62 protein-coding genes, 1 tRNA gene and 1 pseudogene (2 of these 64 running past the window's edge) are annotated in these 57,550 nt (G+C 34.2%); 31 read left to right on the top strand and 33 right to left on the bottom strand.

All coding sequences use genetic code 11. The annotated features are described in order from the left end of the window. The 3 genes in view from FHP04_RS05055 to FHP04_RS05065 are tightly spaced (at most 58 nt apart) and all read left to right on the top strand, a layout consistent with a single transcriptional unit that may run on beyond the window. Positions 1-39, top strand: partial view of a glycosyltransferase family 2 protein gene (locus FHP04_RS05055; RefSeq protein ID WP_139854898.1) — the 3' portion only. 699 nt of this gene lie to the left of the window's left edge; the window shows 39 of its 738 coding nt (coding positions 700-738); its start codon lies beyond the left edge, outside the window; the stop codon is at positions 37-39. A 58-nt stretch (positions 40-97) separates the two neighbouring features. Then, positions 98-859: a glycosyltransferase family 2 protein gene (locus tag FHP04_RS05060; RefSeq protein WP_139854899.1), complete on the top strand. Its 762-nt coding sequence runs from the start codon at positions 98-100 to the stop codon at positions 857-859. Between the two features lie 9 nt (positions 860-868). Next, on the top strand, positions 869-1,999 hold the full coding sequence (locus FHP04_RS05065) for a CDP-glycerol glycerophosphotransferase family protein (RefSeq protein ID WP_139854900.1): 1,131 nt from the start codon (positions 869-871) through the stop codon (positions 1,997-1,999). Here FHP04_RS05065 and FHP04_RS05070 read toward each other — a convergent pair. Then, the gene (locus FHP04_RS05070; RefSeq protein ID WP_139854901.1) at positions 1,994-2,779 is read right to left on the bottom strand and encodes a glycosyltransferase family 2 protein; all 786 of its coding nucleotides are present in this window, start codon (positions 2,777-2,779) and stop codon (positions 1,994-1,996) included. The two genes, FHP04_RS05065 and FHP04_RS05070, sit on opposite strands and share 6 nt — an antisense overlap. A gap of 123 nt (positions 2,780-2,902) precedes the next feature. On the opposite strand from FHP04_RS05070, the gene FHP04_RS05075 reads away from it, so the two are divergent. The 5 genes from FHP04_RS05075 (at position 2,903) to FHP04_RS05095 (ending at position 7,760) form a co-directional block, all read left to right on the top strand. Next, positions 2,903-3,469: an L-threonylcarbamoyladenylate synthase gene (locus tag FHP04_RS05075; RefSeq protein WP_139854902.1), complete on the top strand. Its 567-nt coding sequence runs from the start codon at positions 2,903-2,905 to the stop codon at positions 3,467-3,469. A gap of 144 nt (positions 3,470-3,613) precedes the next feature. After that, positions 3,614-5,035 carry a CCA tRNA nucleotidyltransferase gene (locus tag FHP04_RS05080; protein WP_139854903.1) on the top strand — a complete coding sequence of 474 codons (1,422 nt, stop codon included), beginning with the start codon at positions 3,614-3,616 and terminating at the stop codon, positions 5,033-5,035. Positions 5,036-5,039: 4 nt separating this feature from the next. Next, positions 5,040-6,065, top strand: coding sequence for a COX15/CtaA family protein (locus FHP04_RS05085; protein WP_139854904.1), 1,026 nt, complete (start codon positions 5,040-5,042; stop codon positions 6,063-6,065). 29 nt (positions 6,066-6,094) lie between these two features. After that, positions 6,095-6,625, top strand: coding sequence for an IS1096 element passenger TnpR family protein (locus FHP04_RS05090; protein ID WP_139854905.1), 531 nt, complete (start codon positions 6,095-6,097; stop codon positions 6,623-6,625). 76 nt (positions 6,626-6,701) lie between these two features. Continuing rightward, positions 6,702-7,760, top strand: a complete 1,059-nt coding sequence (locus FHP04_RS05095) for a nucleoid-associated protein (RefSeq protein WP_139854906.1) — start codon at positions 6,702-6,704, stop codon at positions 7,758-7,760. A 121-nt stretch (positions 7,761-7,881) separates the two neighbouring features. On the opposite strand, the gene recQ is transcribed toward FHP04_RS05095, so the two are convergent. Next, a complete protein-coding gene (gene recQ, locus FHP04_RS05100) occupies positions 7,882-10,074 on the bottom strand; it encodes a DNA helicase RecQ (protein WP_139854907.1) in 2,193 nt (730 codons plus the stop codon). 198 nt (positions 10,075-10,272) lie between these two features. Between recQ and FHP04_RS05105 the strand changes: the two genes are divergently transcribed. The 3 genes from FHP04_RS05105 to FHP04_RS05115 all read left to right on the top strand — a co-directional run bounded on the left by FHP04_RS05105 (position 10,273) and on the right by FHP04_RS05115 (position 12,528). After that, entirely contained in the window at positions 10,273-11,238 is a 966-nt protein-coding gene (locus FHP04_RS05105; RefSeq protein ID WP_139854908.1) for a KpsF/GutQ family sugar-phosphate isomerase, read from the top strand. Further along, a complete protein-coding gene (gene tatC / locus FHP04_RS05110) occupies positions 11,238-12,071 on the top strand; it encodes a twin-arginine translocase subunit TatC (RefSeq protein WP_179951773.1) in 834 nt (277 codons plus the stop codon). Before FHP04_RS05105 ends, tatC begins: the two co-directional genes overlap by 1 nt. Before the next feature lie 109 nt (positions 12,072-12,180). Further along, positions 12,181-12,528 (top strand): carboxymuconolactone decarboxylase family protein, encoded by a 348-nt coding sequence (locus tag FHP04_RS05115; protein WP_139854909.1) that lies wholly within the window; start codon positions 12,181-12,183, stop codon positions 12,526-12,528. Positions 12,529-12,610: 82 nt separating this feature from the next. Here FHP04_RS05115 and FHP04_RS05120 read toward each other — a convergent pair whose 3' ends face one another. Then, positions 12,611-13,456: a DUF2911 domain-containing protein gene (locus FHP04_RS05120; RefSeq protein ID WP_139854910.1), complete on the bottom strand. Its 846-nt coding sequence runs from the start codon at positions 13,454-13,456 to the stop codon at positions 12,611-12,613. A gap of 326 nt (positions 13,457-13,782) precedes the next feature. On the opposite strand from FHP04_RS05120, the gene FHP04_RS05125 reads away from it, so the two are divergent. The 3 genes from FHP04_RS05125 to FHP04_RS05135 all read left to right on the top strand — a co-directional run bounded on the left by FHP04_RS05125 (position 13,783) and on the right by FHP04_RS05135 (position 16,413). After that, entirely contained in the window at positions 13,783-14,244 is a 462-nt protein-coding gene (locus FHP04_RS05125; protein WP_139854911.1) for an SRPBCC family protein, read from the top strand. A gap of 152 nt (positions 14,245-14,396) precedes the next feature. Then, positions 14,397-15,701 (top strand): cryptochrome/photolyase family protein, encoded by a 1,305-nt coding sequence (locus FHP04_RS05130; protein ID WP_139854912.1) that lies wholly within the window; start codon positions 14,397-14,399, stop codon positions 15,699-15,701. 124 nt (positions 15,702-15,825) lie between these two features. Next, positions 15,826-16,413, top strand: coding sequence for a hypothetical protein (locus FHP04_RS05135; RefSeq protein WP_139854913.1), 588 nt, complete (start codon positions 15,826-15,828; stop codon positions 16,411-16,413). Here the strand turns inward: FHP04_RS05135 and murA are convergent. From murA to FHP04_RS05150, 3 genes are all read right to left on the bottom strand, one after another. After that, a complete protein-coding gene (murA, locus tag FHP04_RS05140) occupies positions 16,410-17,726 on the bottom strand; it encodes a UDP-N-acetylglucosamine 1-carboxyvinyltransferase (RefSeq protein WP_139854914.1) in 1,317 nt (438 codons plus the stop codon). The genes FHP04_RS05135 and murA overlap by 4 nt on opposite strands. A 17-nt stretch (positions 17,727-17,743) precedes the next feature. Further along, positions 17,744-18,403, bottom strand: coding sequence for a DUF4290 domain-containing protein (locus tag FHP04_RS05145; RefSeq protein ID WP_139854915.1), 660 nt, complete (start codon positions 18,401-18,403; stop codon positions 17,744-17,746). 75 nt (positions 18,404-18,478) lie between these two features. Beyond that, positions 18,479-18,769 (bottom strand): DUF493 family protein, encoded by a 291-nt coding sequence (locus tag FHP04_RS05150; protein WP_139854916.1) that lies wholly within the window; start codon positions 18,767-18,769, stop codon positions 18,479-18,481. 85 nt (positions 18,770-18,854) lie between these two features. Between FHP04_RS05150 and FHP04_RS05155 the strand changes: the two genes are divergently transcribed. From FHP04_RS05155 to FHP04_RS05175, 5 genes and pseudogenes are all read left to right on the top strand, one after another. Then, on the top strand, positions 18,855-19,394 hold the full coding sequence (locus tag FHP04_RS05155; protein ID WP_139854917.1) for an AAA family ATPase: 540 nt from the start codon (positions 18,855-18,857) through the stop codon (positions 19,392-19,394). A 77-nt stretch (positions 19,395-19,471) separates the two neighbouring features. After that, positions 19,472-21,370: a RecQ family ATP-dependent DNA helicase gene (locus FHP04_RS05160; RefSeq protein ID WP_139854918.1), complete on the top strand. Its 1,899-nt coding sequence runs from the start codon at positions 19,472-19,474 to the stop codon at positions 21,368-21,370. A 101-nt stretch (positions 21,371-21,471) separates the two neighbouring features. After that, a complete protein-coding gene (fmt, locus tag FHP04_RS05165) occupies positions 21,472-22,422 on the top strand; it encodes a methionyl-tRNA formyltransferase (protein ID WP_139854919.1) in 951 nt (316 codons plus the stop codon). Positions 22,423-22,595: 173 nt separating this feature from the next. Further along, positions 22,596-22,877: pseudogene (locus tag FHP04_RS05170) on the top strand (HU family DNA-binding protein); the annotation flags it as partial. A 205-nt stretch (positions 22,878-23,082) separates the two neighbouring features. Beyond that, on the top strand, positions 23,083-23,643 hold the full coding sequence (locus FHP04_RS05175) for a YqgE/AlgH family protein (RefSeq protein ID WP_139854921.1): 561 nt from the start codon (positions 23,083-23,085) through the stop codon (positions 23,641-23,643). Here FHP04_RS05175 and FHP04_RS05180 read toward each other — a convergent pair. After that, positions 23,640-24,485 carry an aminotransferase class IV gene (locus tag FHP04_RS05180; protein WP_139854922.1) on the bottom strand — a complete coding sequence of 282 codons (846 nt, stop codon included), beginning with the start codon at positions 24,483-24,485 and terminating at the stop codon, positions 23,640-23,642. The genes FHP04_RS05175 and FHP04_RS05180 overlap by 4 nt on opposite strands. 55 nt (positions 24,486-24,540) lie before the next feature. Continuing rightward, positions 24,541-24,927, bottom strand: coding sequence for an START-like domain-containing protein (locus FHP04_RS05185; protein ID WP_139854923.1), 387 nt, complete (start codon positions 24,925-24,927; stop codon positions 24,541-24,543). 196 nt (positions 24,928-25,123) lie between these two features. Between FHP04_RS05185 and FHP04_RS05190 the strand changes: the two genes are divergently transcribed. Beyond that, positions 25,124-25,197: transfer RNA gene (locus FHP04_RS05190), tRNA-Met, on the top strand. A gap of 154 nt (positions 25,198-25,351) precedes the next feature. Then, a complete protein-coding gene (locus FHP04_RS05195) occupies positions 25,352-26,080 on the top strand; it encodes an SOS response-associated peptidase (RefSeq protein ID WP_139854924.1) in 729 nt (242 codons plus the stop codon). A 22-nt stretch (positions 26,081-26,102) separates the two neighbouring features. Here FHP04_RS05195 and FHP04_RS05200 read toward each other — a convergent pair whose 3' ends face one another. After that, entirely contained in the window at positions 26,103-26,837 is a 735-nt protein-coding gene (locus FHP04_RS05200; protein WP_139854925.1) for a flavodoxin family protein, read from the bottom strand. A gap of 303 nt (positions 26,838-27,140) precedes the next feature. Next, a complete protein-coding gene (gene hisS / locus FHP04_RS05205) occupies positions 27,141-28,508 on the bottom strand; it encodes a histidine--tRNA ligase (protein WP_394344267.1) in 1,368 nt (455 codons plus the stop codon). 197 nt (positions 28,509-28,705) lie between these two features. On the opposite strand from hisS, the gene FHP04_RS05210 reads away from it, so the two are divergent. Beyond that, complete coding sequence (locus tag FHP04_RS05210) at positions 28,706-29,947, top strand: ABC transporter permease (protein ID WP_139854927.1); 1,242 nt, start codon at positions 28,706-28,708, stop codon at positions 29,945-29,947. Between the two features lie 75 nt (positions 29,948-30,022). On the opposite strand, the gene FHP04_RS05215 is transcribed toward FHP04_RS05210, so the two are convergent. From FHP04_RS05215 to nadC, 8 genes are all read right to left on the bottom strand, one after another. Further along, the gene (locus FHP04_RS05215) at positions 30,023-30,496 is read right to left on the bottom strand and encodes a DUF6495 family protein (protein WP_139854928.1); all 474 of its coding nucleotides are present in this window, start codon (positions 30,494-30,496) and stop codon (positions 30,023-30,025) included. Positions 30,497-30,592: 96 nt separating this feature from the next. Further along, positions 30,593-31,045: a 50S ribosomal protein L9 gene (gene rplI, locus FHP04_RS05220; protein ID WP_139854929.1), complete on the bottom strand. Its 453-nt coding sequence runs from the start codon at positions 31,043-31,045 to the stop codon at positions 30,593-30,595. Between the two features lie 16 nt (positions 31,046-31,061). Further along, the gene (gene rpsR, locus FHP04_RS05225) at positions 31,062-31,358 is read right to left on the bottom strand and encodes a 30S ribosomal protein S18 (protein ID WP_073216777.1); all 297 of its coding nucleotides are present in this window, start codon (positions 31,356-31,358) and stop codon (positions 31,062-31,064) included. A gap of 3 nt (positions 31,359-31,361) precedes the next feature. After that, positions 31,362-31,700 (bottom strand): 30S ribosomal protein S6, encoded by a 339-nt coding sequence (gene rpsF / locus FHP04_RS05230; RefSeq protein ID WP_139854930.1) that lies wholly within the window; start codon positions 31,698-31,700, stop codon positions 31,362-31,364. A gap of 179 nt (positions 31,701-31,879) precedes the next feature. Then, positions 31,880-34,330 (bottom strand): replication restart helicase PriA, encoded by a 2,451-nt coding sequence (priA, locus tag FHP04_RS05235; protein ID WP_139854931.1) that lies wholly within the window; start codon positions 34,328-34,330, stop codon positions 31,880-31,882. 89 nt (positions 34,331-34,419) lie between these two features. Further along, positions 34,420-34,848 carry a DUF2147 domain-containing protein gene (locus FHP04_RS05240; RefSeq protein ID WP_139854932.1) on the bottom strand — a complete coding sequence of 143 codons (429 nt, stop codon included), beginning with the start codon at positions 34,846-34,848 and terminating at the stop codon, positions 34,420-34,422. A 17-nt stretch (positions 34,849-34,865) separates the two neighbouring features. Next, on the bottom strand, positions 34,866-35,786 hold the full coding sequence (locus tag FHP04_RS05245; protein WP_139854933.1) for a YihY/virulence factor BrkB family protein: 921 nt from the start codon (positions 35,784-35,786) through the stop codon (positions 34,866-34,868). Continuing rightward, positions 35,783-36,643, bottom strand: a complete 861-nt coding sequence (nadC, locus tag FHP04_RS05250; RefSeq protein ID WP_139854934.1) for a carboxylating nicotinate-nucleotide diphosphorylase — start codon at positions 36,641-36,643, stop codon at positions 35,783-35,785. Before nadC ends, FHP04_RS05245 begins: the two co-directional genes overlap by 4 nt. A 105-nt stretch (positions 36,644-36,748) precedes the next feature. Here nadC and rlmH point away from each other — a divergent pair, with 105 nt between their 5' ends. Then, positions 36,749-37,222, top strand: a complete 474-nt coding sequence (gene rlmH / locus FHP04_RS05255) for a 23S rRNA (pseudouridine(1915)-N(3))-methyltransferase RlmH (RefSeq protein WP_139854935.1) — start codon at positions 36,749-36,751, stop codon at positions 37,220-37,222. 110 nt (positions 37,223-37,332) lie between these two features. Here the strand turns inward: rlmH and FHP04_RS05260 are convergent, their stop codons facing one another. The 6 genes from FHP04_RS05260 to udk are packed head-to-tail and all read right to left on the bottom strand — an operon-like array spanning position 37,333 to position 42,545. Then, on the bottom strand, positions 37,333-37,638 hold the full coding sequence (locus FHP04_RS05260) for a DUF6122 family protein (RefSeq protein WP_139854936.1): 306 nt from the start codon (positions 37,636-37,638) through the stop codon (positions 37,333-37,335). A 22-nt stretch (positions 37,639-37,660) separates the two neighbouring features. Beyond that, positions 37,661-38,014, bottom strand: coding sequence for a hypothetical protein (locus FHP04_RS05265; RefSeq protein ID WP_139854937.1), 354 nt, complete (start codon positions 38,012-38,014; stop codon positions 37,661-37,663). 44 nt (positions 38,015-38,058) lie between these two features. After that, positions 38,059-40,197, bottom strand: a complete 2,139-nt coding sequence (gene scpA, locus FHP04_RS05270) for a methylmalonyl-CoA mutase (protein ID WP_139854938.1) — start codon at positions 40,195-40,197, stop codon at positions 38,059-38,061. Continuing rightward, entirely contained in the window at positions 40,190-41,599 is a 1,410-nt protein-coding gene (locus FHP04_RS05275) for a methylmalonyl-CoA mutase subunit beta (RefSeq protein WP_139854939.1), read from the bottom strand. Before FHP04_RS05275 ends, scpA begins: the two co-directional genes overlap by 8 nt. Then, positions 41,596-41,928, bottom strand: a complete 333-nt coding sequence (locus FHP04_RS05280; RefSeq protein WP_139854940.1) for an FtsB family cell division protein — start codon at positions 41,926-41,928, stop codon at positions 41,596-41,598. Before FHP04_RS05280 ends, FHP04_RS05275 begins: the two co-directional genes overlap by 4 nt. Then, positions 41,928-42,545 (bottom strand): uridine kinase, encoded by a 618-nt coding sequence (gene udk, locus FHP04_RS05285; protein ID WP_139854941.1) that lies wholly within the window; start codon positions 42,543-42,545, stop codon positions 41,928-41,930. Before udk ends, FHP04_RS05280 begins: the two co-directional genes overlap by 1 nt. A gap of 203 nt (positions 42,546-42,748) precedes the next feature. On the opposite strand from udk, the gene FHP04_RS05290 reads away from it, so the two are divergent. Then, the gene (locus FHP04_RS05290) at positions 42,749-43,387 is read left to right on the top strand and encodes a WbqC family protein (RefSeq protein WP_139854942.1); all 639 of its coding nucleotides are present in this window, start codon (positions 42,749-42,751) and stop codon (positions 43,385-43,387) included. A 4-nt stretch (positions 43,388-43,391) separates the two neighbouring features. Here the strand turns inward: FHP04_RS05290 and FHP04_RS05295 are convergent, their stop codons facing one another. The 7 genes from FHP04_RS05295 to FHP04_RS05325 all read right to left on the bottom strand — a co-directional run bounded on the left by FHP04_RS05295 (position 43,392) and on the right by FHP04_RS05325 (position 49,750). Beyond that, a complete protein-coding gene (locus tag FHP04_RS05295) occupies positions 43,392-44,408 on the bottom strand; it encodes an endonuclease/exonuclease/phosphatase family protein (RefSeq protein ID WP_139854943.1) in 1,017 nt (338 codons plus the stop codon). A gap of 4 nt (positions 44,409-44,412) precedes the next feature. Beyond that, a complete protein-coding gene (locus tag FHP04_RS05300; RefSeq protein WP_139854944.1) occupies positions 44,413-45,285 on the bottom strand; it encodes a rhomboid family intramembrane serine protease in 873 nt (290 codons plus the stop codon). A gap of 2 nt (positions 45,286-45,287) precedes the next feature. Further along, positions 45,288-46,022 carry a rhomboid family intramembrane serine protease gene (locus FHP04_RS05305; protein WP_139854945.1) on the bottom strand — a complete coding sequence of 245 codons (735 nt, stop codon included), beginning with the start codon at positions 46,020-46,022 and terminating at the stop codon, positions 45,288-45,290. Positions 46,023-46,114: 92 nt separating this feature from the next. Further along, positions 46,115-47,995, bottom strand: coding sequence for a DNA mismatch repair endonuclease MutL (gene mutL, locus FHP04_RS05310; RefSeq protein WP_139854946.1), 1,881 nt, complete (start codon positions 47,993-47,995; stop codon positions 46,115-46,117). A 6-nt stretch (positions 47,996-48,001) separates the two neighbouring features. After that, positions 48,002-48,286, bottom strand: coding sequence for a riboflavin synthase subunit beta (locus tag FHP04_RS05315; protein ID WP_139854947.1), 285 nt, complete (start codon positions 48,284-48,286; stop codon positions 48,002-48,004). A 198-nt stretch (positions 48,287-48,484) separates the two neighbouring features. Next, positions 48,485-48,982: a 6,7-dimethyl-8-ribityllumazine synthase gene (ribH, locus tag FHP04_RS05320; protein WP_139854948.1), complete on the bottom strand. Its 498-nt coding sequence runs from the start codon at positions 48,980-48,982 to the stop codon at positions 48,485-48,487. Between the two features lie 3 nt (positions 48,983-48,985). Then, positions 48,986-49,750, bottom strand: a complete 765-nt coding sequence (locus tag FHP04_RS05325) for a tetratricopeptide repeat protein (protein WP_139854949.1) — start codon at positions 49,748-49,750, stop codon at positions 48,986-48,988. Positions 49,751-50,039: 289 nt separating this feature from the next. On the opposite strand from FHP04_RS05325, the gene recF reads away from it, so the two are divergent. From recF to FHP04_RS05340, 3 genes are read left to right on the top strand one after another with little or no spacing between them, the layout of a single operon-like run. Further along, positions 50,040-51,119 carry a DNA replication/repair protein RecF gene (recF, locus tag FHP04_RS05330; protein WP_139854950.1) on the top strand — a complete coding sequence of 360 codons (1,080 nt, stop codon included), beginning with the start codon at positions 50,040-50,042 and terminating at the stop codon, positions 51,117-51,119. A 12-nt stretch (positions 51,120-51,131) separates the two neighbouring features. Further along, a complete protein-coding gene (locus FHP04_RS05335; protein WP_139854951.1) occupies positions 51,132-51,554 on the top strand; it encodes a lipocalin-like domain-containing protein in 423 nt (140 codons plus the stop codon). A gap of 58 nt (positions 51,555-51,612) precedes the next feature. Continuing rightward, complete coding sequence (locus tag FHP04_RS05340) at positions 51,613-51,909, top strand: DUF721 domain-containing protein (protein WP_139854952.1); 297 nt, start codon at positions 51,613-51,615, stop codon at positions 51,907-51,909. Positions 51,910-51,984: 75 nt separating this feature from the next. Here the strand turns inward: FHP04_RS05340 and FHP04_RS05345 are convergent, their stop codons facing one another. Beyond that, on the bottom strand, positions 51,985-52,404 hold the full coding sequence (locus FHP04_RS05345; protein ID WP_139854953.1) for a nucleoside-diphosphate kinase: 420 nt from the start codon (positions 52,402-52,404) through the stop codon (positions 51,985-51,987). A gap of 183 nt (positions 52,405-52,587) precedes the next feature. Here FHP04_RS05345 and FHP04_RS05350 point away from each other — a divergent pair, with 183 nt between their 5' ends. Genes FHP04_RS05350 through FHP04_RS05360 form a run of 3 tightly spaced genes read left to right on the top strand, consistent with a single transcriptional unit; the run spans position 52,588 to position 55,273 of the window. Continuing rightward, positions 52,588-53,613 (top strand): DHH family phosphoesterase, encoded by a 1,026-nt coding sequence (locus tag FHP04_RS05350; RefSeq protein ID WP_139854954.1) that lies wholly within the window; start codon positions 52,588-52,590, stop codon positions 53,611-53,613. After that, positions 53,603-54,157: a gliding motility-associated peptidyl-prolyl isomerase GldI gene (gldI, locus tag FHP04_RS05355; protein WP_139854955.1), complete on the top strand. Its 555-nt coding sequence runs from the start codon at positions 53,603-53,605 to the stop codon at positions 54,155-54,157. The genes FHP04_RS05350 and gldI overlap by 11 nt, the downstream gene beginning before the upstream one ends. A gap of 6 nt (positions 54,158-54,163) precedes the next feature. Continuing rightward, a complete protein-coding gene (locus FHP04_RS05360; RefSeq protein WP_139854956.1) occupies positions 54,164-55,273 on the top strand; it encodes a peptidylprolyl isomerase in 1,110 nt (369 codons plus the stop codon). A 140-nt stretch (positions 55,274-55,413) separates the two neighbouring features. Here the strand turns inward: FHP04_RS05360 and FHP04_RS05365 are convergent, their stop codons facing one another. Beyond that, entirely contained in the window at positions 55,414-56,865 is a 1,452-nt protein-coding gene (locus FHP04_RS05365) for an aminoacyl-histidine dipeptidase (RefSeq protein ID WP_139854957.1), read from the bottom strand. 195 nt (positions 56,866-57,060) lie between these two features. On the opposite strand from FHP04_RS05365, the gene FHP04_RS05370 reads away from it, so the two are divergent. Beyond that, positions 57,061-57,550 carry the beginning of a DUF3810 domain-containing protein gene (locus FHP04_RS05370; protein ID WP_139854958.1) on the top strand. The gene runs 578 nt beyond the window's last position, so only the first 490 of its 1,068 coding nucleotides appear in the window; its start codon is at positions 57,061-57,063; its stop codon lies off the right edge, out of view.

Below are 57,550 nucleotides of genomic sequence, written 5' to 3' on the forward strand. Positions count from 1 at the left end.
TATGTAAAGTTAATGCTATTGCGAAAAGGAATACAATAATACACATTGTAAGTAAGAAAGGTAAAAACATTATTTTTACACAAATCACATTCAGTTTTTGAAAAACACAGCAAAAATTTCAGCCATTGCCATAACGCTTAATGAAGCGCATAACATCGAAGCTTATATAGATAGTCTTTGGTTTGCCGATGAAATCATCATTGTAGATTCATATAGTACAGATGAAACAGTTTCTTTAGCGGAAAAACACGAGAAGGTTACAGTGTACCAAAGAAAATTTGATAACTTTTCGGCTCAAAAAAACTTTGCGATTTCAAAAGCGAAAAATGATTGGGTTACTTTTTTCGATTTAGACGAAGAAGTAACTCCAAAATTAGCTGACGAAATTGTTGAACTAGCGAAAAACCCAAAAGCTATAGCCTATTATGTAAAACGCGATTTCTATTTTATGGGAAAACGTATAAAGTACAGCGGTTTGCAAAACGATTATATCGTAAGGTTTTTCAATAAAAATCATTGTCAATACAACGCCAATTTAGTTCACGAAACTTTAGAAACCGATGGGAAAACTGAAAATCTAAAAAACAGTTTACCACATCACACATATAAATCCTTCGACGATTACACCGCAAAAATGCATAAATACAGTGCATTACAAGCTAAAATGCTTTATAAAAAAGGGAAGAAACCTACCTATTATCACTTCCTCTTTAGGCCATATTATCGGTTTTGGAATCAGTTTATATTTCGTTTGGGAATTCTCGACGGAAAAGAAGGGTTTATCTTAGCCTACGTGAGTGCATTTTCAGTATTTAAACGATATATTAATCTTTGGTTACTTTATAGAAAAATAGCTTAAAAAAAACCTATGAGTCACAAAATAGCTATCATCTTTCTCGATGAAATTCACCATATATATCATTTTGTGAGTGTAGCAGTAGAACTTGCAAAAACCAATCAAGTACATATTCTCACCCATTCTGGAAAAAATACTTTTCTACACGAATCTCTTAAGAAGCTTAATGATAAAAACGTAGTAGTTGAAAAAATGCCAACAGCTGCCTTTAGAGAATTTACTGATAGAATAAAAGGCAGACAACTACCTAGAAAAGGCTTTTGGATAAAAAAGCACAAGAAATATATACTAAATAATTTTGATGCGATAGTCTTTACCGATTACTATCATAAATACCTCTTAAAAGCTAGAGAAGATCGCAATAAACCAAAGTTTATATTTTTAGAACACGGTACACCTGGAAGAGCTTATGCTTATAATAAAGACATCTTAGATTTTGATTTTCACCTACAATGTGGGAAATTTCACAATAAGTCTTTAAAAGAAATGCAATTGCTAAATGAAGAATATAAAGTTACAGGTTATCCAAAACTAGATGTGGTAAAATTGGATAAATCCGAGCCTATTTTCACCAATAACAAACCGACAGTTTTATACAATCCACACTTTACTCCTCCCCTTTCGTCTTGGCATTTTATGGGGCTCGAAATCTTGGAGTTTTTTTATAAGTCGAAAGATTACAATTTAATTTTCGCTCCGCATATTAATCTTTTCAATAAAGTTGGAGGTGACGACCCCGCCGCAATACCAAAAAAATATTATACTGCTGAAAACATATATATAGATTTGGGAAGCGATAAAAGTGTAAATATGACTTATACAAAAGCTGCCGATATCTATATTGGTGACGTCTCTAGTCAGGTTTACGAGTTTATGACTAATCCACGTCCTTGTATATTTTTAAACCCTGAAGGCGTCGATTATAAAGATGATATTAATTATCGTTTTTGGCAATGCGGTGATGCGATTAATTCTATTAATGAATTAAATGAAGTATTAAAAATTTCCAAAGAAAACCATCAGAAAACTTATAAGTCTATACAAGAGGAAATAACTTCAGAAAATTACTACACAGAAGAAGGCTCCACTCCTTCAGAAAGAGCCGCTAGTGCGATAAATGAATATCTCGATAATGTTTTATAAGTAAGCGTCAATTCCTTTTTTACACCATGTACTTTTTTCGGCAATAGTTTTTTCTTGAATTGCATCATTGCGTTTAAACTCACTTTTATCTTTTACTTTATGCCAAATGTGGTAAACTATTCCGCGGTAACGTAGGCGTTGTCCTAAAACACCGTTGTTTATCATCCTGAGTATTAATTCTGAATCTTCTCTTCCCCAACCTTCAAACTCTTCGTTATAACCATTAACAGCTAATACATCCTTCTTCCAAAACGACACATTACAACCTCTCATTTTCTTTGAAATCTCTTTATGTCTGCCATACATTCTACTCAACAATGGAATCCGTAAGTTTCGAGTTCGCTTTTTTATTCCCTTATCGAAAAAACCGAATTGTAGTTTTCTATTCTTGAAAAGTTCTGTTAAGTAATCTTCTTGAATGTTTACTCTACTTCCATACAAATAAGTGTTTTCTTTTGCCATTGCAATATGATCGCCCACAAAGCTTTTATGCATTATGCAATCGCCATCAATCTGCACAATGTAGTCTCCCGTTGCTCCAGCAATTGCCTTATTAAGAATAATCGCTTTTCTAAACCCATTGTCTTCGTGCCAAAAATGACGAATAGGTACTATTGATTTACTTTTAAAACTATCTATCAACGCTTTTGTTTCCTCGGTAGAGCCATCATCGGCAATCAATATTTCATCTGCCTGAATTTTTTGATTTATAGCACTCGACATTACTAAATCAAGGGCTTCGGGCCAGTTGTAGGTAGAAATAAGTAAGGAGGTTTTCATTTGTTGAGAGATTTCTTCAAAGATATATTTTTTACCAAAACTAGATAAGTTCAATTTTATTGAAATTAGACAAGGATAATGCTGCTTTTTTGAAGAACTTTGCAATTAAGCAAAATTTAGCAGATGAATATCAAAGACGAAACAAACAATGCCCTTTTAACTCTTAAAAAAGGGGGACTTATTTTATATCCTACAGACACAGTTTGGGGAATAGGATGCGATGCTACAAATGCCGAAGCGGTAGAAAAAGTATTTAAACTAAAGCAAAGGAGTGATGATAAATCTTTGATTTGTTTAGTGAGTGATTTTAAAATGTTAAATGAATTTATAGAGGATGTTCCTGAAGTTGCTTATGATATCTTAAAGTATGCTGCAAAGCCAACAACCATTATTTACGACGACCCTATTCGCATAGCTGAGAATATTATTGCCAAGGACAATACACTAGCTATACGAGTGGTTAAGGATGATTTTTGTAAAACCTTGATTAGAAAATTTCGCAAACCTATTGTTTCTACATCAGCAAATATTTCCGGAACGCCCACTCCTGGAACTTACTCCGAAATAGACCCTTTAATTTTGGAAGGCGTGGACTATGTTGTAAATTTGCACCGCGATAAAAAAACTGGAAAACCTTCGGCAATTATTAAACTTGGAAATGATGGAAGTGTAAAGGTAATGCGCAAATAGAAATTGAAACAAGACTAAAGAGAAACAAGAAACATAACGGCTTATCTAGCAAGGTATTAATACGCTGCTAGCATAAACGCTTCATCTTAAAAGATAGTAATTTTAAAAATATTTACGCCTTTGCTTCTCTGCTAGAAATAATAAATGGCAAAACAAACATACATATCGGCATTAGAGAATCCTATTTTTAGAACAATCTCTAAGGCTGCGTCTAATTTAAACCTTGAAACTTATGTTATTGGAGGTTACGTCCGCGATTTTATTTTAAAACGCGGTGAAGCCAAAGATATTGATATAGTAGCAGTTGGTAGTGGAATTGACCTTGCTGAAGAAGTAGCTAGACTCTTACCTGGTAAACCAAAGGTATCAGTTTTTAAAACCTATGGTACGGCCATGTTAAAAAGTGGCAGAATAGAACTTGAATTTGTAGGAGCACGTAAAGAATCTTATACAGAAGAAAGTAGAAACCCAGCAGTAGAAAACGGCACCCTTGAAGACGACCAAAACCGAAGAGATTTCACTATAAACGCCCTGGCGCTTAGCCTTGGCTATGAGAATTACGGTGAGCTTCTCGATCCTTTTAACGGTATTAAAGATCTTCAAAAGAAAATTATAAGAACTCCACTAAATCCTGATATTACATATAGCGACGATCCATTGCGAATGCTGCGTGCCATTCGATTTGCAACGCAATTAGATTTTGTTATTGAAAAAGAGTCCTTGAATTCTATCACAAAAAACGCTGAAAGAATTAAAATAATCTCAAAAGAGCGAGTGGTAGATGAAATTAATAAGATTTTACTTTCAGATGTACCTTCTAAAGGGTTTACGTTATTACATAAAACAGGATTATTAAGCTACATCCTTCCTGAGCTAATGGCTTTACAAGGTATTGATGAAAAAGAAGGGCAAACCCATAAAGACAACTTCTGGCATACATTAGAAGTGGTAGATAATATTTCTAAAACTACAGACGATTTATGGTTGCGATGGGCTGCTTTATTACACGACATTGGGAAAGCCCCAACAAAAAAGTTTGATAAAAAAATAGGCTGGACATTTCACGCACACGAATTTGTGGGTGCGAAAATGGTTTATAAACTTTTTAAGCGCTTAAAAATGCCATTAAACGACAAGATGAAGTTCGTTCAAAAAATGGTTTTAATGAGTTCACGTCCAATTGCTTTAGCCAGTGACGTTACTGACAGCGCTGTAAGGAGATTAATTTTTGATGCTGGCGAATACGTGGAAGATTTAATGACCCTTTGCGAAGCAGATATCACCACTAAAAATCCTAAAAAATTTAAAAAATACCACGCAAACTTTCAATTAGTTCGCGAAAAAATCGTGGAAGTTGAAGAGCGCGATCACGTTCGTAATTTTCAACCGCCCGTTTCTGGGGAAGAAATTATGGAGACTTTTAATTTAAAGCCTTCTCGTGAAATTGGAATTATAAAAGATGCAATTAAAGAAGCTATTCTAGAAGGGGAAATCCCTAATGAATATGAAGCAGCAAAGGCATTTATGCTAAAAAAAGGTGCAGATTTAGGCTTAAAAAAAAATTAAACTAATGTTTAGAAAATCAATTAAAGTTTCAATTGTACTAGTTTACCTAGTAATTATCGCTGGGGCTATGGTACGAATGACTGGCTCTGGAATGGGTTGCCCAGATTGGCCAAAATGTTTCGGGTATTATATACCACCTACAGAAATTTCTGAATTAGAATGGGCCCCCGAAAGAACATTTAAAAAAGGACAGGTAATTATTCACAACGATGCCTTATACGTTGCAAAAGAAGATTTTACAACCTCCAATCAATACACCGATTCTCATTGGGAATTATACACCAAGCACGACTATGCTACCTTCAACGTATGGCACACATGGATTGAATATGTAAACCGATTATTTGGAGCTTTATCTGGTTTTGCAATTCTTATCATGGCAATATTTTCACTTCGAAAATGGAAAACTAAAAAACAACTTACCATCTTATCCTGGGTAAGCGTTGGATTATTAGTATTTCAAGCTTGGCTAGGAGCTACAGTAGTTTACTCGGTGCTTTCTCCTGTTAAAATTACCATCCATATGGTTATGGCCTTGGTTATTTTGGCAGTATTACTTTATATCCTATATGCTTCAAAAGAAAAGCCAGTAAATTATTTCACCTCTAGAAGTTATAGAACACTTATCCTCTTTGCAGTAGTCCTAACACTTATACAAGTGGTTTTAGGTACTCAGGTTCGTGAATTTGTTGATGAACGCGTCAAAGAAATTGGATATAATTCCCCAGAATTATGGTTGGAAAACCCGAGATTAGACTTCTATTTACATCGCTCTTTTTCAATATTAGTAGTTTTAGTAAACCTATCATTGTGGTATTTCAATAGAAAAAGAAACTATGGATTAAAGTATTTAGATGCTCTAATTTTATTAATTCTCGCTGAAGCATTCACAGGAATCTTAATGTATTATTTTGATTTTCCTGTACTCTCACAACCGCTTCATCTCGTTATTGCCACATTGCTCTTTGGAGTTCAATTTTATATATTGTTGGAAGCATTTCTAACCAATAGAACGAGTAAAAGTTTGTAACTTTGCGCACTAATTTTTTTATAGCTTAAATGGTTTACCGATTTAGAATTATACTAGACACCGAAGAAGATGTATTTAGAGACATCGAGATAGAAGCTTCTGCTACCTTAGAAGATTTCCACAATGCAATTACCCAATCTTTTGGATTTGACGGCCAAGAAATGGCTTCATTCTACACTAGTAATGAGTTTTGGGAAGAAGAAGAGGAAATTTCACTTTTTGATGTAAGTGATGAACCTGGCGGTATAAGAGTAATGGGCGATACTTATTTAGAAGATGTGGTAGATAAGGACAACACTCGACTACTTTATGTTTACGATTTTCTAAATATGTGGACGTTTATGGTAGAATTAGCCGACATAGGTGAAGTTGAAACTGGACGAATTTATCCAAACCTAATGTACTCTCAAGGTGAAATTCCTGCTGAAGCACCTGAAAAAGAGTTCATTTCGGAACCTATAGAAGGTGATGATGATGATGATGATGATTTTTTTGATGACGATTACGATTTAGATCCAGAAGACTACGACAGTCTGGATTTTGATGAAAACTGGAACTAGCTATTAGTAACAGATCATTATTAGAAGGTAGTACAACACATTTACATTCCTAAAATTTTAATATCTAATATTCTATATGATAAACCTTTTTTCTACTCATATTGCATCTCTTTCAATCCACAGAGTGGGTAACAAAAGCCGTGGGGAAGATATTTTTCTTTCTGCCGAGCCTTATAAAATGGATGATGAAATTACCCCATTGTTAAAAGAGTTTTTCTTAAAGCCTTTTCGTGAAAAAGAAGAGAACTACTTTAAGTTTTCACACGAAGCCGATTTAGAGTTTCACGAATTGTATAACAACGCAAATAACATATTTAACAATCCTGAAAACATACACGAAGAGAGTAAAAAAATTGCTACTTATCTCTTTAATCAGTCTGAGCATCCACATATTAAAAGTGGTGAGGTTTACGTAGCTTATCTTGAAGGTGTACAATTGGACAATGTGAAGATGGACGCCATTGGTGTTTTTAAAAGTGAATTGAAACAAGATTTTCTTCAGTTTTTAGAAGAAGGAAATTCACTGGACGCAATGTTACAACAAGGTGTAAGTTTAAATAAACTTGATAAAGGTTGCATCATTTTCAACGCTAACAAAGAAGAAGGATACAAAATACTTTCAGTAGATAGCAACCGCTATGATGCGCGTTATTGGTTAGAAAGCTTCCTAGGTGTAGAACCGCTAGCTGACGACAACTTTCACACCAAAAAATACTTGAAGTTCTGTCAAGACTTCGCCAAGGATGTTGTTTTACCTGCCGAAGATAAAAAGCAGGAAGTAATGTTTATGAACCGAGCAGTAAATCATTTTGCGAAAAATGACACTTTTGAAGAAACTGCTTTTATGAATGAAGTAATTGACAACCCTGATTTATTACCAGAATTCCGTAATTATAAAACTGAAAAAGCGCCTAAATACAGCATCGAAGATTTAACGACATTCCCAATTGCAAATACCGCTGTAACAGCAGCGAGAAAAAAAATTAAGAATGTTATCAATTTGGATACCAACATACAAATCAAACTCGATTTCATAAACCCTGAAAGCGCAGATAAATTTGTAGAGAAAGGTTGGGATGAGGAGAAGCAAATGTACTACTACTTAGTTTACTTCAATAAAGAACAGAAAGTATAGCTGTAGCCAAACAATAAAATAAAAAGAGCAAAACATTTAAATTTTAAATGTTTTGCTCTTTTTGTATTTAGACATTCCGTTTATACTGTTTACAAACGGAATGTTTTTTACATTAATATGATTAGTTTCCTAATTCACTGATGAATTTTATACGATAAAGTCTTAGTTCTTCTTCATCGTAATCTCCATCAAACTCATCCATAGCTGCTTTAATTTCATCGGTACTTGCCTCAAGGAAATAATCGTGGATTTCTTCTTGCTGATCTTCATCTAACACTTCATCTATCCAATAATCGATATTTAATTTTGTTCCACTATACACGATAGCCTCCATTTCTTTAATAAACTCAGGCATTTCAAGGCCTTTTGCATCAGCAATATCTGGTAGAGAAAGCTTTCTGTCTACGTTTTGAATGATATACAACTTAAGGGAGCTATTGCTACCTGTAGATTTTACAACAAAATCTTCAGGTCTTATAATATCATTTTCTTCAACGTAATCCTGAATTAATTTTAAAAACGACTTTCCGTATTTCTTTGCCTTCCCTTCTCCTACCCCATGAACGTTAGATAGCTCTTCTAGTGTAATAGGATATTTTAAAGCCATATCTTCCAAAGATGGTTCTTGGAAAATCACAAATGGTGGCAACTCTAGCTTATTAGCAACTTTTTTAAGTTCAGCTTTTAATAATTTAAAAAGTGTATCATCTACTACATCTCCTCCTTGTTTAGCCGAAACTATTATATCGTCGTTAGCATCTTTAAATGAATGATCTTCCATCATCATAAAAGTTGTAGGAGACTTAATGAATTCCTTCCCGGCATCTGTAAGTTTAATTACACCGTAGGTTTCAATGTCTTTCTTTAGGTAACCAGCAACGAGTAACTGACGCAATAACGCCATCCAATAAGCAGCGTCATGGTCAGCTCCTGATGCGAAATACTCTTGTGTATCTGTTCTATGCGATTTAATTAAGGCGTTTACTTTCCCAATCAAAACATTTACAACCTCTTTACTCTTATACTGTTGATTAGATTTTAAAACAACCTCCAACAGCTTTTTAGCTTCTGCTGTAGCTTCGTGTTTCTTTTTAGGATGACGCATATTATCGTCCATCATTCCACCTTCACCGGTTTCATTGTCAAATTCTTCTCCAAAATAATGAAGAATAAATTTTCGTCTAGACATAGAAGTTTCAGCAAAACCTACTACTTCTTGTAGAAGTGCGTGTCCAATCTCCTGTTCGGCAACTGGTTTTCCACTCATAAACTTCTCTAGCTTTTCTATGTCTTTATAGCTATAAAAAGCTAAACAATGACCTTCTCCACCATCGCGACCGGCGCGACCAGTTTCTTGATAGTAGCTTTCAATACTCTTCGGTATATCGTTATGGATAACAAAGCGTACATCGGGTTTATCGATTCCCATTCCAAAAGCAATGGTAGCAACAACCACATCCACATCTTCCATCAAGAACATATCTTGATGTTTTACACGTGTTTTTCCATCGAGCCCTGCATGATACGGAACAGCTTTTATACCATTCACCTGCAAAGCTTGGGCGAGTTCCTCAACTCTTTTTCGGCTTAAACAGTAAATAATTCCGCTTTTACCTTCGTTCTGTTTTACAAAACGAATAATATCCGCATCTACATTTTTCGTTTTTGGACGAATTTCATAGTACAAATTTGGACGGTTAAAAGAAGCTTTAAACGTATTAGCATCCTGCATCGATAAATTCTTCAGAATGTCTTCTTGTACTTTTGGAGTAGCGGTTGCCGTAAGACCGATAATAGGAATATCGTTTCCTATACGAGTAATAATACTTTTAAGATTTCTATATTCAGGTCTAAAATCGTGCCCCCATTCACTTATACAATGCGCTTCATCAATGGCTAAAAATGAAATTTTTTGAGTTTGAAGAAAATCAACATACTCATCTTTAGTTAGCGATTCGGGAGCAACATAAAGCAGTTTGGTAATTCCGCTAGCAATATCACTTTTAACTTGTTTTACTTCAGTTTTATTAAGCGATGAGTTTAATACATGCGCTATTCCATCTTCTGATGATAAGGCACGTAATGCATCTACTTGATTTTTCATAAGTGCTATTAGCGGGGAAACTACTATAGCTGTTCCTTCTTGCATAAGTGCAGGAAGTTGATAGCAGAGGGATTTACCTCCGCCTGTTGGCATAATTACAAAAGTATTATTGCCTTCCAGGATGCTTTTAATAACATCCTCTTGCAAACCTTTAAATTGAGAAAATCCAAAATATTTCTTTAAGTCTGCGTAAATGTCATAATCTACCACGTCATAATAGTTTTAGGGAGTAATTCAGTTTTAATCAACATTTAGATTATATTATCAATAACAGTTGTAATTTTGTAATCAAATTAAGCAACTGTAACTTTTTTGTTAACTCAGGATTAAAAATACTAAATTAGGTTTTTTTTATATTTAAATATACTAATAAAATGTACAGTTACAAACATTCAAAAGCATTAAGTTTTGAACAAAACAAATAGAATAATTTCAATTGCAAAGAATACCATTGAAACTGAGAGCAAAGCAATTGCAAATCTCGCCCATTTAGTAAACGAAGAATTTGCCGGAGCTGTTGAATATATTTTTCATTCTAAAGGTAGGGTAATTGTTACTGGTATTGGCAAAAGTGCCAACATTGCAACAAAAATAGTTGCGACTTTAAACTCCACTGGTACCCCTGCTATTTTTATGCATGCGGCCGATGCAATTCACGGCGATCTCGGTACAATTCAACACGATGATACTGTAATCTGTATTTCTAAAAGTGGAAACACTCCAGAAATAAAAGTTTTAGTACCCTTAATTAAGGCGGCACAAAATAAACTTATAGCCATTACAGGAAACACAGAATCTTTTTTAGGGCAGCAAGCAGACTTTGTTTTGAATGCTTATGTAGAAAAAGAAGCTTGTCCTAACAACCTTGCTCCTACTACTAGCACTACTGCACAATTGGTAATTGGTGATGCTTTGGCCATGTGTCTATTAGATTTAAAAGGATTCTCAAGCAAAGATTTTGCAAGATTTCATCCAGGAGGATCTTTGGGCAAGCAGTTGTACTTACGAGTAAGCAATCTCACTTCACTAAACGAAAAGCCACAAGTAGCTCCCGATACCGATGTAAAACAGGTGATTGTAGAAATATCTGAGAAAATGCTTGGCGTTACTGCAGTAATAGAAAACGATAAGATTGTAGGAATAATTACTGACGGAGATTTGCGTAGAATGTTAACTAAAGCAGATACCTTTGCAGGATTAACCGCAAAAGATATTATGACCAACAATCCAAAGGTAATAGACAATAATGCTATGGCTGTTGAAGCGATGGAAATGATGGAGAAATTTGGAATCACGCAAATTATCGCTGAAGAAGATGGGAAATATAGCGGGATCGTACATATTCATAACCTTACTAAAGAGGGTATTATTTAATGAAAAAAATAGCTTCCCCCGAAAAAGAAATGTCCTTTTTGGACCATTTAGAAGAATTACGTTGGCATCTAGTACGTTCAACAATGGCGGTAGTCTTGGTTGGAATACTTGCCTTTATTTTTAAGAGTTTTATATTCGATACATTAATATTTGGACCTTCAAAGCCAAGTTTTTTCACCTATCGTATATTTTGTGATTTTTCTCAAAAACTAGGAATGGACGCCTTTTGTTTTGATGAAATGCCTTTTAGAATTCAGAGTAGAACTATGGCTGGGCAGTTTTCCGCTCATATGTGGACATCCATTTACGCGGGAATTATAATTGCTTTTCCATATATACTTTATGAATTGTGGAAGTTTATTAGCCCGGGCTTAAAAGAAAAAGAACGAAAGTCTAGTCGTGGGTTTATTGTAATCGCATCTATACTTTTCTTTATTGGTGTTTTATTTGGTTACTACATTATTACACCGCTTTCAATTAATTTCTTAGGAAACTATCAAGTAAGTGATAGGGTTTTTAACGACTTCGATTTAGATAGTTATATCTCATTGGTTCGTACGTCTGTATTGGCTTCAGGAATAGTATTTGAGTTGCCAATTATAATGTACATCCTAACCAAGATTGGCCTAGTAACTCCTGAAATTCTACGCAAATACCGAAAATTCGCGTTGGTAATTGTGTTAGTTCTTTCAGCTGTAATTACTCCTCCAGACATTGTTAGTCAGATAATCGTGGCTATCCCAATTTTAATACTGTATGAAGTAAGTATCTACATATCAAAAATTGTAGTTAGAAATCAAGAAAGAGAATTGAAAAAAATGAAAAATGCATAAATACCAATTAAAAGGTTACGTTGAAATAGTATTTATAGTAGCGTTTCAATTAACAACCGACCTTTATTTTGAGTATTAGCGTATCTAAGTTTGAATAAAAATAACAGCTATGGAAAATAATATTGTTGAAGAGTTTAACGCTTATCGCGAAAAAATGAATCAAAAAATGCTTGAAGATAACAACAAAATCATCAAGCGTATTTTTAATTTGGATACCAATGCGTTTACTGAAGGAGCACTCCCAAAGAAAACAAAAGAACTCCTAGGTTTAGGAAACTCATTAGTGCTTCGTTGTGATGACTGTGTACGATATCATCTAGAAGAATGTCATAAACTTGGACTTACAAAAGAAGAAGTTGTTGAAGGGATGAGCATTTCACTTCTTATTGGCGGAACCATAGTAATTCCTCATTTACGAAGAGCTTATGAATATTGGGAAGCTTTAGAGGCTAAATAAATATTAAACCAATTATATACACTAAAAAAGGCTGTCTAATGTAGACAGCCTCTTTTTATGGTTTCACGGTAAGTAATTAAGATTATTTACCTTCCCATTCTTTTATAGACTTTTCGTTCATTTTTACATAATCGTCGTTTCCAGCCTCTTTAGACATTTTAAGCGATTGCTTGGCAGCTTCAATTGCTCCTTTTTTATCACCTGCAGCTGCGTAAATAAGCGCTTTCTGACGAATTTGATAGTACTTAGGATCTTTATTCATCTCAAACGACTTATCAATCCAATTCTTAGCTTTATTGATGTCTTTTCCTTCAGTTAAGTAGTATACCGCTGCAGCGTAATAGTCGTTAGAACTAGGACCGCTCATTGCGCGTTCTATGTTTGCTGTAACAGCTTTATCAGTAAACAATTTAATTGGTACTCCAACATAAGTATCGGCCCAAAGAATTCCTAATACTACAGAGTCATTTGTAAGATTATCAAACGTCATTGTTAACGTTTCAATTTTTACTGGCATTGGGTAAGCTGGAACTGAAACCTTTGCAGCTACTTTCTTATCATCCCATTTTTCTGGTAATCCCCAGTTGTTTGAATCGCTGTAGAAGTACACTTCCCAATTGGTAGCACTCGGCTTTGCGTATACTGCATACGAACCAGCAGCGAGGTTTTTTCCTCCGATTTCAACTGCATCACTAAACGTTATTTTTGTATTTGTATTAGCTCCTACACGCCACATTTTATTGTGAGGCACTAAATCGCCAAAAATTGTTCTACCTCTCATAGAAGGTCTAGAATATTCTAATGTAATATCTGTAAGCCCTACTTTTTGTTCAATTTTTTGAAACGGACTCGGTTGTGGAGTTTCTATTTGTGCTTGAATACTTGCAGTTAGCATTAAAACAGAAAAAAGTAAAATTATCTTTTTCATCTTTATTGGTTTTTGGATGTTTATATTACTTACGAAGGTACTGTTTGAAAACCTTCTTTAAAGTTAATAAAAACTTAAAAAACCCACAAACACAATACTCCCAAGTCCAAGCTATACAAGAAACGACCTCTATATGTTAAATTTTTGTTTAACCTTTTAATTACAATTTAAAACAAAGTAATTTTAAAGAAAAATTTGAGCTATGTTGAAAAAATTAAGGAATAAAATAAGAGTTAAGTCGAGATATAAAGCTTTAGATGTAGACACTTACAGATTACTGTCAATGAACAAGAGACTAACAATCAAAAGAAGTAGATAAATCATTAATGAAAATTTTTACACTTCAAGCAAAACAAAAATTACCTATAACAATTGATGAAGCTTGGGCGTTTCTTTCAAACCCTAAGAACTTAAAAGTTATTACTCCCGATTATATGGGATTCGATATTCTGTCCGGATCAGAAAAACCTATGTTTGCTGGACAAATAATTGAGTATATAGTAACCCCTATTTTAGGCATTAAAACTAAGTGGGTAACTGAGATTACACATGTTGTGGATAGAGAATATTTTGTAGACGAACAACGTTTTGGCCCGTATTCTCTTTGGCATCACAAGCATTTTATTAAAGAAATTGACGGCGGAATTGAAATGGAAGACTTACTTCATTATAAACTTCCTTTTGGAATTCTTGGGCAACTAGTCCACCCACTGTTGGTTAAACCAAAATTAATCGAAATATTCGAATATCGTAAAAATAAATTACACGAGCTCTTCGGTACTTTATAACACTGAAAACAAACCTTTTGACAGAAACAGATCTATTAATAAATTTTTCAAATTAAATTAATTTCGTCTGTAAAAGTCAATTTACAGATAATTTTTATAGCTCATTATTAAAACTTGACGAAAAAACTCCAACCTTAAACACTAATTAAGATTTGACAGAAAAAGTAAATATATTTTGGTTTCGAAGAGATTTAAGGTTACGTGACAACACGGGTTTTCATCAAGCTCTAAACGGGAAGTTTCCAGTACTTCCAATCTTTATATTTGATTCAGAAATAATTAGTGAACTTCCAAAAAACGATGCACGCATCACTTTTATATTTCAAACACTTCAAAGTTTGCGCGAAGAATTACAAAAGCACGGGAGTAGTTTAGCAATATACCACGGAAAAACCAAAGACGTTTTCCAAGAAATAATTTCAAAATTTGAGGTTCAAAATGTAATTACAAATCACGATTATGAACCTTATGCGAGAGATCGCGACCAACAGATAGAAAAACTTCTAAGTCATAACAAAATTAAATTTCACACCTTTAGAGATCAGGTGATTTTTGAGAAGAATGAAATTGTTAAAAGCGACGGTACTCCTTATCTCGTTTACACTCCATATATGAAAAAATGGAAAGCTCAGTTTAATATGGAGTTTAAAGGTGAAATATTAAACTCAAAGAAACACTTTAAAAATTTATTTCAAAATTCACGTTTACCAAATCTTTCATTAAATGATATCGGATTTGAAAAGTCTACAATTAAAGTCCAAGATTACTCCCTAACTCCTTTAACCATTCAGCAATATGAAAACAAAAGAGACTTCCCTGCTGAAGATGCTACTTCGCATTTAGGAATCTATTTGCGATTTGGTACAGTTAGTATTAGAGAAGTAATGAAGAAAGCTACAGCTGAGAAAAACGAAGTTTTTTGGCAAGAACTAATTTGGCGTGAATTCTTTATGCAAATCTTATGGCATTTTCCTGAAACGGTAGAAAATGCCTTTAAAAAGAAATACGACAGAATTGAATGGCGAAACAATGAAGTTGAATTTCAAATGTGGAAAGAAGGGAAAACTGGCTACCCCCTGGTAGATGCTGGCATGCGGCAGTTAAACACTACTGGTTATATGCACAACCGCGTAAGGATGGTTGTAGCGAGTTTTTTGTGTAAGCATCTTTTAATAGATTGGCGCTGGGGAGAAGCTTATTTTGCCGAAAAGTTATTGGATTACGAGCTTTCTAGCAATGTTGGAAATTGGCAATGGGCAGCGGGTTGCGGTGTAGATGCAGTGCCCTACTTTAGAATTTTCAATCCTACAACACAGATTGAAAAATACGATAAGGATTACAAGTATATTAAAAAGTATGTTTCCGAATTTGAAACTGCCAAATACCCTGAAAAAATAGTCGATCATAAAGAAGCTAGAGAACGATGTTTAAAAGTGTATAAAGCTGCAATTTCCTAAGTTTTTCTCCCTAGATTTTTTTCATTTGTTAAAAAAAAGGTAAATCAAGTCTAATTTTGTGCTATTCTACACAATTTTGCTACTCTTGTGCAGTTAATGAAGGCAAGCAAACAAACTTAAAGACATGAAGAAAATTTTATTATTAAGTATCCCTCTATTTCTGTTTAGCATAAGCGCTAATGCTCAGGATTCTGTTCAAATTGAAAAGAACACCCTAAATAACCAAATGACCGATGCCTTTGATAAAAGTAATAGTTATCAAGAGTACAAGGTGATTAAGAAAACCCAACTAGCAACTTTAAAAAGAAACATTTTAGATTCTGTTTCTACGTTAGAACGAAAAATTACTGGATTAGAAAGTGAAATAAAAAATCAGAATACTGAAATTGACTCACTAACTCAAAACTTAAAACAAACTCAAGAAAATTTAGCGGCTTCTAAAGAAAAGGAAGACGGTATCGAATTATTTGGAATACTTACTTCAAAAACTACTTATAATACCATTATGTGGTCTATTATAGGAATTCTGCTTTTAATCTCAGGCTTTTTATTCTATAGATTCTTAAACAGCCATAAAATCACTAAAGCAGCTCAATTAAAAATGGCTGAAATAGAGATTGAATTAGAAGATAACCGTAGAAATAGCTTAGAACGCGAGCAAAAATTACGTAGAAAACTTCAAGACGAAATCAACAAGAACAGGAAAGTTTAATTGCTTTCCGTTCTTGTTATTTTAGCTCCAATAGCTCTTAATCTTTCATCAATATTTTCGTAACCTCGATCTATTTGTTCGATGTTGTGAATAACGCTTGTGCCTTGTGCAGAAAGCGCTGCAATTAACAATGAAACTCCTGCACGTATATCTGGCGAAACCATTGTAGTTGCCTTTAAATTAGACTGGAAGTTATGCCCGATTACTGTTGCACGATGCGGGTCGCAAAGAATGATTTTTGCCCCCATATCTATTAATTTATCCACAAAGAACAGGCGGCTTTCAAACATCTTTTGATGAATAAGCACACTTCCTTTTGCTTGAGTACAAATTACAAGAACGATACTCAATAAATCTGGCGTAAATCCTGGCCAAGGTGCGTCAGCTACTGTAAGAATAGAACCGTCAATATAGCCTTGAATTTCGTATTCATCTTGCGAAGGGATATGGATATCATCTCCTACCTTATTTAGTGTAATACCAAGTTTACGGAAGGTTTCAGGTATAAGCCCTAAATTTTCCCAACTTACATTTTTAATGGTAATTTCACTTCTTGTCATTGCTGCAAGACCAATCCAACTACCAATCTCAATCATATCTGGTAAAACACGATGATTACATCCACCAAGTTTTTCTACCCCTTCAATTTCTAGTAAGTTTGAACCAACACCTTTAATCTTAGCTCCCATCAAGATAAGCATCTTACAAAGTTGTTGTATATAAGGTTCACAAGCCGCGTTGTAAATTGTAGTTGTTCCTTCAGCCAAAACTGCAGCCATTATAATATTTGCAGTTCCAGTAACTGAAGCTTGATCTAAAAGCATATAAGCCCCTTTTAAACCCTCTGGAGCTTCTACTCCATAAAAGCGCTCTTCTCTATTGTATCTAAATTTTGCACCTAATTTAATAAACCCTTCAAAGTGGGTATCTAATCGTCTTCTTCCTATTTTATCGCCACCAGGTCGCGGAATATATCCTTTTCCAAATCTAGCCAATAACGGACCTACAATCATGATAGAACCGCGAAGAGAGCTACCCTCTTGCTTAAATAGTTCAGATTCTAGGTATTCAAGGTTAATTTCATCTGCAATAAATGAATATTTTCCTTTGTCAAGTTTTTCAACTTTTACTCCTAAATTACCAAGTATCTGTATAAGCTTATTAACATCAAGAATATCTGGAATATTCTCAATAATCACTTTTTCAGGAGTTAATAATACTGCACAAAGAATTTGTAAGGCTTCATTTTTGGCACCTTGAGGGGTTATTTCGCCCTTTAGTTTATGCCCACCTTCTATTTGGAAACTACCCATAGATAAAGATTGGAAATTTAGTGACGCTTTCGGTTGCGATTGTTAGAATTCGATTTGTAGTTTTTCTTATTTGAACTTGAAGATGAATAGCGCTTTTTAACTTTTAGTAGGTTTGAAGCATCGCTTAAGTCTTCATCACTATTTTTAAGATTGATTTTCCCTTCTGAAAGCTCATAAAGGTGTCCGAAAATCACATCATCTTCAACAGTGTCTTTATTCCAATTAAGGAAACACTTTTTCATGTGGTTTGCGATAGTTAGAATCAAACCATCTTTTTTATCTCCATCTTCCCATCTATTAGCGACATCTATCATCCTTTTAATATTGTTCCCGTAAAAACGGTACTTTGGATGATTCTGTGGATAACTTAAAGGTTCTGGTCTTTCCAATAACTCTTCTCTTGAAGGAATTGGATATGGAGAATCAACATCTAATTTAAAATCAGACATTATAAAAAGTTGATCCCACAGCATCGGTTGAAAATCTGGAACATCGCGAAGGTGAGGGTTTAGATTACCCATAACAGCAATAATACCTTTTGCCATTTTATTGCGTTCTTCTTTGTCTTCGGTAGCAATAGCCTGATCGACCATTTTTTGTATATGGCGACCGTATTCAGGTATTATTAATTTTGGACGCTCTGTATTATACTCTATCTGTGAAACTTCTTGTATCAAATTTTTAATATTAGGGGAGAGAATTATTTTACTTGGAAAGATTGAAAAATCATTTCACTTGCAAATTACTAAAAATTAAAGTGAAATTACACCTTCAACCTTAGAAACTTCAAGATATTTTTCTACAACTTCTTCTGGTGAAGACATTGTAACCCTTACCGATATACTTGTATATGTGCCTTTTGAAGAATCTCTTGTGTTAATCACTGCATCAGTTTTATCAAAAACCGCACGTATTTCTGCTATCTTTTCAAGATCTGCAGGCACTACAAATTTATAGAGGTATGGTGAAGGCCAAGTAGTGTCTCCTTTAAGTTGCTCTTTTAAACGTTCGTAAAACTCTGTAGTCTTTTTATCTTGACTCATTTATATAGTAAGTAGTTGGGTGAACTGCAAAGATACACTTTCACCACAAATAATTATTTACTTACTTTGTATAAAATTATAACTTTTGAAAACAAGACGAATTGTAATTACTGGTGGACCAGGCTCGGGAAAAACCTCTTTGATTAAGTATTTAGAAGATAAGGGGTATAAAGTAAAAGAAGAAATCTCCAGAGAAGTTACACTTCAAGCTCAAAAAGAGGGTATTGATCAACTTTTTTTGGAAAAACCCATCCTATTTAGCCAAAAACTGCTAGAGGGAAGATTAAGGCAGTACCTAGAAGGAAATGATTGTGTTGACAAAATTCTTTTCTACGATCGCGGTATGCCAGATGTTACTGCTTATATGGATTTTGTAAACACCGAATACCCTGAATATTTTTCAAAAACCTGTATTGAACATAGATACGATGAAGTTTTTGTATTACCACCTTGGAAACAAATCTATAAACAAGACAACGAACGGTATGAGTCTTTTGACCAAGCCGAAAAAATATTTCATTTTTTAAAAAAAGGTTACACTAATTTCGGTTATAAAATCCATGAAGTACCAGTAGGGTCAATTGAAGATCGCGCTCACTACATTCTTAGAAGCTTAAATGAGTAGGTGTTTAAAGTAAAACCCTTATTCCTCATATATATAAATAGTTATTTATAACTTAGTAAATAATAAACTTCGTCAATTTGACAAATGTCCACGACATCTTAAACAAATATTGGGGTTATACTTCCTTTAGACCAAAACAGGAAGATATAATTAATTCCGTAATAAACGGAAGGGATACCGTGGCTTTATTACCTACTGGCGGGGGAAAATCTATATGCTTCCAAGTTCCTGCAATGGCCATGGAAGGAATATGTATCGTGGTTTCCCCCTTGGTAGCACTAATGGGAGATCAAGTAAATTCACTAAAAGAACGCGGCATAAAAGCTTTAAACTTAACGGGGGGAATTTCATTTTCTGAATTGAATACACTTTTGGACAACGCCCTTTTTGGAAAATACAAGTTTCTATATCTTTCTCCTGAAAGGCTGCAACAGGAAGTAGTTCAGAATTACATCAGGCAAATGAATGTGAACCTAATTGCTATTGATGAAGCGCACTGTATATCGCAATGGGGAAACGATTTTAGACCTGCCTACAAAAACATAACAATCCTTCGTGAAATTCACCCATTAACTCCTATTATTGCACTTACTGCAACAGCAACAACAGAGGTTTTAAAGGATACTATAGCAGAGTTAAAACTCGAACAACCTGAGATATTTAAAAACTCATTTGTAAGAAAAAATCTTTCCTATCAGGTTTATAAAGAAGAAGACAAACTTTATAAGGCAGAGCAGTTTTTAAAGAGCAATACCGGCTCAGCAATTGTTTATGTAAGAAACCGAAAAGGCACCATTGAAATAAGCGAACAACTTAATAGCTTAGGAATCTCTTCAACTTATTATCACGGTGGAGTTTCCACTAAGGAAAAAGCTAAAAAACTTCAATCTTGGCGACGAGGTGAAGTGTCGACTATGGTAGCTACTAATGCCTTTGGAATGGGAATAGACCAACCCAATGTTCGCTATGTAATTCACTTACAAATTCCAGAAAGCATAGAAAGCTATTTTCAAGAAGCAGGTCGCGCGGGGCGTGATGGTAAACTTGCAACAGCAGTTTTACTCTATAACGATTCCGATAAAATACAGGTACAAAAACAATTTATAGAATCACTTCCTTCCTCAACAGATTTGAAAAAGATATATCGGAAACTGAATAATTTTTTCCAGATATCTTATGGTGAAGGAGAGTTTACAAAACACAACTTTGGGTTTTCGGAATTCTGTAAAACCTATAATTTCAATCCTCTTCTTGCGTATAATGCTTTAAACAATTTAGACCGATTAGGTGTTATTCAATTATCACAAGAATTTGGACGGAAATCTACCATTCAATTTTTAATTTCTTCAGAGCGTTTATTAAACTATTTTGAAAAAGACATCACCTCTTCAATAATTGGTAAAACGATCTTAAGAATTTACGGTGGAGTTTTTGAAATGCCCACTTCAATCAATTTAGAACTTATTTCTTCAAAAACAGGGCAATCTATTGAAACTATTATTTCTACTTTAAAAAAGTTAGAACGCGATCAAGTGGTAGAGTTGTCTTTACAAATTACTGATGCTACTCTTACTTTTCTCGTCCCAAGAGAAGATGATAAAACTATTAACGTTATTTCACGGGATGTAGAGGCTTTAAATAGAAAAAAGACCGCTCAAGTAAATTCGGTGTTACATTATATAAACGACACAAAAACCTGTCGGAGTGTTCAATTGGTAAAATACTTTGGGGAAACAACCTCAGAAGATTGTGGAATTTGCTCTAATTGTAATTTATCATCGCCACAAGCTTCTAACAAAGAATTAAAAAACATTGCTGTACAAATACTAGTCTTGCTTGAAGGTAGTGATTTAAGTTCGCGTGAAATAACAGAAAAACTTACTTTTGCGGAAGACACTGTTTTAAAAGTAATCCGGATATTACTGGATGCTGAAAAGATAAAAGTGAGTATAAAAAACGAATATTACATACCTTAAAATTGACTTTATAATTGAAATATCTAGAGCATCCTGTTGGAGTTTTTAGATATCGCATTTATATATTATTACGTCATTAAACTTATTATAGAGATTTAAAAATGCCAAAAGATTTAAGAATAGTATTTATGGGAACTCCAGATTTTGCTGTTGGAGTTCTAAAAGAAATGGTTGAAGCAGGAAGAAACATCGTTGGTGTAGTTACAGCGGCAGACAAACCTGCTGGAAGAGGACGAAAACTAATGGGGTCGGCAGTAAAAAACTATGCTGTTTCAAAAGGATTAAAGGTTCTACAGCCATCTAATTTAAAAGACAAAGCTTTTTTAAATGAACTTGAAGAGCTACAAGCAAATCTTCAAGTAGTTGTTGCTTTTAGAATGCTTCCAAAAGTTGTTTGGCAAATGCCTGAATTGGGCACTTTCAATCTTCATGCATCACTTTTACCACAATATAGGGGAGCTGCACCAATTAACTGGGCTATTATTAATGGTGAGAAGAAAACAGGGGTAACCACCTTCTTTATAGATGAGAAAATCGACACTGGAGCAATAATAGCAAATACAGAAGTTGATATTGTAGATGATGAAAACGCCGAATCTCTCCACGACAAATTAATGGATGTAGGAGGCAAACTAGTTTTAGAAACACTTACCTTAATAGAGCATGGTAATGTTGATCCTAAAATTCAATCTAACAATAGCGACCTAAAAGAGGCGCCAAAGCTCACACCCGAGAACACTCGAATAGATTGGAACAAACCAGGAAAAGAAATTGAAGCATTTATTAGAGGTCTTTCCCCCTATCCTGTTGCTTGGTCTGTATTACATAATAATGATGAAGAGCTAAAAGCTAAGATATACTCAGCCAAATACGAAAAAGCAGATCACAATCAAGAGCCGGGAGAAATTGAAACCACAAAAAAGGTAATAAAAGTTGCTTGTTTTGATGGTTACATTTTAGTGAAGGAGTTACAGCTTCCTGGAAAGCGAAAAATGGATAGTGCATCGCTTTTAAATGGTTATTCATTCGATGTGAATTCAAAACTGTCGTAAACCCTCGTAAACACTGATTTGATTAAATTTTATTTAAAAACAATCAAGTTTATTAACAATCGACCAAAGTTATTAACAATATAGTGGATTTACTGCGTGGTTACTTGCTTGAACGGATAATCCTTTTAAATTTGTAGAGCAATTAATCGAAGTTTAACCAACAATTTAATTTAAAAAAAATTATGAATAAATCTGATTTAATCGATGCAATGGCAGAAGATGCCGGAATCACTAAAGCTGCTGCTAAGAAATCTTTAGAATCTTTCTTAGAAAATGTTCAAAACTCACTTAAGAAAGGTAACCGTGTATCTCTTGTAGGATTCGGTTCTTGGTCAGTTTCAAAAAGAGCTGCTAGAGAAGGAAGAAACCCTCAAACAGGAAAAACCATCAAAATTGCTGCTAAAAACGTAGTGAAATTTAAAGCTGGTTCTGATTTACAAAATAGCGTAAATTAATTGTAAAAAATACTTTACAAAATTTAAAACCTTCTTTTCAATTTAATTGATAAGAAGGTTTTTTTATTGGTCTGATTTATAGTTTATTAGTAATTCATTCTTTTTTATGAATATTGATGAGTTAATCATAATTATACTTTGGTTTGATTAAATTTTTGGCATTCTTAAATTAATTACTTAGCTTTAATAAACCAAATAAAAACTAATGACCATAATTAAACCCGAAAAAGGCCATCTTTTAATTGCGGAACCATCTATTATAGGTGACGTTTCATTCAATCGTTCTGTCGTTTTATTGGCAGAGTACAATGAAACAGGTTCTGTAGGTTTTATTCTCAACAAGCCATTAAAACATAAGCTTAGAGACTTTATTCCAGAAGTTAAATCTAAGCTCACTGTTTACAATGGCGGACCTGTAGAACAAGACAACCTTTATTTTATTCATAGTATTCCAGACATTATTCCTGAAAGTATAGAAATTTCGAAAGGCATTTATTGGGGTGGCGATTTTAATGCAATCTTAGATTTACTAAAAGAAGATAAATTAAACGAAAATCAAATTCGTTTCTTTTTAGGATATTCAGGATGGGAAGCCGACCAATTAGACCAAGAATTAGAAGTACATAGCTGGGTAGTAGTCCCAAATACCTATAACAATGAGATAATAGGAAAAACCAAAGCTAATTTTTGGAAACAAAAAATGATCGAACTTGGAGGCGATTATGTTTTATGGTCTAACGCTCCAGAAAACCCTACTTACAACTAATTAGTTGTTACCAAATCATTCAATTTTTGCAATAAAATTTTTGCAATTTTATCTTCAAATGCATTTTCATTATACCTAGTAACGGGTACAATTCCTTGAATAACATTTGTTATAAAAATTTCGTCAGCGGTATGTAAATCCATAACCGAAATTGAGGTTTCTTTTATCGAATATTCTGTGTCGCTTTTTACAATAGTAATAAGCTGCTTTCGCATTATTCCATTTAAACATCCTTCTCGAATTGGAGGCGTTATAATAGTTTTTCCTGAAACGATAAACAGATTACCATTTAAAGCCTCTACCACATTATTCTTTTCGTTTAGAAGAAAACAGTTATCAAAACCATTTTCCTTAGCAAAAACACTACCTAAAACATTAATTAACCTATTGTTCGATTTTAAAGTGGAAAGCTCTCCTGAAGAAACTAAGTGTTCGTCATAAGCCCCTATTTTATACGCTGCAATATTCGATGGATACGTTAGTGAAGCTAAAGCTACAACCATAATTGCATATTCAACCTCATTGGTAAAGGGTGTGTATTTTCCTCCAGCCTTACGCCAAACTAATAGCTTTACTCTATATGAAGAATTTAAAGATGCCTGTGCAGCTATAGTTCTTGAAATTTCTTGTTTAAGAAAGTTGCTAGAAAAATTCTCTGAACTTTCCATTTTCAGAATTTTCAATGACGATTTTAAACGTAGATAATGGTCTTCCCAAAAGTAAATCTTGCCATTTCCATAACGCATAGTTTCAAAAACAGCGTCACCATAATTCAAGCCTCTATTATTAATTGTAATAGATGCATCTTGTTCTTTTACTATTTGGCCATTTAAGTTTATCATATAAAAAACCGTCTTAGCTATAAGACGGTTCTAAAATAATATATTTATTGCGGTTTTAAGCAGATCCTAAAATCTGTTTAAGGTTTGAAACCATATTTTCCCAAAGCATTTTTCCTTCTTCTATTTCATCTTCTTCAGCGTAGTCGGTTATCATAAGCGAGACGTCTTTAGTTATTTCGTCAACTTGTATTCTTAGTTCGAAATAAAACTCCTCCCCTTCATCTTCCAACCATCTAAATTTGATGCGTTCAGGGCTTTTTTTGCTTAGTAACTTAGCTTTCTCTTCGCTACCTTCCCAAATAAAAGTATAAAATTCCCCACGTGAATTTACGTTGTCTGCATACCATTCTGATAACCCAGAAGGTGTTGAAATATATTGATATAATAATGATGGAGATACCTGTATTGGGAATTCCATTTCATATTTAATTTTGTCTTCCATAGCACTATATTTGTTGCTGCCCAATATATATATATTAATTATAATCCCGAAATATTCGTTTAAAAATTTTATGAGATCAAGATATAAAAAAAATGAAATAAATTTGAGATAAAATTTGCGTCAGTTTATTTTGTTACTATCTTTGCAGCCGCTTAGGCCTTTTGGCTGTAGCAAATTTAGATTAAAAATCTAAAATGGCGAGGTAGCTCAGCTGGTTAGAGCGTCGGATTCATAACCCGGAGGCCTCGGGTTCAAGTCCCGATCTCGCTACAGAGTTTAATACTCAAATTCAAACGGTTAGGTTTATTCCTAACCGTTTTTTTATGCAATCAACTTTTGAATTTAGTACCTTAGAGCACAGAATTAGATACGATTTGAAACAAATTATTCTAAACGGTAATTCTTAAAACTACACCTATCTATAATGTGCTACGAAACCGCCCTCACAAAAAAGAAAAAGGAAGTAAAAGAAAACTTTAATAAAGACTTTGCTAATCCCGAACAATACGAGATTTACTATCATCGCTCTGGATTTACTCATCCCAATCTTCAAATTGTAAAAATGAATGAACCCAACACTATTTATCCGGCTGAATGGGGATATGTACCAAGTTGGGGAATGAGAGATATCACAGCGTTTAGAAAAAAATACAACACCTTAAATATAAAGTCCGAAACACTATTTCAAGGGTTATCCAAAGAAGCAGCCTTCGAGAACCGCTGCCTAATTATAGCCGATGGTTTTTTTGAACCACATAAAACTGCGGGAAATTCTATTCCCTACTTCTGTTATATCCCAACCGATAAATATGCAGATAACCGTGATTTGTTTGTATTTGGTGGGATTTATTCTGAAATAGAAGATGATACAAATCAATTTACCTGCTCAATTCTTACTATGGAAGCAAATCCTTTTTTCACTGAGGTTCACAATGTCAAAAAAAGACAACCTCTTGTACTTGATGAAGAATTGTACGGCGAATGGTTCAATCCTGATTTAAATGAAGGAAATGTATTAGAATTAATCAAAAATGGCTTTACCTCAAAAGAATTTAAGGCTCATCCTGTAAGCACAGATCTTTATAAGCGGAATTTAAACACAAACAAACCCTATATTATCGAGGAGGTTCCACCTCCAAATCTTTTGTTTTAATAAAATTTTATTCTTTATAATTCTAGCGATATTCAGGGTTCTTAAACTCCCAACGTGCTCCATCATCCCAATCATTTCTAGAATTTCCATAGTTTGAGTAACCGTTATTTGATTTTAACATTGAAGCTAGGTGAAGTAAATTATAAGTCATAAAAGTAGTATTCCTATTGGTAAAATCGCTTTCAAAACCTACGGGTTGCTTTAATTTTTTACCCTGCCATTCGGTATCTCCATAACTAGGGCCAGGACCTACCTCTCCTATCCATCCACAGTCAGCTTGTGGAGGTATAGAATACCCTATATGCTGAAGTGAATACAGTATTCCCATTGCACAATGTTTTATTCCATCTTCATTGCCTGTTACTACACACCCACCAACCTTTCCGTAAAACAAGTATTGTCCTTTATCGTTGGTTTGACCACTCATAGCGTAAAGTCTTTCTATAAGTTTTTGTGCAATTGAAGATTTTTCTCCCAACCATATTGGTGTACCTACGATAAGAATATCTGCATTAATAATTCTTTTAAATAACATTGGCCAGTCATCTTTTTCCCAATTATGTTCCGTCATATCAGGATATACCCCAGAAGCAACTTCAAAATCTACCAATCGGATTTCATCTATTCTAACTTTTTCCTTCCTCATTATTTGTTTTGAAACATTTATCAATGAGTCAGTATGGCTAGTTTCTGGAGATTTTTTCAATGTACAATTTACATACATCGCACTCAAATTGGTGAAGTCTGGAGATTTCATAAAACAATTTTAATTGATTCTGTTATAAGTTACAACATGTTTTTTAAATTGGCGTGATATCGTAGAAATTCCACAGTCTAAAATTTTAGATAATATTCAAACATCTAGAAAATATTTCTAAAAAATCCTGCTATTAAAAGTATTCGTTTTAGAATAGAAATTAGATAGATATCAATGAGTTTTGCTAATAATTATTAGATCTAATCTTCGACACTATCAACAATTAAAATTATAAAAACCAAAAATCCCGCTGAATATATTTTCCAGGGGATTTTTGATATATCTGCGTAAAGTAGTAATAATCTATTCTGCTAAAAAACTTTCTAGCTCTGAATAACTCATCATTGTTTGTTCTCCAGTTTTCATGTTTTTAAGCGTAAAAGCTTCGGCTTCCATTTCCTTTTCACCTGCTAAGATTGTAAATGGAATATTGCGCTTATCGGCGTAGCCCATCTGTTTCCCCATTTTTGCCGAATCTGGATATAACTCAGCTTTTACATTAGCACCACGCAACTTTGAAATTGTTTTCATGGCGTACAACGCTTCTTTTTCACCAAAGTTTAGGAATAGCGCTCTACTATTTTCAGAAATGGCTTCTGGAAAAAGATTTAGCTCTTCAAGAACAAGATATGTTCTATCCAAACCAAATGAAATCCCCATCCCACTCATATCTTTTAAGCCGAAAATCCCAGTAAGATCATCGTATCTTCCACCACCGCCTATACTTCCCATTTTCACTTCTTTGGGAGCAGCTACTTCTAAGATAGCACCTGTGTAATAGTTTAAACCACGCGCTAAGGTTACATCTATTTGCAATGAAGCAGACTTTAAACCGAGCGTTTCAATATTTTTAGTGATAAATTGTAACTCTTCCACCCCTTGCATTCCTGTTTCAGATTCAGAAAGCATTTCGCTTAAGGATTTTAAGTTGTCATCATTATTTCCTGAGAAAGTAAATAATGGTTGCAATTTGTCTAGGGCTTCTTCAGAAATTCCTTTTATTCGCATTTCCTTTTTTACGCCTTCCTCACCTATTTTGTCAAGTTTATCTAAAGCCACCGTGAAATCTATCAGTTTGTCTTCTGCACCAATAGTTTCAGCGATACCGCTTAAAACCTTACGATTGTTTATTTTAATAGTTACTCCTTTTAGTCCAAGTTTGGTATAAACAGCATCATAGAGCTGCACAAATTCCACTTCTTGCCAAAGCGATTTTGAACCTACAACATCTGCATCGCACTGATAAAATTCGCGGAACCGTCCTTTTTGAGGCCTATCTGCACGCCATACAGGTTGAATTTGGTAACGTTTAAAAGGAAAAGTAATTTCGTTTTGATGCTGAACAACATAGCGAGCAAAAGGAACTGTAAGATCATAACGCAAGGCTTTTTCAGAAATCTTAGCCGTCATTTTAATGCTGTTTTTTTCAGAGTAAAGCCCATCGTCTACTTTAGAAAGATAATCTCCACTATTAAGAATTTTGAAAATCAAACGATCCCCTTCTTCACCATATTTCCCCATTAAGGTATCACTGTTTTCAAATGATGGGGTTTCAATAGGCTGGAAACCATAAAGAGAAAATGTTTCTTTTATAGTATTAAAAATATAGTTACGTTTAGATACTTCTTCAGGAGTAAAATCGCGAGTACCTTTTGGAATAGACGGTTTCAAAATAGATTATAGATTTTAGATTTTATAAAAAAGAGAAGAGAGAAGAGAGAAAGATGGTGAGAATTTCAAACAACCAAACTCATAACTCATAACTCATAACTCATAACTCATAACTCATAACTTAAAGAAGCAAATATCTTAAATAATAGTAACTTTATCCAACTTTTGCCGTCTAATGAGAAACTCAAACTAAAAATATGTTTTCACTCTTTTGGGAAAATGTTCGAATTGCACTTGGCTCTATTAAAGGGCAACTGCTTAGAACTATATTAACTATCGTAATTATAGGCATTGGTATTTGGGCTCTTGTAGGGATTTTAAGTGCCGTAAAAGCACTGGAAAACACTATATCGGGCAATTTTGCATCTATGGGTGCCAATACTTTTAATATTCAACGATACGAATTTGAAGTACAAAGTAATAGAAGCGGCGAACGCGAAAAGGTAAACCCTATAATTAGCTACAACAACGTTCGTGAGTTTTTAAATAAATATGAATTCCCACAAACAAAAACTTCGCTTTCATTTTTAGGTACCGCCGGCGCCGAGGTAAAATTTGGCTCAGAAAAAACAGATCCAGAAGTAAAAGTTTATGGTATTAATGAAAACTATCTTGAAACCTCGGGTACAGAAATAGAAAAAGGAAGAAATTTTACAGTTTTTGATGTTGAAAACAACAATAAGGTGTGTATTATAGGCTCCGATTTTATGAAAAGTCTTTTTAAGAACGAAGACCCTATTAATAAAACGATTAGCATACGCGGGGTTAAGTTTAAAGTTATAGGCTTACTTGAATCTAAAGGCTCTACATTTGGCAATAATCAAGATTTAAGGGTTTTAATTCCCGTTCAAGTTGCACGAAGTATGTACACTCAGCCTAACATTAATTACAACATTAGTGTAATGGTTGGCGACAAACAGTATATGGAAGCAGCACAAGATGAAGCAATAATTACTTTCAGAAACATACGCGGACTTAGTCCAGTTGAAGAAAATAATTTCGGTCTTGAGCGCAGTGACGATTTAATAAATAGGATTGCAACAATGACGGGGTATTTAGAAATTGCCGCCTGGATAATAAGTATCATCACAATTTTGGGATCTTCAATAGCTCTGATGAATATTATGCTAGTATCTGTGACTGAGCGTACTCGGGAAATTGGTGTCCGTAAGGCATTAGGAGCCAAACGATCTACAATATCTACTCAGTTCTTTATGGAAACTATAGTAATTGGTCAGTTTGGAAGTATACTCGGGATTATTCTCGGAATCCTAACCGGATATGGCTTCGCAAAAGCTTTCGATTTCGATTTTACCTTACCTTGGACTGCAATGATTTGGGCTACAATAATAACCTTTATAGTAGCTGTTATTGCAGGCTCCTACCCTGCTTCAAAAGCTGCACGTTTAGATCCTATTGAGAGTTTAAGGTATGAATAAGTAAAACTATAACATAAGGAAAGCCCCAAATCTCAAAATTAAACTTCTGAAATTTGGGGCTTTTTAATTTGAAAATTATTCTTTCAATAGGTCGCTAAAATAAGTATAAAGTTCACCTTTTGTAATAACAGCACCTTGCTGAATTAGAATAAAAATATCTTTATTTCTATCTTCTTTAATTGCTTTAGTAGATGTGTACAAGCTTACTGCATCGTCGTGTAAATTTTGCTGAAGCCATTTGTAGCCGTATTCGGTTGTAATATCAACCTCTTCCTTATCAATTTTTATTGCGATAAGTTCCATAAAAGCATCTGTAATATGAAAAAGCATTAATTGCTTAGGCGAAATGTGCTCTAGGTATTTAACTTTCTTAAGCACACCTTCCCATATTAAGTCGCTAAAAACATCTAACTCTTCTTCAGCTACTTCAGGTTTTTCAACTTTTAACTTAGCCCATTCGTCTGCAGTAATGGACTGAGTAGCTAGAAAGTTGATAAACTCCTGGTGTAATTCTTCAAATTGTTCTTTTGTTAATCTGGCGTATTTCATTTTTGGTATCTGTTATCTATTGTAATTGAAAACCTATTTCCAAATAAAAAGCCTTCCTCAAACTGAGAAAGGCTTTTTTATATTCAATTGAATAAATTATTTTGCTTCCGCAACAACCTCAAATGCGAAGTTGCTAATCACATCTCTGTGGAAACGGATAGTTGCTTCGTAAGGTCCTGTACGCTTAATAGCTCCACCAGCAATCATGATGAATTTCTTCTCGATAGATACACCTGCTTTTTCAAGTGCTTCTGCAAGATCAGCGTTGTTTACTGAACCAAATAATTTATCACCTTCACCAGTTTTGGCAGAGATTTTAATTTCAAGTCCGTTTAATTTCTCAGCCTGTGTTTTTGCTTCATCAACTATTTTCTGTTCTTTAAAAGCGCGTTGTTTTAAAGTTTCAGCAAGTACTTTTTTAGCTGAAGGAGTAGCAAGTACTGCATGTCCTTGAGGTATTAAGTAGTTTCTTCCGTAGCCGTTCTTAACAGTTACAATATCATCTGCAAAACCCAGATTTTCTACGTCATTCTTTAATATAAGTTCCATAATACGTTCTGGTTTTTTATTTTAATAGATCGGTTACATATGGCATAAGTGCCAAGTGGCGTGCTCTTTTAACTGCAACTGCAACTTTTCTTTGGTACTTCAATGAAGTTCCAGTAAGTCTTCTTGGTAAAATTTTACCTTGTTCGTTTACAAATCTTAATAAGAAATCTGCATCTTTATAGTCAACGTATTTAATACCTGACCTTTTAAACATACAATACTTCTTAGTCTTGTTTGTTTCTATATTAAGCGGAGTAAGATATCTGATCTCTCCGTCTTTTTTTCCTTTTGCTTGTTGTTGTAATGTTGCCATAATTTAAGCTGATTTTTTATTGCGATTTCTTCTCTTCTCTGCCCAAGCAATTGCGTGCTTATCAAGGCTTACAGTAAGGTAACGCATAAAACGCTCATCCCTTTTGAATTCAGTTTCTAATTCGTTTACAGTATCACCTTCTACAGTGTACTCAAACAGGTGGTAAAACCCACTTTTTTTCTTTTGAATTGGGTAAGCAAGTTTCTTCAAGCCCCAATTTTCTTTGGATATCATCTTAGCACCTTTAGAAACAAGAAAATCTTCGTATTTCTTTACTGTCTCCTTTATCTGATCTTCAGATAAAACGGGATTTAAGATGAAAACAGTTTCGTAATGATTCATAAAAAATCTATTAAAATTATTATTAAAACTCCTTGACTTCCTGCCAAAGAGGGTGCAAAAGTAATACATTATTTGGTTTAATCAAACCTATTTTTAAATAGAATTTAAAGAAATGCCCAATAAATCTTCAAGTTGATATACTTTACTAAAGTATTTATGTACTCGACATATTCTTAATTTTAATAATTATCCACATCTATATTAATACGCACACTTGAAAAATCTTTAATCGTATTAAAACTACGCTGTACGTTATTAATATATTTCTTACTCTTATCTAAAGACTGATCCTTCGGAATTTTGATGAGGACATTAATAATATACATATTCTTAATTCTTCCAATAGGTGGGGGTTCAGGACCTAAAACATTTTCTTTAAACGGAAATTGTAGCGCTTGAGCAAACCAAGCAGAAGCTTTTTGAACTTTTTTTAAATTCTTGTCTTTAAAAACAATTTTTATAGTTCTATAGTATGGAGGATATTTAAAATTGTACCGCTCTTCTAATTGTTCCTTATACATCTCGGCATAATCATTAACGCTAACTTGCTTTAAAATTTGATGATACGGATTGTACGTTTGTATTAAAACTTTACCTCTTTTTTGTGTACGTCCTGCCCTACCCGACACTTGTTGAAGTAATTGAAAACTACGTTCGTGAGCTCTAAAATCGGGGAAATTTAGAAGGTTATCGGCATTCATCACCCCTACCAAACCTATATTTCTAAAATCTAACCCTTTAGCCAGCATTTGAGTACCCACCAAAATATCTATTTCTTCATTTTCTAGTGCTTCAATAAGTTTTGAATACGCGTGTTTTCCCCTGGTAGTATCTTGGTCCATCCTTGCGATTTTGTGATTCGGGAAAAGTGGTTTTAATTCGTTTTCAACCTGTTCGGTTCCAAATCCTTTTGTGTCTAGCGTTTCACTCCCACAAGCTATGCAACTTAGCATCATCGCTATTTTGTATCCGCAGTAATGGCAACGCAACTGATTTTTATATTGATGAAAAGTTAGACTTACATCGCAATTAGGGCATTGAGGCGAAACACCACAAGTTGTACACTCTACCACTGGCGAATAACCTCTTCTATTCTGAAAAAGAATAACCTGTTCCCCATTTCCTAAAGTTTCACGCATTTCTTCCAGCAGTCTATCACTGAAATGCCCCGTCATTTGCTTTTTACGGCTTTTCTCCTTTATATCTACCAATTCAATTTCAGGCATTAGTACGTTTCCGAAACGCTTTTTTAGGGTTACCAACCCAAATTTTCCTGTTTTAGCATTGTAATAGCTTTCTAAAGATGGTGTTGCAGACCCCATCAAAACCTTTGCTTTGTGAAGTTTTGCTAATACTATAGAGCTGTCTCGAGCATTGTAACGTGGTGAAGGACTATATTGCTTAAATGATGGCTCGTGCTCTTCATCTACTATTATGAATCCTAGATTTTTAAAAGGTAAAAATAATGATGAACGCGCACCAATAACCACTTGTGCTTTTGACTTTTCATTCAATACATTATTCCAAACCTCAACCCTTTCATTTACTGAAAATTTTGAATGGTAAACAGAGATTTTTTCTCCAAAATATTTTTGAAGTCGAGTAATTAATTGTGTAGTCAAGGCAATTTCAGGAAGCATATATAAAACCTGCTTTCCCGTAGCTATCATTTGTTCTATTAAACGAACATAAATTTCAGTTTTCCCACTAGATGTTACACCGTGAAGTAATACAACATCTTTTTCAGCAAAAGTAGCTTTAATCTCTTGGTAGGCTTTTGTTTGTGCTTCGCTTAACTCTTTAATATCTGTGGTAGCTTCACCCGAAAACTCTACCCTATCTTTTTGAATAAAATATTCTTCTAAAACTCCTTTATCGATAAGCGATTTTAAAGTGGAAGCCGAGGCATTACTTTTCTTTTGAAGTGCTATAGTTGTAATCGGTTTTTTTGTCTGACTACTCAGTACAAACAAATTCATAAGCATTTCGCGTTGTTTTGGAGCGCGACTCATCGAATCTAAAAGTTGACGTAAATTCTCTTCAGAAGTATATTCAGGTGAAAGCTTCACATAGCGAACAAGCTTTGGGGTGTATAGCTCGTAAACGGTTTCTTCAACATCAACAACTTTTTTATCTATTAATTTATTAATAACAGAAACCACATTTTTCTTATCGAGTATAGAGCGCACTTCATTTATGTGTAATGAAGTTTGATTTTGAAGCGCTTCAAATACTAAAAACTCTTCATCTGTAAGTGATTTTTCCTCTATATTAATTTCGGTAGAAAGCTTAATCATTGTTTCACTTTCCAATAAAAAAGCACTTGGTAAAGCAGCCTTAATCACTTCCCCTAATGAACACATATAATACTTCGCAATCCACTCCCAATGCTTTAACTGATGAATTGTAATTATGGGGGTTTCATCTAAAATATGATCTATAGACTTGGTTTCGTAGCCTACCGGAGCTTGATCGTGAACTTGATAAACAATTCCCGTAAAAACTTTTGACTTTCCAAATGGGATAGCTACACGCATACCCGGTTGCAGAAAAGCAGCTTCATCCTTGTTTACACTATAAGTGAAGGTTTGTTTTAAAGGAATAGGAAGAATAACATCTATAAAAAACAAAAGGAAAAATTATTTGATTAATTATTTGATTTGAAGACACAAAAAAGGCCACCAAAATGGTGGCCTAAAGATACTGTTTTTATGATTTTTTAATTCACTCTAGACCAAGTTTGTGTTCTTCCTAAAAGTGAAAAACCTACATATCCACGTACGTCAAGCTTATTTGCTCCATTTAATTTAATATAGCTTTTATAAACTTTCCCGTTTAATGGGTCCATAATTGTTCCGTCGTTGTATTCATCGCCATCTTTCTGAAGTCCTTTAAGTATTACAAGTCCTTCTATTGGCTTTCCTTTATCCGCTCCTGGGCATTTATCGCATACTGCATTTTTCTTAGCAGGGTTTAAAATTTCTACTATTTTACCATAAACTTTACCGTTTTGCTTATAGATTTCAACAATAGATTTTGCTTCCCCTGTTTCGTCGTCTATAGTTTTCCATTTTCCAGTTACATCTTGAGCCGAAGCAGCAAAAACAGTCATTAAAGCTAATGAGAGTGTTAAAAATATTTTATTCATAATTTGAAGAGATTAAGTTATTTTTTAATTTTTTCTTTAAGCTGCTTAATTGAAACATTCAACTCAAAACCTAGCAGCAAAAGGTTTGCGTTTATCCAAATATATAACATCAATATCAAAAGTGCACCAATAGAGCCATATAACTCGTTATAATTTGAAAAATTATTAATATATATTCCGAAAAAATATGTGGTTAACAAGAACAACACTGTAGTAACTACTGCTCCAATGGAAAAAAAGCTTGAAGACTTCCCTTCTTTGGTTCCGAAGTAATACAAGGTCGCAATTACGACATAGATCATAATTAGGAATACAAGAAATTGAAAGAACTGAATCCAAAACAAATCGTTATCGATATAAGCTCTAGATTGGAAGTCGCGAATAATAAATTCTCCATAAAGGATAACCCCTACTGAAGTTAACAACAACAATGCCAAGAAAATAGCAACACTTAGAGCTACAAGGTATTGACGGAAAAAATTCCTATTTACAGATACGTGAAAAGAGTATTGAAATGCACTAAATATAGCATTCACCCCATTTGCTGATAAGAATAGCGACAGTATAAACACAAACGACAGCAATCCAGAGCGTGGGTTTACCGCAATATCTGCAATAATTGGATAGAAAAACTGTGTGGTTTGTGGAGGTAATAAAGCTTCAATAAATATTAAAAACCGCGTTTGAAACCCATCTATACGGATGTAAGGAATAAGGTTTAAAAGTAAAAGCAAAAAAGGAAATAACGCTAAAAAGAAACTATAAGCAATAGAACTAGCTCGCGGCGAAAAGGAACCTTTTAAAATACCATTTACATAAATTTCTAATAAATGATATAGTGAAAACTGACCTAATCCTGGGAGTTTTATTCTTTTTGTTACATCAACCAATTCCCGTATTACAGGAATTTTTATTTCCTTTTCTTGGTTTTCGCTCATTTAACCGCTTTTAGGCTAAGATCCATATTATAAACCGAATGCGTTAACGCACCACTTGAAATATAATCTACACCACATTCTGCATATTTTCTAACTGTTTCTAATGTAATTCCTCCACTAGATTCTGTTAAACACTTACCGTTAATTAGTTTTACAGCCTTACGAGTATCTTCGTAATTAAAGTTATCGATTAATATTCTATAAACTCCGTCACTTTGAAGGATTTCTTCAATTTCAGCAAGATTTCTTGCTTCAACAATTATTTTAAGATCAAAATGATTTTCTTTTAAATATGCTTGCGTTTTTTCAATAGCCTTAGTTATACTTCCGCAGAAGTCGATGTGATTATCCTTTAGCATTATCATATCATATAACGCAAAACGATGATTCTCTCCACCTCCTATCTTTACAGCCCATTTTTCTAATGCGCGAATTCCAGGTGTGGTTTTACGAGTATCTAAAATTTTGGTATTAGTGCCTTCCAAAAGCTTAACATATTGATTAGTTTTAGTTGCAATTGCACTCATACGTTGCATAGCATTCAAAACCAATCTTTCAGCTTTTAAAATTGACTGTGAAAGTCCTGAAACATAAAAACATACATCTCCATATTTTACTGGAGAGCCGTCTTTTATTTTTACCTCTACTTCAAGACCTGGATCTATATATTCAAAAACTTGTTTCGCAAAATCTATTCCTGCAATAATTCCTTCGTCCTTTACCAAAAGCTTAGCCGAACCGGTAGCATCTTCTGGAATACAGGCTAATGAACTATGATCGCCATTCCCTACATCCTCACGAATTGCATTTGCGATTATGATATCTATCTCTTTGTTGAATTGTTTTTCTGAAATCATAGCTTAAAATTTTAGCTAAAATACTTTAAAAAGTTAGAAAGTCGAAGTGAGAATTAGGAAGAGACACCTATTATCTTTGTATTTTTGAAATCTGAAAACTTTTAGATGAAAATTACACTACTCGCAATAGGTAAAACCGACAATAAACAGTTACAATCCCTAATGGATGATTACATCAAAAGATTGGGGTTTTATATTCCTTTTGAATTGGAAGTAATTCCAGATATTAAAAATGCAAAAAACTTATCTGAAGCCCTTCAAAAACAAGCTGAAGGTGATGAGATCCTAAAACGAACAAATACAGCTGATGTATTGATTCTTCTAGATGAAAAAGGAAAAACATATACTTCTGAAGGATTTTCTCAATTTTTACAAAAGAAAATGAATAGCGGCCTGAAAAATCTAATTTTTGTAATTGGAGGGCCTTATGGATTTAGCGAGGAGGTATATAAACGCGCAAACGGAAAAGTATCCCTTTCTTCAATGACTTTTTCTTATCAAATGGTAAGGTTGTTTTTTATTGAGCAACTATATCGCGGGTTCACTATTTTAAGAAATGAACCCTATCATCATAGGTAGTCCGGGGCTTCGGTGTATTTTATTTTTCTACAGAAAATAGAAATACTCAGCCACCTTCAATTGTTCAATATTTCATATTTTAATATTGATACTTAGCTTTTATTGGCTAATCACCATTGACAATCTATAAAATCTGTTAGCATGTGGAATAGTAATCCTACTGCTATAATTCTTGTTTTTTTGAAAAACAACATCACCACATAAACCGCTATTGCCCAATAAGTGTGTAATGGGTGGAAATTAATACTACATCTACCTGGATCAAATATAGGCGTAGCCAAAAGATGATCTAAATCTACTAGCATTGTAGCCAACATTATTAACCAAGCTTTCTTCCATTCTTTTCTGAAGAAAACATAAGCTATTAGTCCAGGAACTAATAAATGTAATGTATAATGAATAATCGTTTGAAGCATTAAAGATTTTTATGGAAGTAACTTAATCGATGAAAACAATGAATTCTATAATTAAAGCAAGAACTATCAAAACCACAATACTTACGGCAACCCAAGCATACACCTTATAAAACTTCTTGATATCGCGAAAATCTTGATTTAGTATTGTTTCAGTACTAGCAACTATATCATTTTCAATTAGCAATGAATCTACTTTTTGTCTATCAGTTTCAAGAATGAAATACCTAATTCCACCATCTAAAAATGCTTGTTCCTTAACTTCAGAATAGAATGGTAATTGTTTGCGGGTCATCGCATTTTCAAAGTTGATTTTATCTTTCAATAAAACATACAACTTTAAATGATCTTGATGCTTTATATAAAAATTCTCATTCATTCTGATAATTTATACAATAAAGCAGTCAATTACCCCCAATTCCACTACTCTATAGATTCAATCAACACTCCCAACATCTCAATTGCTGCATCGCTAATGCGGGTTCCGGGACCGTAAACAGCTATAGCCCCTGCATCAAAAAGGTATTGATAGTCTTGTGCAGGAATTACACCGCCAACGATAACCATAATATCCTCACGGCCGTAATTTTTTAAAGCTTCAATTACTTGAGGTACTAACGTTTTATGGCCTGCTGCCAAAGACGATACGCCTAGAATGTGGACATCATTTTCTACAGCTTGTTTCGCAGCTTCGGCTGGAGTTTGGAATAGTGGACCTATATCCACATCAAAACCTACGTCGGCATATCCCGTAGCAACAACTTTCGCTCCTCGGTCGTGACCATCTTGCCCCATTTTTGCAATCATAATACGTGGACGACGCCCTTCCAATTCTGCGAACTGGTCTGCCATCTCCCTAGCTTTTGCAAAGCTTTCATCTTGTTTTATTTCTTTACTATACACGCCGCTAAATGATCTTATTTGTGCTTTATACCTTCCGAATTCCTTTTCCATTGCGGTAGAGATTTCGCCAAGAGTTGCTCTACAACGAGAAGCTTCTACAGCTAAAGCTAATAAATTTCCTTCACCTGTACGGGCACATTCGGTTATATCTGCAAGTGCTTTTTCAACTTTAGTATTATCTCGAGTAGATTTTATTTGATTTAAGCGTTCTATCTGAGAAGTTCTAACCTTTTTATTATCAACATCTAAAATTTGTAATGGGTCTTCTTTAGCCAATCGGTATTTATTAACCCCGACAATTACATCCTGACCACTATCTATACGCGCTTGTTTTCTAGCCGAAGCTTCTTCAATGCGCATTTTAGGAATACCCGCTTCTATAGCTTTTGTCATCCCTCCTAACTCTTCAACTTCTTCAATTAAAGCCCAAGCTTTATTTGCGATTTCATTAGTTAGACTTTCTACATAATAACTTCCTGCCCACGGATCGACAGTTCTTGTGATTTGGGTTTCAGTTTGTAGATAAATTTGTGTGTTTCTCGCAATACGGGCAGAGAAATCTGTTGGTAAAGCAATAGCTTCATCTAATGCATTGGTATGCAAAGACTGTGTACCACCGAATGCCGCTGCTGCAGCCTCAATTGCAGTTCTAGCAACATTGTTAAAAGGATCCTGCTCGGTAAGACTCCACCCACTGGTTTGACAGTGCGTACGCAACGAAAGTGATTTTTCGTTTTTAGGATTGAATTGCTTCACAATCTTAGCCCATAGCATTCTAGCAGCTCGCATTTTTGCGATTTCCATAAAATGGTTCATCCCAATTGCCCAAAAGAAAGAAAGTCTAGGTGCAAAGGTATCTATATCCATTCCTGCTTTAATTCCTGTTCGGATGTATTCCAATCCATCAGCCAAGGTATATGCAAGTTCAATATCTGCCGTTGCTCCAGCTTCCTGCATATGATATCCAGAAATAGATATACTGTTGAATTTAGGCATATTTTTAGAAGTAAATTCAAAAATATCACTGATAATCTTCATCGATGGTGTAGGAGGATAGATATAAGTATTCCTCACCATAAACTCCTTTAAAATATCGTTTTGAATAGTTCCCGAAAGATCTTTTGGCGCAACGCCTTGTTCCTCGGCAGCAACAATGTAGAATGCCATAATTGGTAGTACAGCACCATTCATCGTCATCGATACACTCATCTTATCTAAAGGAATTTGATCGAAAAGAATCTTCATATCCTCAACGCTATCAATAGCCACTCCTGCTTTACCAACATCACCTTCTACCCTTTCGTGGTCGCTATCATATCCTCTATGTGTAGCAAGGTCGAAAGCTACTGAAAGTCCTTTCTGACCGGCAGCTAAATTTCTTCTATAAAAAGCATTACTGTCTTCTGCAGTAGAAAAACCTGCATATTGACGAATTGTCCAAGGGCGACGCACATACATAGTAGAGTATGGTCCGCGAAGATTTGGAGTAATTCCCGCTACAAAATTTAGGTGCTGTAGCTTGTCAATATCTTCCTTGGAGTATTCTTTTTTTAATTCAATATTCTCCGCTGTGGAAGAAGTATCATCATTCAATTCTGAATTCTGAGTTCTGAATTCTGAATTATCCAGGCTAATATGTTGTATATCTCTTCTACTCATTGCTTAATCTTTCTTGTTCAACTTTTTCTGCCAAACGTTTTTGAATGATTGGAACTATTAAGGTTTTTACCGGATTGTGCTTTACAAACGGAAAAAGCTCAATATCCTCTTTCATTCTATCATTCTTGTTAATGTGATAGTTGGTTCCCAATAGTTTTAATTCGCCACTATCAAAAAGCTGCTGTTCTTTTTCAGCGCTTTCTTTAATTTTCTTCTGAATTGTTTCTTCTTTTAACTGCTTCAAAAAACCACCGTTCTTCTCAATGTCTTTAAACAGTTTTAATGCTTTTTCAGCCAGTTCAGTTGTAAGTTGCTCGATATAATAAGTTCCATCAGCAGGATTACTTACACTTTCAAAATAACTTTCGTTTTTTAAAATCAGTAATTGATTTCGCGAAATACGCTCACCAAACTCATTGCTTTTGTGATAAATTTCATCGTAAGGCAAGTTACAAACAGTATCAGCACCGCCTAATACAGCACTCATACATTCGGTAGTACTTCGCAATAGATTTACGTTGTAATCGTAAAGCGTTTTATTGCGTTTTGAAGGCGTAGAAACAATATGGCAGGTTTCTTTTACTCCATATTCGTTAGCCAAAACTTTATAAAGCTTTCTTAAGGCTCGGACTTTTGCAATTTCAAAGAAATAATTAGCTCCTGTAGCTAATTGAAAAGTTATATTTAAGTTTTGAGCTTCTTCCTTGTTTAAAATCTCAGTATTAGCTTCAGAATCTTCTGAATTAATTAAGTGATTTAGATATTCATTTACGTGAGACAAGGCGTAAGCCAATTGCTGAACGATATTAGCACCAGCATTTTGGTAAACAGTTGTATCTACAGATAAGAGGTTTAAAGAAGTATTTTTCTTAATAACACTCTCTAAAATTTCGTGATCTTTCTTTAAGTTATGAAACCAATTTCCAGTACGAGTTAAATTTCCAATAATATCAATATTGTAATATACTGAGGCTTCTTTATTTGCAAAGAACTTGAATAGTTTAGTGTAAAACGCTTCTGAAAGAAATTTTAAGTTGAAATAAACTGACACATTCTCAAGTGGGAAATCTTTAAAAACAACTTTAATATCAAAATCTTCATCTGCAGTAAAAATTATTGCATTTGCACCTCTGTTAATTGCATCAATAGCAATATTATTAGCTATTTGCTCGTCATCGATAAATATTTTTTGGGCAATCTTCCAAGATTCGGGTTGCCCTGGAATTGGAGAAAACTCATTATCAAAATCATCTTGATGATAAAAAGGTTTTACGTGTACTCCTTCAGGACTTTGCCAAACTAATGTTTCGTTATAATCTGCGCCCTTTAGGTCAAATTGAATTTGCTGTTTCCACTGTTTAGCTGAAACTTCGTCAAATTCTTCAAATAGAAACTCACTCATCGCTTATCTTCTTTTTTAATACTATCTTGATTTTCGATAATATAAATATCTTCGTTTTCTTTTTTCAAATAATACTTTTCTCGAGCAAATTTTTCCATTTCCTCTTTATCTTCCATCTTCTTTATAAATGCTTTATCATTTTCTATTTCCTTTTGATAGAACTCGGCATTGTCTTCAAGCGCATTAATTTCACTGTCTAATTCGTGGTGAGTTAGATAGGAATTTGCATCGAAAAACAACATCCAAATAATAAACACAACAAGAATTAGTACGTATTTGTTACTTACAAACCGCACGAATTTATTATTCCTAAGTTCTGATAAACTCACTATTCTTTAAGTCTTATTTTATGATCTATAATACTTCTTATAACTTCTACAGCCACAGTATTGTATTTGTTGGTTGGTATAATTATATCGGCATACTCTTTTGTAGGCTCTATAAACTGCTGATGCATCGGTTTTAATGTGGTTTGATACCTATTTAAAACTTCCTCTAAGTCACGACCACGAGTGGCAATATCGCGTTTTAATCTGCGTATTAATCGTTCGTCGCTATCAGCATGTACAAATATCTTAATATCAAACATATCGCGAATAACAGGATCTGATAATATAAGGATTCCTTCTACAATTATAACCTTTTTTGGGTAGGTAGTAATTGTTTCTCCTGTACGATTATGCTCTATAAACGAATAAACTGGTTGCTCAAACGAATTTCCAGCGCGAAGTTCTTTTAAATGACTAGCTAGCAATTCAAAATCAATAGCCTGTGGATGATCAAAGTTTATTTTGGTTCGTTCGTCTAATGTTAAATGACTTGTATCGTGATAATATGAATCTTGAGATATTATACACACTTCATCTTCTGGAAGTTCTGATACAATTTGATCGACTACTGTAGTTTTACCACAACCGGTTCCTCCGGCAATGCCAATTATGAGCATATTTAAAAGATTTTTACAAAGGTAGGGAAAATGGTTTCAAGTTCCACCCTTAGATAGCACTCCGGTTGTTAGTTTAGGTTTATTTTTTATTACTTCAAGTTATAGTGAAAACCTAAAAGCTTTACACTATTTAACACTATGTCAAACAATTTTGTTTTGAGTATGGTTTTCTTTTTTAATTTTGAAACGCTCAATTATTTAAAATGAAAACAATCCTCTTATACCCATCATATTTTCCTACTATCGAACAAATGGCTGCGGTAGCGCAGGCTGAAAAAGTGGTTTTTGAAGTGGAGGATAACTACCAAAAACAAACTTACCGAAATCGAACATATATTGCGCATAGCAACGGGAAACTACTGTTGAACATTCCAGTGAAGCACAGCAAAAATGGAAATCGTCAAAAAACTAAGGATATTTTAGTAGAAAACGACTTTCCTTGGCAAGACCATCATTGGAAGAGTTTGCAAAGCGCTTATCGCACCTCTCCTTTTTTTGAGTTTTATGAAGACGACCTAGAACCTATATTCACCGAAAAGGTGGAAAGCTTAATGGAGTTCAATCTAAATATATTTAATATCCTCTGTGAAATAATAGGAATAGACATTGAGGTTTCACATACCACAGAATTTGAAAAGAAACCCGAAATTGATGACCTACGTATATTAGTTAACGCTAAGAGAAAGTCGGCATTTAAGTGTGAAAAATACACGCAAGTTCACGAAGCAAATCATTCATTTTTACCAAATCTATCGGTATTAGATTTACTGTTTAATGAAGGACCAAACACATTAACGTATTTAGAAAATGCCGAAGTTTTTGAGAATTACATCAAAAGCTAAAAGACTACCACCCCACAGTAGAGCGGATAGCGTAGTGGTCGGAGAAGGTTTTTTTCATAGTATCAAATGATAAAATATCCAACTCTTCAGAAGCAAAAATATAATCAATACGCATGGGGAATTTTTCGAAATTGAAAGTTGTTCCTAGGCCATTCCCACGTTTTCTAAAGCTATCGTGCATACCTTCTTTTAATTTTCTATAGGTATAAGAAAAAGGAGTGTTATTGAAATCACCTGCAATAATAATCGGGTACGATACTTTAGCTTTATGTGCATTTATTTCTTCAATTTGTGATTGCTGTTTTCTGAAGGCATAAGAAACCCGCTTCATCAACTTTTCATTATCATTTTTTTGTAAAAAGCTAACTCGAGGTATTATACCTAAAGATTGTAAATGCAAATTATAAACTCGAAGGGTATCCTTTCCTTTAACTATATCTGCATATAATGCATTATTATAAGTTTCCGAAAAATCAAAATAACCTCTCTTTATGATTGGATATTTTGATAAAATAGCGTGACCTAAAGCTGCTTTGTTGTGTTTAAAATGAATGAATTTATAAGGATATGCTGAAAAGTCAATTTTATTGCCCTTATAAAACTCCTGAATGCAAACGATATCGGGATCTTCTTCAGAGAGAATTTCAGTCATAATATCAAAAGCTTCATCGTCTAAATTTTTCTCGTATGCATTAAAAAGTCGAACGTTATACGACAAAATATTCAAACTATTTTCATACTGTGAAGCATCAACTTGCGATGAAATTTCATAAAAAACATTGAAATAGAAATATGAAATTAAAAGAACAGTAAACGAAACAAAAAATCGTTTTCTAAACTGTATTGCCCAATAAATAGCGAAAATAATGTTAACTATAATTAGCAATGAAACCACCAAGCTTAGCAAAGAAAGTATTGGAAAGGTCTTGGGAGGTAGGTAGGGTAAAACGAAAGAAATCAATAATAGAAATGCTGCGAGCAAGTTGCCCCAAAAAATCATCTTATTGATAAATCTTCGCATGGAATTAATCTTCTTTCCCGGCTTTAAAAAGAAAGTCTTTTTCTTCTTTTGTTAGACTTTCATAACCGCTTTTACCTATTTTATCCAAAATCTCATCTATTTTTTTTTGATAATCAGACTTTGATTCTTTAGGCTTAGAACGCTTAGATTTTGGTTGTGTTGTACGGTGAACTTTTCGAAACGGTTTTTTTGTTCTTGGCTTAAAAAGATTGGCAATCCAATCCATGAAATTCTCGAACCATTTCCCAATATCATTACCTTTTGCAAGCTGAATTGCATATACATAACCAAAGACTGCTCCTCCTACATGGGCTAAAATTCCTCCTGCATTTCCAGCTGGAATTCTAACTAAATCCAACACAAAAAGAAATAGCGCAATATGCCAAAGTTTGATTGTAAAACTAAATAATCGGAATGCTGTATTTGGAGTATATGTAGCTATAAATATCATTACAGCAGTAACCGCTCCAGATGCCCCAATCAAGTAGCCTCTACTTTCATTAAAAACAGGAAAAAGATTATAAGCTACTACAAATAAAAGTCCACCAAAAAGTGCTCCTAACAAATATACCGTGAGCAATCTTTTACCGTTAAACAGGTTTAGCACAAATTGTCCAAACCAGTACAACCATATCATATTAAATAGGATATGCAAGAACCCGAAATGCAGAAAAGCATAAGTGATTAAAGTCCAAGGCTTAGTTAAAAGACTTCCAAAATCATCACTTAAAACAAACCAACGAGAAAAATAAAATTGACTAGTGTTTAAAAAGAAAGAGCCTAGATAAACTGCAAAAAATGCAATTGCATTAATCACAATAAGCTTCACCAGTATATTGGCCGACTTGTATTTATCTATAAGATTGTTTGCTGCCATAATTAATTCCAGCGATGGTTATCAAAACTATTTTTCTTCCAGTACCAAGCCATAATAAACCCGAACAATGCTCCTCCAATATGTGCGAAGTGTGCAATACCTGTTTGAGCTCCTGTAATTCCAAAAACTAAATCTAAAACAATAATACCTGGGATAAAGTATTTTGCTTTAATAGGTATAGGCAGGAAAATCATCATCAGCTCTACTGTTGGGAACATCATTCCAAAAGCCACTAACACCCCATATACTGCTCCAGAAGCACCCAAAGCAACTCCGTTGTATATATTGTACATACTCTGAATTGTGTCCTGAGACACATACTCTAAAATTGCAGTGTTATACTTTCCTGTTTCCAAGATGTCCATGATTTGCTGCTGACTTAGTCCCGCACTTAATAAATCATCCATGCCACTATGAAGCTGGAAGTAATTTACAAGGGTATAAATTAACGCCGAACCAATTCCTGCAGAAAAGTAGAAGAACAGAAATTTTTTCTGTCCCCAACGCATTTCCAAAGGTGAACCAAAAGCCCACAAAGCATACATGTTAAAAAGTATGTGGAAAAAGCTGCCATGCATAAACATTGATGTAACCGGCTGCCAAAATTGGAAATTCGAGTTTTCGAAATAATATAAAGCGAATAATCTCTCCGCAATTCCTCCTGTAAACTGTGTGCCTATAAAAAAGATCACATTCAGGATTAATAGAAACTTTACTGTATCTGTTATTCTTCCCATAATTATTACTACCTCTAATTATAACAATGTGTTTTAAAACACCACATCTTAATAAACCTCGGTAAAATTATTTAAACCCCTAAAGGTTAATTCTACATAAACTTCTTATCCAGTTCATTTACGTCTAAAGTAATGAAAACTGGCTTATTGGTTGGGCTTACAGACGGTTCCTTACAAGCAAACAATTGGTTTATTAAATGTTCACGCTCTTCGCTATTTAAAGAAACACCCGTTTTAATCGCCATACTTGCTGCCATCGATTTAGATAACATATCGTTCTGACTGAAGCCACTATCCGGCACTTCCTCTTTTATATCGTTAATAAGATGACTTAGCAAATTTACAACATGGCTTTCTAGTATCAATACCGGAATTCCGCTAATCTCAATAGTTTCATCTTTTAACTCTGAAAAAACAAAACCTGTGTTCTCCAACTGTTCCCGTATTTTTTCAATAATAGCTACGTCAGGTTTAGAAAAACTAAGCTGAAGTGGAAATAATAACTGCTGACTAACCGCTTCTTTAACTGTTATATTCTTCAGCAATTCCTCATAAAGAATTCGTTGATGCGCTAGATTTTGATGAATTACCATCATTCCGCTTTTTAACGGACTTATAATGTATTTATTCTGAAGTTGAAACGTTGTTTGTCCACGCTCAGTTTCTTTATCAGTAAAAAGACTTCCCGTCACTTCTTCACTTTCAAACTCCATTTCTACGGCACTCAACGATCTCCCTTCGGCTTGTTGCGTGGTGCCGAAACGAGAAGTTTCATTTTCACCTTTTAGCCCAACATATAATGATTCCCAAGAAGATTCTTTACCTCTGTTAAACGGAAATTTTATATTTGCTTGTTTAGGTTTTTCTTTAAACGGATTGAAATCTCTATCAACCTCTATAGTTGGTGCTGTAGGTGCTTTTTTACTGTATTCATAAGGAGTGTCGAACCCTTTATCTCTTTCAAAATCGAGTACAGGAGCAATATTAAATTGCCCTAAGCTGTGTTTTACAGTTGCGCGAAGCATTGCATAAATAGAATGTTCGTCGTCGAACTTAATTTCGGTTTTTGTAGGATGAATATTGATATCTATAGAATGTGGATCTACTTCTAAAAACAAAAAGTACCCTGGATGAACATCGTTTTTCATCAAGCCTTCAAAAGCTGAATTTACTGCGTGATGTAAATATGGACTTTTTATAAAACGATCGTTTACAAAGAAAAACTGCTCTCCTCTACTTTTCTTTCCGTATTCGGGTTTCATTACAAAACCTTCTATTTTTAGAATCTCAGTTTCTTCACTTACTGGTACTAGTTTTTCATTTGTTTTACTACCAAAGATATTTACAATTCGTTGACGCGAATTTGACGATGGAAGATTAAAAACATCGCTTCCATTGTGTAGCATATGAAAAGCAACACCGGGATGTGCCAAAGCTACACGGTGAAATTCGTCGATAATATGACGAGTTTCAACTGTATTGCTTTTAAGAAAATTTCTTCTAGCAGGAATATTGTAAAATAGATTTTTAACCGAAATGGTTGTTCCTTTTGGTACAACAGCGGGTTCTTGGGAAATTACTTTGCTACCTTCAATAGTTAAATGCGTTCCAATTTCTGAATCTTCAGTCTTGGTTTTTAATTCAACGTGCGCAATTGCAGCAATAGAAGCTAAAGCTTCTCCTCGAAATCCTTTTGTATTTAAATTGAATAAATCTTCAGCCGATTTTATTTTTGAAGTTGCGTGACGTTCAAAACTCAATCGCGCATCGGTTACACTCATCCCTACTCCATTATCGGTAACTTGTACAAGTGTTTTTCCTGCATCTTTAACAACAAGTGTTATAGCAGTAGCTTTCGCGTCAATGGCGTTTTCCAATAACTCTTTTACTACCGAAGCAGGGCGTTGAACAACTTCCCCAGCTGCAATTTGGTTAGCAACGTGATCTGGTAATAACTGAATAATGTCTGACATTAAAATCTATGCGTAGAAAATGGATAAATCGAAATCAATAATAAATAGGAAAATAAGCACAAGAATTGCGATTATAGCCAAAAGTCTTAAATTGGTTTTTCTATCTGAAGACTGTCTTAAATCTGCCCAAGCAGTTCTAAATTTAGCTTTTATCCCTGTGTTTTCACCAACAGTAGTCCTGTATTGATCAAATTTATGACCTATTGAAAAAGGGCTACCTTCTCCGTCATATTCAAAATGACGTGGTTTATAACTATACTTCTTATTTTTTCTTCTACCTATTAGTCCCATAATTGTTGTGCCTCAAAGTTACTCAATTCAATTCTGAATTTAAATGTTTTTTGAACAATTACTGTACCAATGGTGTATTCCGTTCACATTGGCAGTGCGTAGTAATTTGCACCCTTCGATTGCGTTTAGGGTGACAAAATTAGGATTTGAATCTAAAATTTCGGTTACTGAGCGAATTCGAAGTATAAATACTAAATATTAAAATTTAGAATCTTTGCGAAGTTGCGCCATTTTGATTGCTGCAATAGCTGCTTCAGTTCCTTTGTTTCCGTGCTTTCCGCCACTACGATCTATAGCTTGTTGCATAGTATTATCTGTAAGAACACAGAAAATAACAGGGATATTCCCTTGAACATTTAAGTCTTTAATTCCTTGTGCTACGCCCTCACAAACGTAATCAAAATGCTTAGTTTCTCCTTGAATCACACTACCTATTGCAATTACTGCATCAAGCATATCATAACTCTGAGTCATACGTTTACAGCCGTAAATTAACTCAAAGCTCCCAGGAACATTCCAACGAACTATATTCTCGTTAATAGCGCCACAATCTTTCAAAGCATCGAAAGCGCCTTGAAACATTCCTTCTGTTATTTCGTGATTCCATTCTGAAACAACAATCCCAAATCGAAAGTCCTTCGCATTTGGGATTGTTGTTTTATCGTAAGCCGATAAATTTGTATTTTCTGTTGCCATTCTTTATTTCATTGCTTCTGCACGACCGGTATAAATTTCGGCTTTTGCAGCTTCAGTTGAATTCGGATATTCATCCGCTATTTGTTTGAAGTGCTTTAATGCTTTGTCATTCTGATTTAAAGCTATCGCTACAATTCCAGCTTTTAGTAGGAAACGTGGCGTAGTAAATTCATTAGAGCGCATTTTTGCAGCTTCTTCGTAATATTTTAAAGCGTCTTCATTCTGATTTAGTTGAGCGAACGCATCACCAATTGCACCTTTAGCTAGAGGAGCTAAAACATCGTCCTTGCTGCTAAATTTATCTAATTGAGCAATTGCTTCTTGATATTTATTAGTGTTAAGGTAAGCCATACCTGCGTAATAATGTGCAAGGTTTGCCGCTTTTGTTCCACTATAGTTTTCAATTATATCAATAAAACCATATTTACCCTCGCCTCCTTGAAGTGACAGATTGTATAGAGAGTCTTTAGCTGGAGCAGTTAAAGCTTGTTCCCAATAGTTTTGTGCTTGAAACAATTCGTTCATTGCTTCTGCCTCTTTAGGAGCTTTTATATACTGGTCGTAAGCAAAATATCCTAAAACACAAACAGCTACTACGATAATGAAACCTAAAATACCTTTCTGGTTCTTTTCAATCCACGCCTCCGTTTTAGATGCGCCTTCGTCAAGGGTATTAAACACTTCTGCAGTTGTGCTGCCGTCTTCTAATTGTTCTTCTTTTTCAACCTTAGTTCTAGGTTTGCCTCCGCGTTTTTTGTACGTTGCCATAGTTATTGATTATAGTGGCGCAAAAATAAAATTTTTAATGGAATTTAAAAGGATTAATATTTCTTATTTTTTATTAATACTCAATCCTACTATTAATAGACCTCAAAGCGCCATTTACGTGCAATAATAAACCTTTTAAAATAGAATTTAAACAAAAGAACACAAGTCTTTAGACAAAATCACGTCAAACCTTGTATTTTTACATCCTTATTGAAAACAACCTCTAAAATAGTTCTCAAAAGCACTGATATCATCATGTGGGTTTAATTGTCCTAAGTCAATTTTTTATATGAATTTACAAAAGCTATCCTTACTTAACTATAAAAATTTTGAAGCCAAATCCTTCGAATTTGATCCCAAAATCAACTGCTTCGTAGGGAATAATGGTGTAGGAAAAACTAACGTTCTAGACGCTATCTATCACCTATCCTTTGGGAAAAGTTATTTCAATCCTATTACAATTCAAAATATAAAACACGGAGAGGAGTTTTTTGTGGTTGAAGGGTTTTACGATAGAAAAGAAAGTCAGGAAAAAATTGTTGTAAGTGCTAAAAAAGGACAAAAAAAGATCATTAAAAGAAATGGAAAGGCTTACGAAAAATTAAGTGAGCACATTGGATTTCTACCCTTAGTGATAATCTCACCCGCTGATAGAGATTTAATTATTGAAGGAAGCGATACACGAAGAAAGTTTATTGATGGTGTTATTTCGCAAAGAGATCCAGATTACTTACAAACTCTTCTCAAATACAATAAGGTATTATCACAACGTAACTCCCTATTAAAGTATTTTGCTGCAAACAACACTTTTAACCAAGATACAATTGACATTTACAATGAACAACTTCACAATTACGGAACATCTATCTTCGGAAAAAGAAACGCATTCTTAGAAGAATTTTTTCCAATATTTCAAAATAGATACAAGTCGATTAGCAGTGGTGACGAATCCATAAACTTAATTTATCAAAGCCAATTACAAGAAAATGATTTGCTAACACTTCTTCAAACAAATATTGTAAAGGATAAAATCACGCAGTACACCAACTTTGGAATTCATAAGGACGATTTAATTTTCGAAATTGACGGACATCCTATCAAAAAGTTTGGCTCACAAGGGCAGCAAAAATCGTATCTTATAGCCTTAAAGCTAGCTCAATTCGATTTTATAAAAAATCACACTAAAACTAACCCTATTTTACTTTTAGATGATATTTTTGACAAACTCGATGAAACTCGAGTAGAACATTTAATCACTTTAGTAGACAAAGAAAACTTCGGGCAGCTATTCATCAGTGATACTCACGCCGAACGCACCGAGGAAGTAATAAAAAAAGTACATCAGACATATAAAATGTTTCAGCTATAAACTTAAGAAAAGATGAATTTTAGAATAATACTATTAATACTTACTATCGTTTTATTTTCTTGTGAAAAACCTAATCCAGAGGAACAAAAGCAACATCTTAGCGGTTATTGGGAAATAAACACCGTAGAAATGCCTGACGGAGAAGTTAAAAACTTTGGTGTAAACACTATAATAGACTATATTGAGATAAATGGCGATAGCGGAACTCGCACAAAGGTTTCTCCAAAATTTGATGGAACCTTTAATACAAATGGTGTAACGGAGGACTTTACCTTAAATATTGAAGAAAACCAATTAATCATGCACTACAAAACTTCATTTGATGAGTGGAAAGAAACAGTAGTTGAAGCAAAAGATAGCACCTTGGTTTTAAAAAACAGAGATAATAAAACTTACACGTACAATAGGTTCAAAAAATTTGACATTGTAGATTGATTACAAATGTTGAGTAGTAAATGATAAACCTTAAAATTCACATTTCTAAAATTGAAAAATGGCTAAACGATACGCAGAAAATATATCACTTGGAGACGCTTTAAAAGAGTTTATCGGTAAAAACAAGCTTGACAAAGGCTTGGACAAGGTAAACGCTAAAGAAGCTTGGGTAGCCGTTATGGGTCACGCTATTGTAAAATACACATCCGATGTAAAATTGGATCGTGAGACGTTGTACGTGCAACTCACTTCTTCAGTTTTACGTGAAGAGCTCAGTTATGGTAAAGACAAAATAGTTAAACTCCTCAATGAAGAGCTGGGAAGAGAATTAATAAAAAAGTTGATTTTACGATAGAGCAAAAAAATAATGTAAAAACAAAAACGCCTTCCAAATTGGAAGGCGTTTTCAATATAAATATTTTGTAAATACTTAGAACATTTCACGACCTGAGAAATGGAAAGCACTTTCAATTGCAGCGTTTTCATTGCTATCACTTCCGTGAACTGCGTTTTCGCCAATTGAAGCTGCATACATTTTACGGATAGTACCTTCAGCAGCATCTGCTGGATTAGTAGCACCAATTAATGTACGGAAATCTTCAACTGCATTTTCTTTTTCAAGAATTGCAGCAACGATTGGCCCGCGTGTCATATATTCTACTAATTCGCCATAAAATGGACGCTCACTATGTACTGCATAAAATGCTTTAGCATCGTTTGTAGTCATATGAGTAAGTTTCATCGCTACGATTCTAAAACCTGAAGCGTTAATTTTTTCAAGAATTGCGCCTATGTGTCCTTTTTCAACCGCATCTGGCTTTAACATTGTAAATGTTCTGTCTGTTCTCATTGTGTTTTTTAAATTTCGGCAAAAATAGGTATTTTATTTTCAACATTCAAAACCTATGCTTTTTGTTTAAACACTTAACACACATAATTAGATATAATTCAATCACTTCAGCAGTATTTCCACCAATAATTAACCATATTCGATTCTTTGGGGTTAAAAGGCTTTATCGTATCTTCGCGCCCTATGAATAAAGAAACCACAGAAGTAGTAAAAAACCTACTTAAATCGCCTCAAAACATAGTAATCATCGGTCATAGAAACCCTGATGGAGATGCCCTTGGCTCTTGCTTAGGCCTTTCATTTTATTTGAAAAGTGAAGGACATAATACAACTGTATTAATGCCTAATGACTTTCCAGATTTCTTAAAGTGGATGCCTGGAGCAGATGATATTTTAATTTATGAAAAGGAAATTGAAAAAAGCACTGAGACTTTAAACCAAGTTGACATAATTTTCACTCTAGATTTTAACGATTTAAGTAGAGTTGGCGATCCACTTAAGGGGGTTTTAGAAGAATCTTCTGCAAAATTTGTAATGATAGACCATCACCAACAACCATCAAACTACTCTATTGCGACATATAGCGATGTTAAAATGAGCTCTACTGCAGAAATGGTTTACCATTTTATAGATGCCTTAGCTGGAACTGAAAAGTTATCAAAAGAAATAGCTACCAATCTTTATACAGGGATAATGACCGATACGGGATCATTTCGTTTTTCGTCTACCTCCCCAACTACACATAAGGTTGCAGCAAAATTGATTGAAACTGGTGCAGAAAGTGCTATTATTCATCAAAATGTTTACGACAACAACAGCCCCGAAAGAATGAAATTGCTAGGCGTTGCCTTAAATAACTTGCATTTAATTCCAGAATTACACACAGCCTACATCACACTTACGCAAAGTGAATTAGACGAAAATAACTTTAGAAAAGGAGATACCGAGGGGTTTGTAAATTATGCATTGTCGGTTAAAGGCATTGTTTTCGCTGTAATATTTATTGAAAACAAACAAGAGAGTATTGTTAAAATTTCTTTTAGAAGTAAGGGAACGTTTTCGGTAAATGATTTTGCTCGTAATCATTACAGTGGTGGTGGACATATTAACGCTGCCGGGGGAAAAAGTTCGCAAGACCTTAACAAAACCATAAACGAATTTATTAGTATCTTGCCACGTTATAAAAACGAACTTGCAAATGCTCAATAAGCTAATATACATATTATTATTCTCGGCTTTAATCACCTCTTGTAAGAGCCCTGAAGCCAGGAAGCCTATACAAAGTCAGTCTGGTACATTCATAAAAGAATCTGCAGAAAGGAATAAAAAACTTTATGAAGAGGAAAAAGATTATATCGAAAAAATAATCGCAAAAGACTCAACTCACAACTACATTACGTCGGAAAGTGGGTTCTGGTATTTTTACAATAAACGCGATACTACATCTTCAGATATGCCTGATCCAGGAGATATTGTAAAATTCACTTACGACATTAAAGACCTAAACGGTTCCTTGATTCTTTCAGAAAAAGATAATGGTTTACAGCAATATAAGGTAGACCAAAGCAATCAAGAACTTATCTCCGGTGTTCGTGATGGCATAAAACTTATGAAGGAAGGTGAAACAGTAACTTTCCTATTTCCTTCCTATAAAGCCTATGGCTATTATGGGATCGAACAAAAACTCGGCACTAATATTCCTGTGCAGAGCACTGTAACTTTACACTCAATTGAACAATCAAACGAAAATTAATTATTTATGAAAAAATTATCATTTCTATTTTTATCACTTACGCTTGCATTTGCGTCTTGTCAGGAGAAATATCCTGAATTAAAAGAAGATGGTGTATATGCTGAATTTATTACTAATAAAGGAACTTTTGTTGCTAAACTAAAAAATGAAACTGCACCACTTACTGTTTCTAACTTCGTAGCATTAGCCGAAGGTACTAACGGAATGGTAGATTCTATTTACAAAGGAAAGCGCTTTTACGATGGACTTTCTTTCCACAGAGTTATAAAAGATTTTATGATTCAAGGTGGGGACCCAAAAGGTGATGGTACAGGAAGCCCTGGTTACGCATTTCCAGATGAAATTACCGACACTATTCGATTTGACAGAAAAGGACTTTTAGCAATGGCTAATTCAGGTCCAGCGACTAACGGAAGTCAGTTTTTCGTTACTTTAAAAGAAACTCCTTGGTTAGACGGCCGTCACACTATTTTTGGTGAGATTGTAGTTGGGCAAGATATTGTTGACGCAATTGGAGTAGTAGAAACAGAAAAGCCTGGTGATAAACCAATTTCTCCAGTAATTATTGAAAAAGTAAACATCATCAATAAAGGGAAGGTGAAAGTACCTTACTTTACTGAAGAGATGAATAAAATAGAAAAAGAGAAAAAAGAGAAAGAAGAGCGTATTAATAAAATTGCATCTGCCAAAGCAGAGGAATTAAAAGCCCTAAAAGCTAAAGCTGATTCTCTTCCTTCAGGTTTAAAAATCTACTTCAACGAAAAATCAGAAGGAGAACAACCTAACGAAGGCGATAAAATTTTAATGAACTACGCAGGTTTCTTAACTAACGGAAAATTATTCGATTCGAATATTTTAAAAAATGCTGAGCAATACGAAATGGTTGATGAAATGCGTAAAGCAGCTGGACAATACGTACCAGTACCAACAGATTACAGCAAAGACGCACAGTTAATTCCAGGTTTCCGCGAAGGATTACTAAATATGAAAGTTGGCGATAAGGCTACACTCTTTATCCCTTCTCATTTAGCATATGGAAAAAGAGGAGTTCCAGGAGTTATCCCTGCTGATTCTGAATTAATTTTCGAACTAGAACTTGTAGAGATTGTGAAGTAATTTCAAATCTTGCTAAATAAAAAAAGAGGAACCGATTTAAAATCAGTTCCTCTTTTTTATTTGAATTATTTGTCAAAAGCTAAATAAGCTATAACCCTACCCTATTTTTTGAATAATTTAGGTAGCGAAACATCTCAGCGCTATTTCTTCGGTATATTCTTCATTACTTCAAGAGTAAAGTTCCAGTATTTTTGAGCTGAAGAAATACTTGCACGCTCATCAGGAGAATGCGCTCCTCTAATAGTTGGGCCAAAGGAAATCATATCCATCCCTGGATAATTCTGACCTAGAATACCACATTCTAATCCTGCGTGACAAGCAGCAACATTAGCTTTTTCACCATTCATTTTTTCGTAAAGACTATCCATTACTTTTAAAATAGCACTATCCATATTTGGTGCCCATCCAGGATAATCACCTGAAAGTTTAACCTCGTAACCCGCTAGTTCAAAAGTTGATTTTAAAGCATTTGCTAAAGTCGCTTTTGAAGATTCAACAGAACTTCTAGTTAGACATTCAATTTTGATGCTTCCCCCTGCAACTGATACTTTTGCAATATTATTTGAAGTCTCAACCAAGTCTTCAATGTCTGGAGACATTCTATAAACACCGTTATGTGCAGCATTCATAACATTTAAAAACTTAGTCTGACATTCGCTGTGCATTACTTTAGAAAAAGCTTCATCGCTCTTTTCAGCAGTAATTGAAAGATTTTCTTCTAATGATTTATACTCTACAAGAATATCATTTTTCATGCTTTCGAATGCAGCTTGAAATTTCGATTCATCTGTAACTACAACCTTTGCAACACTTTCACGCGGAATTGCATTTCGAAGACTACCTCCTTCAAGATTAGCTAACTCCATAAAGTCATTAGTAGCAAAAAGTAATCTGTTCATCAACTTATTTGCATTTCCAAGACCTTTAATGATGTCCATTCCACTATGGCCACCGTTTAGTCCTTTTACACTAATAATATACGATTGCCCATTTTTAGCGGCATCAACATTTTTGTAATCTCCTGAAGCAGTAATATCTACTCCTCCAGCACAACCAATACCAATCTCATCATCTTCTTCAGTGTCTAAGTTTAAAAGAATATCTCCCTTCAGCACTCCTCCTTTTAAGCCTTTTGCACCAGTCATTCCTGTTTCTTCATCTATAGTGAAAAGCGCTTCTATTGCTGGATGTTCTATATCGTCACTTTCAAGAATTGCCATTATTGTAGCAACTCCTAAACCATTGTCTGCCCCAAGTGTAGTTCCTTTAGCGCGTACCCAATCACCATCAACATACATTTCAATTCCTTGCTTGTCGAAATCGAAGTCTGTGTCGTTGTTTTTTTGGTGAACCATATCTAAATGACTTTGTAAAATAATCATTTTTCGGTCTTCCATTCCTTTAGTTGCAGGCTTGCGGATAATTACATTTCCTACTTCATCTTCTATGGTTTCCAATTCAAGACTTTTACCGAAGTCTTTCATAAAAGCAATTACACGCTCCTCTTTTTTTGAAGGTCGCGGTACAGCGTTAAGATCTGCAAATTTGTTCCAAAGAGCTTTGGGCTCTAAGTTTCTTATTTCTTGGTTCATATAATTTATAATTTTTATAGTGAAAAAAAATTTTACCGCAAATTCACGAATATCCTGCGAGGTGTTCCCGTTTTTATGTGGGACTCCTTGAAGGTTTAATTTATTTTTGAATTCGAGGAATATTTCCACAAAATTACCGATTTTCATCCGCTATAAAAATTATGTGGAGAAAGAATTCCTTTGTAAGTTTGAATTATGCAAAGACGAACTTCCCTAATCATTGCGCTGCTTCTACCAATACAGATATTTCTGCTTCAAATTCTAAAGAATTTTCCCGAATTTGTAGAGAAGTATTACAGTTTAGGTTTCTATCCTATTCTTTCAAAAATCTCTCGCTATCTGTTTGGGTGGGTTCCATTTTCTGTTGGAGACGTTTTTTATTTGCTGATTGCTATTATTGCCATACGATGGGTTTACAAAAACTATTACCGACTTCGTTTTGAACCATTTCGAGTTTTAATCGACATTACTGCTGCCGTTTCAGTGGTATATTTTATGTTCCATATACTTTGGGCTTTCAATTATTATAGACTACCCCTTCATAAATCGCTGCAACTAAAAAGCGATTACAGCTACGAGCAATTACTGGAAACAACTAAAAAATTTATTGAGAAGAGTAACACATTGCACAATGAATTAAACGGTGGCGATACTCTAAAAGTAGAGGTTCCCTATACTCAGAAAA

It is taken from the genome of Aequorivita sinensis (genome assembly GCF_006346335.1).
In the GTDB taxonomy this organism is placed as follows: Bacteria; Bacteroidota; Bacteroidia; order Flavobacteriales; family Flavobacteriaceae; genus Aequorivita; species Aequorivita sinensis.

Bases quoted from the DNA above. Each gene is read 5' to 3' on its own strand.
- FHP04_RS05065 (WP_139854900.1), top strand. From the start codon at position 869: ATGAGTCACAAAATAGCTATCATCTTTCTCGATGAAATTCACCATATA.
- FHP04_RS05070 (WP_139854901.1), bottom strand. From the start codon at position 2,779: ATGAAAACCTCCTTACTTATTTCTACCTACAACTGGCCCGAAGCCCTT.
- FHP04_RS05075 (WP_139854902.1), top strand. From the start codon at position 2,903: ATGAATATCAAAGACGAAACAAACAATGCCCTTTTAACTCTTAAAAAA.
- FHP04_RS05080 (WP_139854903.1), top strand. From the start codon at position 3,614: ATGGCAAAACAAACATACATATCGGCATTAGAGAATCCTATTTTTAGA.
- FHP04_RS05085 (WP_139854904.1), top strand. From the start codon at position 5,040: ATGTTTAGAAAATCAATTAAAGTTTCAATTGTACTAGTTTACCTAGTA.
- FHP04_RS05090 (WP_139854905.1), top strand. From the start codon at position 6,095: ATGGTTTACCGATTTAGAATTATACTAGACACCGAAGAAGATGTATTT.
- FHP04_RS05095 (WP_139854906.1), top strand. From the start codon at position 6,702: ATGATAAACCTTTTTTCTACTCATATTGCATCTCTTTCAATCCACAGA.
- tatC (WP_179951773.1), top strand. From the start codon at position 11,238: ATGAAAAAAATAGCTTCCCCCGAAAAAGAAATGTCCTTTTTGGACCAT.
- FHP04_RS05115 (WP_139854909.1), top strand. From the start codon at position 12,181: ATGGAAAATAATATTGTTGAAGAGTTTAACGCTTATCGCGAAAAAATG.
- FHP04_RS05120 (WP_139854910.1), bottom strand. From the start codon at position 13,456: ATGAAAAAGATAATTTTACTTTTTTCTGTTTTAATGCTAACTGCAAGT.
- FHP04_RS05125 (WP_139854911.1), top strand. From the start codon at position 13,783: ATGAAAATTTTTACACTTCAAGCAAAACAAAAATTACCTATAACAATT.
- FHP04_RS05135 (WP_139854913.1), top strand. From the start codon at position 15,826: ATGAAGAAAATTTTATTATTAAGTATCCCTCTATTTCTGTTTAGCATA.
- murA (WP_139854914.1), bottom strand. From the start codon at position 17,726: ATGGGTAGTTTCCAAATAGAAGGTGGGCATAAACTAAAGGGCGAAATA.
- FHP04_RS05150 (WP_139854916.1), bottom strand. From the start codon at position 18,769: ATGAGTCAAGATAAAAAGACTACAGAGTTTTACGAACGTTTAAAAGAG.
- fmt (WP_139854919.1), top strand. From the start codon at position 21,472: ATGCCAAAAGATTTAAGAATAGTATTTATGGGAACTCCAGATTTTGCT.
- FHP04_RS05175 (WP_139854921.1), top strand. From the start codon at position 23,083: ATGACCATAATTAAACCCGAAAAAGGCCATCTTTTAATTGCGGAACCA.
- FHP04_RS05180 (WP_139854922.1), bottom strand. From the start codon at position 24,485: ATGATAAACTTAAATGGCCAAATAGTAAAAGAACAAGATGCATCTATT.
- FHP04_RS05185 (WP_139854923.1), bottom strand. From the start codon at position 24,927: ATGGAAGACAAAATTAAATATGAAATGGAATTCCCAATACAGGTATCT.
- FHP04_RS05195 (WP_139854924.1), top strand. From the start codon at position 25,352: ATGTGCTACGAAACCGCCCTCACAAAAAAGAAAAAGGAAGTAAAAGAA.
- FHP04_RS05200 (WP_139854925.1), bottom strand. From the start codon at position 26,837: ATGAAATCTCCAGACTTCACCAATTTGAGTGCGATGTATGTAAATTGT.
- FHP04_RS05210 (WP_139854927.1), top strand. From the start codon at position 28,706: ATGTTTTCACTCTTTTGGGAAAATGTTCGAATTGCACTTGGCTCTATT.
- FHP04_RS05215 (WP_139854928.1), bottom strand. From the start codon at position 30,496: ATGAAATACGCCAGATTAACAAAAGAACAATTTGAAGAATTACACCAG.
- rplI (WP_139854929.1), bottom strand. From the start codon at position 31,045: ATGGAACTTATATTAAAGAATGACGTAGAAAATCTGGGTTTTGCAGAT.
- rpsR (WP_073216777.1), bottom strand. From the start codon at position 31,358: ATGGCAACATTACAACAACAAGCAAAAGGAAAAAAAGACGGAGAGATC.
- rpsF (WP_139854930.1), bottom strand. From the start codon at position 31,700: ATGAATCATTACGAAACTGTTTTCATCTTAAATCCCGTTTTATCTGAA.
- FHP04_RS05240 (WP_139854932.1), bottom strand. From the start codon at position 34,848: ATGAATAAAATATTTTTAACACTCTCATTAGCTTTAATGACTGTTTTT.
- FHP04_RS05245 (WP_139854933.1), bottom strand. From the start codon at position 35,786: ATGAGCGAAAACCAAGAAAAGGAAATAAAAATTCCTGTAATACGGGAA.
- nadC (WP_139854934.1), bottom strand. From the start codon at position 36,643: ATGATTTCAGAAAAACAATTCAACAAAGAGATAGATATCATAATCGCA.
- rlmH (WP_139854935.1), top strand. From the start codon at position 36,749: ATGAAAATTACACTACTCGCAATAGGTAAAACCGACAATAAACAGTTA.
- FHP04_RS05260 (WP_139854936.1), bottom strand. From the start codon at position 37,638: ATGCTTCAAACGATTATTCATTATACATTACATTTATTAGTTCCTGGA.
- FHP04_RS05265 (WP_139854937.1), bottom strand. From the start codon at position 38,014: ATGAATGAGAATTTTTATATAAAGCATCAAGATCATTTAAAGTTGTAT.
- scpA (WP_139854938.1), bottom strand. From the start codon at position 40,197: ATGAGTAGAAGAGATATACAACATATTAGCCTGGATAATTCAGAATTC.
- FHP04_RS05275 (WP_139854939.1), bottom strand. From the start codon at position 41,599: ATGAGTGAGTTTCTATTTGAAGAATTTGACGAAGTTTCAGCTAAACAG.
- udk (WP_139854941.1), bottom strand. From the start codon at position 42,545: ATGCTCATAATTGGCATTGCCGGAGGAACCGGTTGTGGTAAAACTACA.
- FHP04_RS05290 (WP_139854942.1), top strand. From the start codon at position 42,749: ATGAAAACAATCCTCTTATACCCATCATATTTTCCTACTATCGAACAA.
- FHP04_RS05295 (WP_139854943.1), bottom strand. From the start codon at position 44,408: ATGCGAAGATTTATCAATAAGATGATTTTTTGGGGCAACTTGCTCGCA.
- FHP04_RS05300 (WP_139854944.1), bottom strand. From the start codon at position 45,285: ATGGCAGCAAACAATCTTATAGATAAATACAAGTCGGCCAATATACTG.
- FHP04_RS05305 (WP_139854945.1), bottom strand. From the start codon at position 46,022: ATGGGAAGAATAACAGATACAGTAAAGTTTCTATTAATCCTGAATGTG.
- mutL (WP_139854946.1), bottom strand. From the start codon at position 47,995: ATGTCAGACATTATTCAGTTATTACCAGATCACGTTGCTAACCAAATT.
- FHP04_RS05315 (WP_139854947.1), bottom strand. From the start codon at position 48,286: ATGGGACTAATAGGTAGAAGAAAAAATAAGAAGTATAGTTATAAACCA.
- ribH (WP_139854948.1), bottom strand. From the start codon at position 48,982: ATGGCAACAGAAAATACAAATTTATCGGCTTACGATAAAACAACAATC.
- FHP04_RS05325 (WP_139854949.1), bottom strand. From the start codon at position 49,750: ATGGCAACGTACAAAAAACGCGGAGGCAAACCTAGAACTAAGGTTGAA.
- recF (WP_139854950.1), top strand. From the start codon at position 50,040: ATGAATTTACAAAAGCTATCCTTACTTAACTATAAAAATTTTGAAGCC.
- FHP04_RS05335 (WP_139854951.1), top strand. From the start codon at position 51,132: ATGAATTTTAGAATAATACTATTAATACTTACTATCGTTTTATTTTCT.
- FHP04_RS05340 (WP_139854952.1), top strand. From the start codon at position 51,613: ATGGCTAAACGATACGCAGAAAATATATCACTTGGAGACGCTTTAAAA.
- FHP04_RS05345 (WP_139854953.1), bottom strand. From the start codon at position 52,404: ATGAGAACAGACAGAACATTTACAATGTTAAAGCCAGATGCGGTTGAA.
- FHP04_RS05350 (WP_139854954.1), top strand. From the start codon at position 52,588: ATGAATAAAGAAACCACAGAAGTAGTAAAAAACCTACTTAAATCGCCT.
- gldI (WP_139854955.1), top strand. From the start codon at position 53,603: ATGCTCAATAAGCTAATATACATATTATTATTCTCGGCTTTAATCACC.
- FHP04_RS05360 (WP_139854956.1), top strand. From the start codon at position 54,164: ATGAAAAAATTATCATTTCTATTTTTATCACTTACGCTTGCATTTGCG.
- FHP04_RS05365 (WP_139854957.1), bottom strand. From the start codon at position 56,865: ATGAACCAAGAAATAAGAAACTTAGAGCCCAAAGCTCTTTGGAACAAA.